At 63.9% G+C, this 48929-nt stretch carries 45 protein-coding genes; 24 read left to right on the top strand and 21 right to left on the bottom strand.

Annotated elements, in window-relative coordinates; genetic code table 11:
• On the top strand, nucleotides 1-459 hold a 459-nt coding region (locus tag AB4118_RS31905), incomplete at its 5' end, for a methyltransferase domain-containing protein (protein WP_441493514.1).
• Nucleotides 460-811: 352 nt separating this feature from the next.
• On the opposite strand, the gene AB4118_RS31900 is transcribed toward AB4118_RS31905, so the two are convergent.
• From AB4118_RS31900 to AB4118_RS31890, 3 genes are all read right to left on the bottom strand, one after another.
• Complete coding sequence (locus tag AB4118_RS31900) at nucleotides 812-1546, bottom strand: hypothetical protein (RefSeq protein ID WP_441493513.1); 735 nt, start codon at nucleotides 1544-1546, stop codon at nucleotides 812-814.
• A gap of 524 nt (nucleotides 1547-2070) precedes the next feature.
• Nucleotides 2071-4467 carry a putative bifunctional diguanylate cyclase/phosphodiesterase gene (locus AB4118_RS31895; protein WP_441493512.1) on the bottom strand — a complete coding sequence of 799 codons (2397 nt, stop codon included), beginning with the start codon at nucleotides 4465-4467 and terminating at the stop codon, nucleotides 2071-2073.
• 60 nt (nucleotides 4468-4527) lie between these two features.
• Nucleotides 4528-4989 (bottom strand): putative pterin-binding protein, encoded by a 462-nt coding sequence (locus AB4118_RS31890; protein WP_441493515.1) that lies wholly within the window; start codon nucleotides 4987-4989, stop codon nucleotides 4528-4530.
• A 246-nt stretch (nucleotides 4990-5235) separates the two neighbouring features.
• On the opposite strand from AB4118_RS31890, the gene folE reads away from it, so the two are divergent.
• The 7 genes from folE (at nucleotide 5236) to AB4118_RS31855 (ending at nucleotide 12620) form a co-directional block, all read left to right on the top strand.
• Complete coding sequence (gene folE / locus AB4118_RS31885) at nucleotides 5236-5901, top strand: GTP cyclohydrolase I (RefSeq protein ID WP_441493511.1); 666 nt, start codon at nucleotides 5236-5238, stop codon at nucleotides 5899-5901.
• A gap of 11 nt (nucleotides 5902-5912) precedes the next feature.
• The gene (locus AB4118_RS31880; protein WP_441493510.1) at nucleotides 5913-6422 is read left to right on the top strand and encodes a 6-pyruvoyl trahydropterin synthase family protein; all 510 of its coding nucleotides are present in this window, start codon (nucleotides 5913-5915) and stop codon (nucleotides 6420-6422) included.
• Between the two features lie 464 nt (nucleotides 6423-6886).
• Nucleotides 6887-9289 carry an arylsulfatase gene (locus tag AB4118_RS31875; RefSeq protein WP_441493509.1) on the top strand — a complete coding sequence of 801 codons (2403 nt, stop codon included), beginning with the start codon at nucleotides 6887-6889 and terminating at the stop codon, nucleotides 9287-9289.
• A 57-nt stretch (nucleotides 9290-9346) separates the two neighbouring features.
• Nucleotides 9347-9718: a hypothetical protein gene (locus tag AB4118_RS31870; protein ID WP_441493508.1), complete on the top strand. Its 372-nt coding sequence runs from the start codon at nucleotides 9347-9349 to the stop codon at nucleotides 9716-9718.
• 218 nt (nucleotides 9719-9936) lie between these two features.
• Nucleotides 9937-10905: a Bug family tripartite tricarboxylate transporter substrate binding protein gene (locus AB4118_RS31865; protein WP_441493507.1), complete on the top strand. Its 969-nt coding sequence runs from the start codon at nucleotides 9937-9939 to the stop codon at nucleotides 10903-10905.
• A 13-nt stretch (nucleotides 10906-10918) separates the two neighbouring features.
• Nucleotides 10919-11758, top strand: a complete 840-nt coding sequence (locus AB4118_RS31860; protein WP_441493506.1) for an alpha/beta fold hydrolase — start codon at nucleotides 10919-10921, stop codon at nucleotides 11756-11758.
• A 28-nt stretch (nucleotides 11759-11786) separates the two neighbouring features.
• Nucleotides 11787-12620, top strand: a complete 834-nt coding sequence (locus AB4118_RS31855) for an amidohydrolase family protein (protein WP_441493505.1) — start codon at nucleotides 11787-11789, stop codon at nucleotides 12618-12620.
• 4 nt (nucleotides 12621-12624) lie between these two features.
• On the opposite strand, the gene AB4118_RS31850 is transcribed toward AB4118_RS31855, so the two are convergent.
• The 8 genes from AB4118_RS31850 to AB4118_RS31815 all read right to left on the bottom strand — a co-directional run bounded on the left by AB4118_RS31850 (nucleotide 12625) and on the right by AB4118_RS31815 (nucleotide 22190).
• Nucleotides 12625-13359 carry a GntR family transcriptional regulator gene (locus AB4118_RS31850; RefSeq protein WP_441493504.1) on the bottom strand — a complete coding sequence of 245 codons (735 nt, stop codon included), beginning with the start codon at nucleotides 13357-13359 and terminating at the stop codon, nucleotides 12625-12627.
• A gap of 317 nt (nucleotides 13360-13676) precedes the next feature.
• Entirely contained in the window at nucleotides 13677-15794 is a 2118-nt protein-coding gene (locus AB4118_RS31845) for an acetate--CoA ligase family protein (protein ID WP_441493503.1), read from the bottom strand.
• A gap of 74 nt (nucleotides 15795-15868) precedes the next feature.
• Nucleotides 15869-17503: an ABC transporter substrate-binding protein gene (locus AB4118_RS31840; protein ID WP_441493502.1), complete on the bottom strand. Its 1635-nt coding sequence runs from the start codon at nucleotides 17501-17503 to the stop codon at nucleotides 15869-15871.
• A 41-nt stretch (nucleotides 17504-17544) separates the two neighbouring features.
• Nucleotides 17545-18588: an oligopeptide/dipeptide ABC transporter ATP-binding protein gene (locus AB4118_RS31835; protein ID WP_441493501.1), complete on the bottom strand. Its 1044-nt coding sequence runs from the start codon at nucleotides 18586-18588 to the stop codon at nucleotides 17545-17547.
• Nucleotides 18585-19397: an ABC transporter ATP-binding protein gene (locus tag AB4118_RS31830; protein WP_441493500.1), complete on the bottom strand. Its 813-nt coding sequence runs from the start codon at nucleotides 19395-19397 to the stop codon at nucleotides 18585-18587. Before AB4118_RS31830 ends, AB4118_RS31835 begins: the two co-directional genes overlap by 4 nt.
• Nucleotides 19394-20296 (bottom strand): ABC transporter permease, encoded by a 903-nt coding sequence (locus AB4118_RS31825; RefSeq protein WP_441493499.1) that lies wholly within the window; start codon nucleotides 20294-20296, stop codon nucleotides 19394-19396. Before AB4118_RS31825 ends, AB4118_RS31830 begins: the two co-directional genes overlap by 4 nt.
• Nucleotides 20297-20306: 10 nt before the next feature.
• The gene (locus AB4118_RS31820; RefSeq protein WP_441493498.1) at nucleotides 20307-21275 is read right to left on the bottom strand and encodes an ABC transporter permease; all 969 of its coding nucleotides are present in this window, start codon (nucleotides 21273-21275) and stop codon (nucleotides 20307-20309) included.
• A gap of 12 nt (nucleotides 21276-21287) precedes the next feature.
• Nucleotides 21288-22190: an amidohydrolase family protein gene (locus AB4118_RS31815; protein ID WP_441493497.1), complete on the bottom strand. Its 903-nt coding sequence runs from the start codon at nucleotides 22188-22190 to the stop codon at nucleotides 21288-21290.
• Nucleotides 22191-22460: 270 nt separating this feature from the next.
• Between AB4118_RS31815 and AB4118_RS31810 the strand changes: the two genes are divergently transcribed.
• Entirely contained in the window at nucleotides 22461-23240 is a 780-nt protein-coding gene (locus AB4118_RS31810; RefSeq protein WP_441493496.1) for an IclR family transcriptional regulator, read from the top strand.
• A 10-nt stretch (nucleotides 23241-23250) separates the two neighbouring features.
• Here AB4118_RS31810 and AB4118_RS31805 read toward each other — a convergent pair whose 3' ends face one another.
• A complete protein-coding gene (locus AB4118_RS31805) occupies nucleotides 23251-23970 on the bottom strand; it encodes a TetR/AcrR family transcriptional regulator (RefSeq protein WP_441493495.1) in 720 nt (239 codons plus the stop codon).
• Between the two features lie 135 nt (nucleotides 23971-24105).
• Here AB4118_RS31805 and AB4118_RS31800 point away from each other — a divergent pair, with 135 nt between their 5' ends.
• From AB4118_RS31800 to AB4118_RS31775, 6 genes are read left to right on the top strand one after another with little or no spacing between them, the layout of a single operon-like run.
• A complete protein-coding gene (locus AB4118_RS31800) occupies nucleotides 24106-25161 on the top strand; it encodes an ABC transporter ATP-binding protein (RefSeq protein WP_441493494.1) in 1056 nt (351 codons plus the stop codon).
• A gap of 40 nt (nucleotides 25162-25201) precedes the next feature.
• Nucleotides 25202-26245, top strand: a complete 1044-nt coding sequence (locus AB4118_RS31795; RefSeq protein WP_441493493.1) for an ABC transporter substrate-binding protein — start codon at nucleotides 25202-25204, stop codon at nucleotides 26243-26245.
• A 24-nt stretch (nucleotides 26246-26269) separates the two neighbouring features.
• Nucleotides 26270-27118, top strand: coding sequence for an ABC transporter permease (locus AB4118_RS31790; protein WP_441493492.1), 849 nt, complete (start codon nucleotides 26270-26272; stop codon nucleotides 27116-27118).
• Nucleotides 27115-27915 (top strand): ABC transporter permease, encoded by an 801-nt coding sequence (locus AB4118_RS31785; RefSeq protein ID WP_441493491.1) that lies wholly within the window; start codon nucleotides 27115-27117, stop codon nucleotides 27913-27915. Before AB4118_RS31790 ends, AB4118_RS31785 begins: the two co-directional genes overlap by 4 nt.
• Nucleotide 27916: 1 nt before the next feature.
• The gene (locus AB4118_RS31780; protein WP_441493490.1) at nucleotides 27917-29575 is read left to right on the top strand and encodes an AMP-binding protein; all 1659 of its coding nucleotides are present in this window, start codon (nucleotides 27917-27919) and stop codon (nucleotides 29573-29575) included.
• Between the two features lie 22 nt (nucleotides 29576-29597).
• Nucleotides 29598-30398, top strand: a complete 801-nt coding sequence (locus AB4118_RS31775) for an enoyl-CoA hydratase/isomerase family protein (RefSeq protein ID WP_441493489.1) — start codon at nucleotides 29598-29600, stop codon at nucleotides 30396-30398.
• A 177-nt stretch (nucleotides 30399-30575) separates the two neighbouring features.
• On the opposite strand, the gene AB4118_RS31770 is transcribed toward AB4118_RS31775, so the two are convergent.
• The 7 genes from AB4118_RS31770 to AB4118_RS31740 form a co-directional block, all read right to left on the bottom strand.
• On the bottom strand, nucleotides 30576-31364 hold the full coding sequence (locus tag AB4118_RS31770) for an SDR family NAD(P)-dependent oxidoreductase (protein WP_441493488.1): 789 nt from the start codon (nucleotides 31362-31364) through the stop codon (nucleotides 30576-30578).
• Nucleotides 31365-31377: 13 nt separating this feature from the next.
• Entirely contained in the window at nucleotides 31378-32451 is a 1074-nt protein-coding gene (locus AB4118_RS31765; RefSeq protein WP_441493487.1) for a phosphotransferase family protein, read from the bottom strand.
• 8 nt (nucleotides 32452-32459) lie between these two features.
• On the bottom strand, nucleotides 32460-33215 hold the full coding sequence (locus tag AB4118_RS31760; protein WP_441493486.1) for an SDR family NAD(P)-dependent oxidoreductase: 756 nt from the start codon (nucleotides 33213-33215) through the stop codon (nucleotides 32460-32462).
• A 10-nt stretch (nucleotides 33216-33225) separates the two neighbouring features.
• A complete protein-coding gene (locus tag AB4118_RS31755; RefSeq protein ID WP_441493485.1) occupies nucleotides 33226-34431 on the bottom strand; it encodes an acyl-CoA dehydrogenase family protein in 1206 nt (401 codons plus the stop codon).
• Nucleotides 34424-34864, bottom strand: coding sequence for a PaaI family thioesterase (locus AB4118_RS31750; protein ID WP_441493484.1), 441 nt, complete (start codon nucleotides 34862-34864; stop codon nucleotides 34424-34426). Before AB4118_RS31750 ends, AB4118_RS31755 begins: the two co-directional genes overlap by 8 nt.
• On the bottom strand, nucleotides 34861-35850 hold the full coding sequence (locus tag AB4118_RS31745) for an NADPH:quinone oxidoreductase family protein (protein ID WP_441493483.1): 990 nt from the start codon (nucleotides 35848-35850) through the stop codon (nucleotides 34861-34863). Before AB4118_RS31745 ends, AB4118_RS31750 begins: the two co-directional genes overlap by 4 nt.
• Before the next feature lie 81 nt (nucleotides 35851-35931).
• Nucleotides 35932-37107: an acyl-CoA dehydrogenase family protein gene (locus AB4118_RS31740; protein WP_441493482.1), complete on the bottom strand. Its 1176-nt coding sequence runs from the start codon at nucleotides 37105-37107 to the stop codon at nucleotides 35932-35934.
• Nucleotides 37108-37252: 145 nt separating this feature from the next.
• Between AB4118_RS31740 and AB4118_RS31735 the strand changes: the two genes are divergently transcribed.
• From AB4118_RS31735 to AB4118_RS31725, 3 genes are all read left to right on the top strand, one after another.
• Nucleotides 37253-38059 (top strand): IclR family transcriptional regulator, encoded by an 807-nt coding sequence (locus AB4118_RS31735; protein WP_441493481.1) that lies wholly within the window; start codon nucleotides 37253-37255, stop codon nucleotides 38057-38059.
• 205 nt (nucleotides 38060-38264) lie between these two features.
• Complete coding sequence (locus AB4118_RS31730) at nucleotides 38265-38690, top strand: hypothetical protein (RefSeq protein ID WP_441493480.1); 426 nt, start codon at nucleotides 38265-38267, stop codon at nucleotides 38688-38690.
• Nucleotides 38691-39092: 402 nt separating this feature from the next.
• A complete protein-coding gene (locus AB4118_RS31725) occupies nucleotides 39093-40742 on the top strand; it encodes a SulP family inorganic anion transporter (RefSeq protein WP_441493479.1) in 1650 nt (549 codons plus the stop codon).
• 100 nt (nucleotides 40743-40842) lie between these two features.
• Here AB4118_RS31725 and AB4118_RS31720 read toward each other — a convergent pair whose 3' ends face one another.
• Nucleotides 40843-41868, bottom strand: a complete 1026-nt coding sequence (locus AB4118_RS31720; protein ID WP_441493478.1) for a saccharopine dehydrogenase NADP-binding domain-containing protein — start codon at nucleotides 41866-41868, stop codon at nucleotides 40843-40845.
• A gap of 159 nt (nucleotides 41869-42027) precedes the next feature.
• Here AB4118_RS31720 and AB4118_RS31715 point away from each other — a divergent pair, with 159 nt between their 5' ends.
• Nucleotides 42028-42597: a TetR/AcrR family transcriptional regulator gene (locus tag AB4118_RS31715; protein WP_441493477.1), complete on the top strand. Its 570-nt coding sequence runs from the start codon at nucleotides 42028-42030 to the stop codon at nucleotides 42595-42597.
• A gap of 59 nt (nucleotides 42598-42656) precedes the next feature.
• Here the strand turns inward: AB4118_RS31715 and AB4118_RS31710 are convergent, their stop codons facing one another.
• Nucleotides 42657-43526 (bottom strand): LysR substrate-binding domain-containing protein, encoded by an 870-nt coding sequence (locus AB4118_RS31710; RefSeq protein WP_441493476.1) that lies wholly within the window; start codon nucleotides 43524-43526, stop codon nucleotides 42657-42659.
• Between the two features lie 120 nt (nucleotides 43527-43646).
• Here AB4118_RS31710 and psrA point away from each other — a divergent pair, with 120 nt between their 5' ends.
• The 5 genes from psrA (at nucleotide 43647) to phnA (ending at nucleotide 48743) form a co-directional block, all read left to right on the top strand.
• A complete protein-coding gene (gene psrA, locus AB4118_RS31705) occupies nucleotides 43647-44738 on the top strand; it encodes an iron-containing alcohol dehydrogenase PsrA (protein WP_441493475.1) in 1092 nt (363 codons plus the stop codon).
• Nucleotides 44739-44821: 83 nt separating this feature from the next.
• Nucleotides 44822-45700: a phosphonate ABC transporter substrate-binding protein gene (phnD, locus tag AB4118_RS31700; RefSeq protein ID WP_441493474.1), complete on the top strand. Its 879-nt coding sequence runs from the start codon at nucleotides 44822-44824 to the stop codon at nucleotides 45698-45700.
• Between the two features lie 33 nt (nucleotides 45701-45733).
• Complete coding sequence (gene phnC / locus AB4118_RS31695; protein ID WP_441493473.1) at nucleotides 45734-46543, top strand: phosphonate ABC transporter ATP-binding protein; 810 nt, start codon at nucleotides 45734-45736, stop codon at nucleotides 46541-46543.
• Nucleotides 46544-46563: 20 nt separating this feature from the next.
• Nucleotides 46564-47367, top strand: coding sequence for a phosphonate ABC transporter, permease protein PhnE (gene phnE / locus AB4118_RS31690; protein ID WP_441493472.1), 804 nt, complete (start codon nucleotides 46564-46566; stop codon nucleotides 47365-47367).
• A 128-nt stretch (nucleotides 47368-47495) separates the two neighbouring features.
• Complete coding sequence (gene phnA / locus AB4118_RS31685; RefSeq protein ID WP_441493471.1) at nucleotides 47496-48743, top strand: phosphonoacetate hydrolase; 1248 nt, start codon at nucleotides 47496-47498, stop codon at nucleotides 48741-48743.
• Nucleotides 48744-48929: the final 186 nt, after the last annotated feature.

The following is a 48929-nucleotide window of genomic DNA, read 5'->3' as shown; positions in this document are numbered from 1 at the left end:
GAAGCCAATGCGGAGAATGTACCGTTTCCCGACCAGCATTTCGATTTCATCCTGGTCTTCACGGTGTTCTCCTCGATTTTGAGCCCCCTCATGGCCAGAAACGTGGCGCGCGAGATCAATCGCGTCCTGACTCCGAACGGAGTGATCATTTGGTATGACATGCGCTATCCCAATCCCTGGAACCGCAATGTCAGGGCCATGACACGGCGCCACATCCAGGACCTGTTTCCCGAGTTCGAGAGCGAACTGGCCTCGAAAACGCTGATTCCCCCCATTGCCTACCGTCTCGGCGCTCTCACCGATCCGCTCTATCCGGCGCTGACATTCTTCCCCGCCTTTCGATCGCACTATTTCGGCATGCTGCAACGGGCGTCTGCCGCCGTGGCCGAACCTGGGGACACCGTGTCCTCGCCATTGCGCCCGACCGAACTCAAATCGCGACGGAGCGCTTCCGTCTGACGCCGATGAGGTGTGCGTGGGCTCGCGGGGAAACCGCGGGCCTCTTTGCGTTCGCGTGTCGAAGCCGAAGCTGCGTGGCGCCGGCGCTGCGCCGCCAGCCCGATGGTCGGGGCCCGGACACCGACAGCCCTCCGAGTGACATCCGGGATGTCGAGGGCGACAGCCTCGACGACAGAGCCGGTGATCGCAGTGGCCTCCATCGCGGCCGGCAGGTCAGGTCACCTCCGCCAATGCCGATCTCCCTGGCGCTACAGCAGCGGCCCGGGAACGGGATTGCGGTTTTCGGGAAAGCCGGTGCGCTCACAGAGGGGTGGATCACCGGGCCGGATACGGGATATCCCGGTCGGATGATCTAATGTGAGAGCGCCGCATAACCACGTGCTGCGGGCTCCTCAGCGACAACGCGCGATGGGCGCATCCTGGCCTGCACCTCGGCGGTGATCCGATCGATCGACAGATCGCAGCTAGGGGCATCGATGCTGCTGATCCGGATCATGGGGAGCGCGCGTGCGCTGACCATGTCAGAGATCAGGTCGACATGGTCGACGTGGTCCAGGCTGCCTTGCAGGTCGATTTCTAGGTAGCGCTGAAGCGGGCCGATCTTCTGCCAGCGATCCCGAAGGCGCTCCTCCAGAAGGGTACGTGGCGCTTCGAAGCGGATGAGCAGGTCCGGCTTCGGCACGATGTCGAGCGCACGTCCGACAGGGTCGCGGTCGGTTATGCCGCTAAGCAGGATAAGCGAGGCCACCGCCTGGACCATGCCCTGATCGAAGATCGTGATCGCATCGGAGGCTTGCGCCGCCGTCCATTCGTGATGGAGCAGGGCCAGGTGCCAATAGAGGCGAATGAACCAAAGCCGGTCCTTCGGTGGCAGGATCCGGAAGAGCTCCGCGACGCCAGCGGCCGGACCGGCGGACCTGAGCAGTTTGACGCTGGCCAGGCATTTGAGAATGCCGCGCCTCAGCGGATGGGCCCGCACACCAATCCGAGGGTTTACGACATAGCCGAGGCCGCGCAGATGGGCGGTCAGGGCGGAAACCATCGTCGTCTTTCCGGCCCCGGACGGCCCAAACATCTCCAGGATCATCGCGAGCCTCTCCGTCTTGCCTGGGCGCCCGGGAACCGAGCGCTGACTTTAGGGCATTTGGCTGCGCCATGGTCCCCGCGCCTGGCCATTCCCGCCCGTGCGTGCATTCCATGGATCGACGGCATTTCGCCTGCCCCTCCCCACCCAGGCCCGACGCAGATCGGCTTCGGCCCCGGACGGAATACGGCCATCCCATTGCTGCCTGGCCTCGCCGAAGCGGAGCTTGAGGCAGCCTTGGGAAACTAGGAAGGAGCCTTGCGAACGTCATCCTCCGTTCGAAGGATGTGGCTCAAGCCCCTGCCTGCCGGGCAGGATCGAGGCGGCGCGGTCGCGGGAAAGGATGCGCGAGGGTGCGCTGGTCTCCGGCGGACAGGCCGGTCGGCGGCGGCGCCTCGGCAGGGCCGTCTGCCTGGCCGGGAGGACGGCTGCGAGGCCGCCAGGATCATCGGCCGGAACGGATCCTGTGCCGGGATGGGTGGCAGCGGCGCGATGTCGCCCGCTTCCCTGGCAGGCGGCCTGCGGCGTCAGGCCGCGAGACGCATCTTCTCCAGGCGCGAGAAGACCTGCGCGACATCCGCCGCGGGGGTCGGCGGCCCGAAATAATAGCCCTGCACCTCGGTGCAGCCCACCGCCATGACCGCCTCCAGCTGTTCCCGGGTTTCGACGCCCTCGGCGGTGGTCGTCATGTTCAGGCTCTGCCCGAGATGGGCGATCGAGGTGACGATGGCGCGGCAATCCTCCTGCACATGCATGTCTTTGACGAAGGACCGGTCGATCTTGATCTTGTCGAAGGGAAAGCTGCGCAGATAGCTGAGCGAGGAGAAGCCGGTGCCGAAATCGTCCATGCAGGTGCGGATGCCGAAGCGGCGCAACTGGTGCAGCACGGCGAGCGTGGCATCGCTGTCCTGAAGCAGCACGGATTCGGTTATCTCGAGTTCGAGCCGATGAGCCGGCAGCTGGCTGCCAGCCAGCGCACTGAACACGATCTGCGCGAAGTCGTCGTTGCGGAGCTGGACGGCCGACAGATTGACCGATACCCGGGTGCCGTTCGGCCATTGCGCCGCATCGGCACAGGCGCGCCGCAGCACCCACTCACCTATCGTCACGATAAGCCCGGTCTCCTCGGCGACCGGGATGAATTCTGCCGGCGAGATCGCCCCTCGGACCGGGTGGGTCCAGCGCAGCAGCGCCTCGAAACTGACGATCTCCATCCGCTTCAGATTGACGATGGGCTGGTAGTAGACCTCCAGTTCGTTTTCCTGGAGCGCCCGACGGAGCGCATCTTCCAGCGCGCGCCGCGCGTCGATCTGCTCTTCCATGGGGGCTTCATAGAAACAGTAGGTTCCCCGTCCGGTATTCTTCGCCGCGTACATCGCCATGTCGGCATGGCGCAGCAGCGAATCGCAATCGCTGCCATCCTTGATGGCCATCGCGATGCCGACGCAGGTCCCGATCCTGATGTCGCGACCGGCGATGCGGAAAGGCTGCCCCATGCGTTCGACGATGCGGGTGGCGATCCGGCGAAGCTCGTCGAGATCGGGGTATCCGCGACACAGGACAGCGAATTCATCGCCGCCGAAGCGAGAGACGATATCGCTGCCGCGGACCGCCTTCTTCAATCGGACGCTGACGGATTTCAGCAATGCGTCGCCCAGTTCGTGACCGAGCGTGTCATTGACGGTCTTGAAACGATCGAGGTCGAGATAGAGCACGGCGAAACTGCCGGCCTCACCGTGATGAAGTTCGAGCGCGCGCTCCAGATGTTCGCGAAACTGGGCGCGGTTCGGCAAATCCGTCAGCGCATCATGATGCGCCATATAGGCAATGCGCTCCTCCGAGCGCCGGCGCTCGGTCACGTCCTCATAGGTCGCAACCCAGCCGCCATCCGGCATCGGCTGCTGCGAGACGGAGCAGACCGTGCCGGCGGCTAGCTCGAACGAGAACGTCGCCGATCGCGGTCCCGACGCAATGGCCTTCTGATGGGCGAGCAGGGCAGCGAAGCGCTCGTCAGCCACGGTCGTAAGACTCGCCCCCGGCTTGGTGCTCGACGCCGGCAGCTCGAACATCTGGCGAAAGCGCTCGTTGCAGACGATCAGGCGGTGTTCGCCGTCGACCAGCAGCAATCCCTGCGACATGTTGTTCAAGGCCGCATCGAAGCGCTGGTTCTGGGTCCGCAATTCGATGTCGCGCAGCACCAGCATCTCGTTTTGATTCTTCAGGCTGTCGTTCTTGCTGGAAATGTCCTCATTGGCCCGTTCGAGTTCGCCCTTCGCGTCCTTCAGCCCGTCGGTCAGCACATGCATCTCGCGATGGGCATGATTGAGCAGCCGGTTGCGAAAATGAAGCAGCAGGACCAGGCCAAGCGACATCAGCACGAGCGTCATGATGATGCCCGAGAAGAACCAGTGCAGGCTCAGAAGCTCACGTTGATCGCCATCGACCTGATCGCCGGAAATGCGGTTGGCCGCGGCCGCGAGGCTCGACATCTTCTGGTCGAGCGGCGCCAGTCGCGCACGGATCCGCGCGGCATTCTCGGGGTTGAGATGGTCGACCCAGGGTTCGATCTCGGCCAGGGCCTGGCGGAATTCATCGACGGTCGCGCGCCTGTCGGCACCTTGATTGACGAACTCCTCGAACTCGCCGGAGCTGAGTAGGCTGAGGCGGTTGAGCAGGATCTGATAGCGCAGCGCCACCTCGTCGGCGTCGACCTTGCTGGACGGAATGCTGAAGCTGGCGACGCGCTCCTGGAAGCGCTGGAGCTCGACGACGGACTGGCTCGCAAGCCAGGTTACATTGTAACGCGCCGTCTGTCGGATCAGATTCTGCTGCTCGACGATAAGACTTGATACATACAATGCAGACAAAACGAGGCCGACAAGAACGGCCCCGAGAAAGGTTTCTATCTTCCGCATCTTCAGCATGAGTTAATCCCGGCAGATTCTCCCACAGATGCTAGACAGTTGCCATTATCTACCCTCTCCCTAGCGGACAATCAACTTTGAAACCTGCCAGGCCGAGCGGCTGTAGAACTTCTGGCTGCGCAACTCAGGGTTGCTGTCATAGGGATAGACGATGAACAGCGGCCCCTTGTCCCGGATCGGCATGTATTCACCATTGCGCTTCAGCGCCAGGATGACGTTGTACTTCGCGAAGTCCTCGAGTGGTATTTCTGTCGTATAGTCGTTGAGTGCGATCGCTTGAACGGTGTCGCCCTTGGCGCCGACCGACTTCATCAGTTTATCGAGAGAGATGCCTTCGAATTTCTGCGGTCCGGAGTACCACGGGGTATTGGTTTCGATTGTCATGAGCCCCATCGCCTCGAGCGCGGCGCGATCGAACTGTGCGGAATCCCCGCTATTGGTCACGGAGATCTTTCCGGATATCGTCAGGATGACCTTGTCCGTCGGAGCGGCCAAGGTCTGGGCGCTGACTGTCCCGGCCATGAGCAGACCAATGGACGAGATCGCGCCCAGGGTGATTCCACGTCGCAATGTGTCTATAGACATGAGGGGCTCCCGATCGGTCCAAGCTCGAAATCCTACGAGCCGGCCATTAAAAACCTCTAAAGCGGAAATCGGTTAAATTATTGATATACTTACACAAGAACCCCGCGAATTCCTCTGCGATTTTGACGTACTAACCCGACCCACGTGCGACCCCTACCGCCCACGAAGGCATCTGGATGCAACATGTCACGAGCGAATAGCCTACCGAATTCAGCCCGCCTCGGAAACCACGCGGTCGAGGGCTACCTGGACAAGACCGAGCGGGCGGACATGCGGGCCGCGGCTGCGAAGAAGATCGAAGAGCTGTTCGATATTCTGCAGATCGACCACCAGAACGATCATAACACGCGCGATACACCGGCGCGGGTCGCCAAGATGTTCGTCGAGGAACTCCTGCACGGCCGCTACAACCCGCCGCCGAAGATCACCGAGTTCGACAATGCCACGAGCTATGACCAGCTGATCGTCACCGGCCCGATCGATGTCCGCTCGACCTGCGCCCATCATCTGATGCCGATCTATGGCGTGGCCTTCATCGGCGTGCTGCCGTCGCCGGAAGGCAAGATCATCGGCCTGTCGAAATATGATCGCATCATCCAGCATTTCGCAGCCCGCCTCCAGATTCAGGAAGAGCTGGTCAAGCAGATCGAGCAGCATATCGTCGAGACCACCAATCCCCGCGGCCTGGCGGTGAGGATCAGCGCCGTCCACATGTGCAAGACCCATCGCGGCGTTCGGGCCAGCCATGCCAGCCGCATGGTGAATAGCTCGTTCTACGGCGAGTTTGCCACAAACGCGTCATACAAGGCCGAATTCATACAGGAATGCACATCTCTGGAACGGTATTAGGGCCCAGATCAATGGACAGCGTTGCAATGATGCAGGACCACAAGCCTGCGCGGACCGTTCACCGGGACGTCTATCGGTCGACCAAGACCTATGACTTCGTCGAAGGCCTGTCCTGCTGCTTCCGCCAATGGCGCGCAACGCATTCGCATTGCAGCCTGGTTCACGGCTATGCGCTGTCCTTCAAATTCATCTTCGCCACCCACGAGCTCGACGAGCGCAACTGGTGCTTCGACTTCGGCGGGATGAAGGAGATCAAGACCTGGTTGAAGCACATGTTCGACCACACGATGATTGTCGCGGCCGACGACCCGCATCTCGACGCGTTCCAGGGGCTGGCCGACAAGGGCCTTGTCGACCTGCGGATCATGCCCGCAGTCGGCTGCGAGGCGACGGCGCGCTACACGTTCGACCATGTTGCGGCCTGGCTTGCCAATCAGATCGGCGAGCGTGTCTGGCTGGAATCGGTCGAGGTCCGCGAGCACGACGGAAACTCGGCGATCTTCGAGCGTCGGCAGGGCTAACGGCTGACGCTTCAAAGCCGGCGCCCCATTCGCAGGCCAGACCGCGGGCCGACCTACCGCCTTTCAGGCCAATCCGGAGGATCGGCTCCGGCGAGTTTACGGGGGAAGCGGGGCAGATCCGTCACCCTGGAGGCGACAGACGGTTCAGCCCCGACGTCGCGCCCTGATCGGCGATGCGGGCTGCCGCCGATCGCAACGGCACATCCAGCGCAGGCCATGTGAGGATCGCCCCCTCCGCGCGACGCACGTCAGATCAGGTCGTGGATGCCGGATTGGGACCGAACTCGGTATGCTGTCGGCTTGACGATCGCGGCGTGGCAATTCCTTCCCGTCTTCAGCGGTCAAAGCGTCCGATTCTGCCTAGACCTCCTGTTTTACCGAGATCATGATGGGCGGTCCCCCGGGTGGGAGCGCAGTTTTTTCGCAGCGATGTACCGGTCCCTTCAAGGCAGCGGGAGTTTGCTATGGCGAAACTCGGTCGCAGCGCCCTCGCCGCCGCGAGCCTTCTCACCCTGGTCTACCTGCCGGCACTGGCTCAGCAAGTTACTGGCACCCTAGGTTCGCCAAGCGCGACGACGACGCTGAGCGGAAAGCAGTTGCCGCCCCCCGATCCGAGATTCGGCGGAGTGATCAACCAGAAGGCTTCGGAATCGAAGGCTTGGTGGGCGCCAAGCATCGTGCCGCCAAAGGGCGCGCCCAACGTGCTGCTCATCATGACCGACGATGTCGGCTTCGGTGCGCCGGGCACCTTTGGAGGCGTTGTTCCAACTCCGGCGCTCGACCGCATCGCAAATAGCGGGATCCGCTACACCAATTTCCACTCCACGGCGCTGTGCTCACCGACGCGCGCGGCGCTGATCACCGGGCGCAACCATCACGTCGCCGGCTTCGGCGTGGTGGGCGAAATCGCGACGGGGTTCCCAGGGTACAATTCGATCATCCGGAAGGAGAACGGCACGATCGGGACAATCCTTAGAGAGAATGGCTACGCGACCTCGTGGTTCGGCAAGAACCACAACACACCTTTCTACCAGGCGAGCCAGGCCGGACCATTCGATCAATGGCCGACCGGATTGGGCTTTGACTATTTCTACGGCTTCGTCGGCGGAGACGCGAGCCAATGGCAGCCAAATCTCTTCCGAAACACGACGCCGATCTATCCGTTCCAGGGCGCATCGGACTGGAACCTGACCACAGCCATGGCCGACGAGGCCATCCAGCATATGAAGCAGCTCAAGGAGGTCGCTCCGGACAAGCCGTTCCTCGTCTACTATGTCCCCGGTGGCACGCATGCGCCGCATCATCCCACGCCGGAGTGGATCACCAAGATCAGCGACATGCACCTCTTCGACGGCGGCTGGAACACGCTGCGCGAGACTATCTTCGCCAACCAGAAGAGGCTCGGCATCATGCCGGCCGAGGCCAAGCTGACCCCCTGGCCCAAAGAATTGCCGGAGTGGGATTCGCTCGGTTGGGAGGAGAAAAAGCTCTTCACCAGGCAAATGGATGTCTACGGAGCTTATCTCGCCTATACCGACCACGAGATCGGACGGGTCATCCAGGCCGTCGAGGACCTCGGTCAGCTCGACAACACCCTGATCATCTATATCAGCGGCGACAATGGCGCGAGCGCCGAGGGCATGCTCAACGGCACGCCGAACGAGTTCACCACCTTCAACGGCGTTGCGGTGCCCGTGAAGGACCAGTTGCTCTGGTACGAGTTCTGGGGCTCGGAGCGAACCTTTCCGCATTTTGCCGCCGGCTGGGCCTGGGCGATGAGCACGCCGTTCAAATGGGTCAAGCAGGTCGCCTCGCACTTTGGCGGAACGGCCCAGGGCATGGCCATGTCCTGGCCCGGCCGTGTCAAGGATGTGGGCGGTATCCGGCGGCAGTTCCACCACATCATCGATATCGTGCCGACGATTCTGGAAGCGACCGGTGTCGCTGCCCCCGCTACTCTCAACGGCATCAAGCAGCGTCCGTTCGACGGCGTCAGCATGATGTACACTTGGGACAAGGCGAGTGTGACCGGGCCATCCCGGCGCAAGACCCAGTATTTCGAGATGCTCGGCAACCGCGCGATCTACAATGACGGCTGGGTGGCGGCCACGACGCCGGCGACCCTGCCCTGGGCACTGAGCACGGCCACGCCTCCGGATGTGATCACGGGCTACAACTGGGAGCTTTACAACATCAGGCAGGACCCCACGGAGTCCAATGACCTGGCTGCGAAATTGCCGGACAAGGTCAAGCAGATGCAGGCGTTGTTCTATTCGGAAGCCAAGAAGTACGACGCACTGCCGCTCGACAATTCGTCGCTCGCGCGCTGGAACACACCGCGTCCGAGCCTGACCGCGGGCCGAACGCTCTTCACCTATTCAGGAGAGCTGTCCGGTGTGCCGCCGAGCGCTGCCCCAAGGATCCTCGACAAGTCATACACCATCACCGCAGAGGTCGAGATTCCCGAGGGCGGACGCTTCGGTGGTTATGGCCTCTTCCTGAGCAAGGGCGAATTGGGGATCGGCCGCGGCAAGCCTGTGTTCCTTTACAATCTCCTCGATCTGCAGCGGACGATCTGGGAAGGGCCGGAACTGACGCCGGGAAAACACAGCATCGTCTTCGACTTCAAATCCGACGGCCCCGGCCTGGGTAAGGGCGGCACCGGCGTCCTTTCCGTCGACGGACAGGAAGTGGCCAGAAAATCGATGGACCATACCATCCCGATCACGTTTCCCGAGGACGAGAGCTTCGATGTTGGCCTGGATACCCGCACCGGGGTCGCGCTGCTGGAGCATCGCTATGACCCACCGTTCAAGTTCACCGGCAAGATCAAGAAGCTGACGGTCAAGCTCGAGCCGGTGCAGTGAACGCAGCCAGATCCCTGCGCGCTCCCGTGCATCTCGTGCGAATATTCGATCAACAAGATGAACCGGGTCCAGGCGATGAAGAACGTGCTGACGATCGCCGCCGTGGCAGAGATCGCAACCGGTCTGGCGCTGCTGGTCGTGCCTTCATTCGCCGCGCAAGCGCTGCTCGGCGAGGAACTGGACGGGGCTGCCCTGCAGATCGCGAGCATTGCGGGTATCGCCCTGGTTGCACTGGGGATCGCCTGCTGGCCCGGCCCGCCTCTGCTGGGCATGTTGATCTATAGCGGCGCGGTCGCACTCTATCTCGCCTATCTCGATCTTACCGGAGCTTCCGACGGCGTCTTGCTATGGCCAGCGGTCATCTTCCACGCCGTCCTGACCGCACTATTGCTCCGGTCGGTCGCGCTGGCGGTTCGCGCGGCGAGATAGGGAGACGGCCGGATATCGGCCGGTCTGGGCCAATCTCGTACGGTTCGGCGCAGATGCATGAACCCTCTCGTCACGAAGCCCTAGATGTCGTCATCGTCGCGCAGCACAAGGACATGATCGCCGACGAGTACAAGCATGATTCATCAGGTCATTGGTATGACCCGTTGACAGCATAATGACTGCGTGTCACCAAGGCTGCGGCTCAAGGGAGACTGCCAATGAAGATGGCCAAGCTGGTCGCTACCGGTGCATTGGGCCTACTGGCCTGCATAGGCTGGACGGGAGCCAGCGCGTCAGACCCCTACCCGCAGCGCTTCGTCACGCTCGTCGTACCCTTTCCCGCCGGAGGCAGCTTCGACGTGATCGGCCGTCTCGCGGCCCGGGCTCTCAGCGAGAAATGGGGGCATCAGGTTGTTGTCGAGAACAAGCCTGGCGCAGCCGGCGACATCGGAGCGGCCAGCGTGGCAAAGGCCGCGCCCGACGGATATACGCTGTTGCTCGTCAGCGACGGGCTGCTCAGCAATGACAGCCTGATGACGCGCCGGCTCTTCGACCCGCTGAAGGATTTCAAGCCGGTCACCCTGATCGCCCGCTCACCGCAGGTGCTGGTCGGCGGCCCTGCCCTGAACACCAGGACGCTGGTCGAGATGGTGAAGCAAGGCGGCGGCACGGATTATCGTTTCGGCACCGCGGGCACAGGAACGCCCGGCCATCTCGTCGCCGAATTGCTGGCAAAGGTCAGCGGATTGACGCTGACCCATGTGCCCTATCGCGGCGGCGCTCCCGCCCTGACCGACGTCCTCGGCGGCCAGATCGAGCTGGTCTCGACGGGCTTGCCGGCCCTGATCGCCGCCATCCAGTCCGGCTCGGTCGTGCCGCTCGCCGTCTCCTCCGAGAAGCGCTTTCCATCCCTTCCCGACGTTCCCACGATGGCGGAAATCGCCCCCGGCGCTTCGGTAGAGACCTGGTATGGCATTGTCGGCCCGGCCGGACTGCCCGATGCGTTGCGCGACCGTATCCACGCAGACACCGTGGCCGTCATGCAAAGCCCCGCGATCACGGCACGGCTGATCGACAATGGCTTCGAGTTCGTCGGCGCCGGCCCTGCCGAGTTCAGCGCTGCCATGGCGCGTGATCTGCCGCGCTGGCGCGAGATCGTGACCCTGTCCGGTCTCAAGCCTCAATAGCGGAAGCATCCTGATGTTCAGTATCGAAGGTGCCCAGATCGCTGCACGGGCGGCGGACGGTTGCGCGATCAACGCCACTCTGATGCAGGCAGGATTTCCTGGCGCGCCGCGCATCCTCCTGATCCACGCCCTCGCCATGAGCTGGCGGCAATGGCGCGGCGTCGCGGCGGCGATCGGCCAGGAAGCGACAGTCGTGGCGCTCGATTGCCGTGGCCATGGCGCGTCCGAGCGGCGGCGCGGCCCCTATAGCTGCGAGATGATGGCGGCCGATTGCATCGCCGTCCTCGACGAACTCGGCTGGGAGGAGGCTACGGTCGTTGGCTGCTCGATGGGCGGCTGCGTGGCCCAGGCGGTCGCCGCCGGTTTTCCGCAGCGCGTATCGGGCCTCGTGCTGGCCGACACGACGGCGACCTACGGCCACCAGGCCTTGCCGGCCTGGCGCGAGCGCGGCGAACGCGCGCTGCGCGACGGCATGGGCACGCATATCGGCTTCCAGCTGGCACGCTGGTTCAGCGACGGCTTCCGGGCGAGCAGCCCCGAGATCGTCGAGGACTGCCTGGCCGTGTTCCTGGCCAACGACCTGCGTTGCTATGCCGATAGCTGCGCCATGCTGGGCGAGACCGATCTGCGCCCAGCCCTGAAGGCCATCCGATGCCCCACGACCATCTTGGTCGGCGAATTCGACCACGCGACGCCGCTCGCCATGGCCGAGCAGCTCGCAGAGGCAATCGCGGATGCGCGATTGGTGATCATCCCCGAGGCCAAGCATTTCGCCCCGGTCGAAAAGCCTGACGTCGTGGCGAGGGAAATCCTGGCAATCGCCGGGCACCCGGCCGCGGCGCAGGTGAACTGAACAAGAAAATCATGCTGGAGGAAACGCCATGACGATGAATCGCCGTCATTTCTTATGGGGAAGCGCTGCAGCGATGACGCTGGGGGTCGGCGCGGTCCGGGCCAGTGCGCGCCGCATCTTCGATTCCCACTGTCACATCATCGATCACGCTTTCCCGATCGTACCCAATCAAGGCTATACGCCACCGCACTACCCTCTCAGCGAGTACCAGGCAGCCACCCAGCCGCTCGGCGTCCGCGCCGGAGCGATCGTATCCGGCTCGTTCCACGGCTTCGACCAGACCTATCTCGAGAGCACCCTGGCGAAGCTGGGCAAGGGCTGGGTCGGCGTCACGCAGGTGCCGAACACGATTGCCGACGGAGAAATCGCGCGGCTGAGCACGCTGGGTGTCCGGGCGCTGCGCTTCAACATGTTCCGCGGCCGCATCGACAGCGTCGACGACCTGATGTCGCTGGCGACCAGGGCCCACGCAGCCGGCCAGTGGCACGCCGAAATCTATGCCGATGCGGCAGCGCTCGGTCCCTATGTCGACAAGCTCACCAAGCTGCCGCAGATCGTCATCGACCATCTCGGCATGACCGAAGCGGGCCTGCCTGTCGTGCTCGATCTCGTCGACGCGGGCGCGAAGGTGAAGGCCACCGGTTTTGGCCGAGCCAAGCTCGATATTGCCAAGGCGCTCGAACGGATTGCCGCCAGAAATCCGAGCGCGCTAGTGTTTGGCACCGACCTGCCCTCGACTCGCGCCGAGCGCCCGTTCCAGCCTGCCGATATCGACCTCGTCGAAAAGGTGCTGGGAGCAGACGTCGCCGGCCGCGCCTTCTGGGATAACGGTCTTGCCCTTTACCGGATCTCCGCGCCCTGAGTCCTCAGGTCAGGCGCACCTTGTAGCGAAAGCGGTCTCCCCGGCCATAGGCGCGGCGCCAGTCGATCGGCGCGCCATTGGCGTCCATGGAGGTTCGCTCGACGACGATGATCGGGTCGCCCACTGGAACGTTCAGCAGGGCGGCCCTGGTCGCATCGGCGTGGCCCAGCGAGAGTTCATCCTCGACGGCCGCGACCACCTGCCCGAACTCACGCTCATAGACCGGGTAGAGCAGCGGCCCGATCTCCGCCTCCGGCAGGTCCGCAAAACGGGCAAAGCGAGGCAAGGGCAGGAACAGGTCTTCGGAGATGGCCGGCTCGCCGGCCCAAAGCCGCAACCGCAGCACCTTAAGGACCTGTGCGCCGGGCGGCAGTCGCAGGGCCGCCGCCACCTCCGCATCGGGCTCCATGATCTCGCGCTTGAGCAAACGGCTCTCCGGCACGGTCTTGCCGGCATTTGACGCCGCATCCTTGAAATTGAACCAGCGAAACAGGCTGCCATCGAATGAGGGGCGCCGCACAAAGGTGCCACTGCCCTGGCGGCGCTCCAGCAAGCCCTCCCGCATGAGCTGCTCGACGGCCTTGCGCACCGTGTTGGTCGAGACGCCGTATTCCCTGGTCAGAACCTGTTCGGACGGGATGGTCTGGCCCGCTTCCCATTCGAGCGAAGCGATGCGGGACGCGAGGGCATCGCGCAGGCGCGCATGCAATGGCAAACGCTCGTCAGTATTCTGTAGCATGTCCTTATTCCAAGCTCGGGCCTGTCCGGGCGGGCGTCCCACCATCTGATGATGCCTACAGCCTAACAACCTCAAGCTGGGAGGAAAAACATCTACGGCCAAGATTCTCGCAGGAAGCGCACCGGAATACGGAACGCTGATCGGTGTCCGCCGGCGCACCCTGCATGGCGCGCGCATACGGCGATCCCTCTGCCGGGTTTCGGCATCCGCACCAAGCCTTGGCGGCGAGCGCACCGATGCCTCGGCCCGACCGGCGCAGGCGGGAGGCCTGACGCCGCCTCGCCGCAACCGATCAGGCGCTGCCGTCACAATTGCTGTCAGCCACGAACGAAGAGTGCATCGACAACGCGAACCTCACCCGAACCTTTTCGGATGAGAACCGGATTCAGATCGCATGCCGCCAGCAAGCCCTCGAAATCGCTGGCGAGCTGCGAGAGCTTCACCGCGAGATCGACCAGATGGCTCGTGTCCGTTTGGGGCATCAAATTGCGATACCCTCCCAATATGCGGTCGAGCTTGGTCCGGCGGAGCATCGCACCTGCCTGCTCGTGATCGAGCGGCGCAAGCGCGACCGCCCGATCGGCCAGGAGCTCGACCAGCGTGCCGCCACTGCCCAGGACGATCATCTGGCCAAATGGCGGCGCAGCCGTGAATCCAGCCATGGCCTCGACACCGTCGACAAGCTGCTCCTGCAATTCATAGCCGTCGATCGTCGCAGCCGGCAGCGCCCTGCCGACATTCTCGGCAATGGTCGCGATCGCGCGGCGCAAGCCGTCCTCATCGCGGACGTCCAGCACGACGCCGCCAACATCCGACCGGTGCTGCACGTCCCGGGATGCGACCTTGACCACCATGGGAAATCCGAGCTCGCCGATACGGGCGACCGCTTCGCCTTCGTCCTTCACCACGATCGATTTGACCAGAGGGATGCCGTAGGCGCGCAGCAGCCGGAATGACAGTTCGGCATCGAGAGTGCCCGAGCATTGCTCGATCTCGCGCCTCAGGCTGGCGACCTCCTTGTAGAACGGCGTCCGCGCGGCGCTGCGCTGGCGCGCCCAGGAGCCGGCGGGCCCCGGCTTGCCGAGCGCGAGATTGCCGACGGCGCGAAGTCCGGCGTGAAGCCCGCGCAGCAGCGGCACCCCGTGATCGGCCAGCATCGAACGAACGCCCGGATCGACATTCTCCGAAGTCGGCGAGATCACGACCAGCGGTGTTTCGCTCCCCTTGCCGGCCTCTGCATAGACGCCGAGCACATTCATGTAATTCTGCAGCGTCGCAGGGTTCAGGCTCTCCTGCGTGTCCTGAAGGGCGACGACGGCACCGACATTCTCGTCACTGAGAACCGCCTGCATGGCTTCGGGCGTATTGCGATCCTCGACATTGACCGTCGCTCCGAAATCGACCGGATTGTTTCCGGCCGTTCCCGGCAAGGCAGCACGAAGGCGTTGCCCGGTCGCCGCGCTGTAGGCCGCAACAGTTACACCCTGCACTTCCGCAACATCGCAGGCCAGGGCGGTCTGACCGCCGGAAATGCCGACGATGCCGATGCTTGCTCCCCGGACCATGCGCCGCGCCACCGCCGAGCATTCGAGCGCCGCGATGAGCTCGTCATAATCCGCGACCGTCGCGATATTGGTCTCCCGAAAGAAGCTGTCATAGGCGTCGCGATCACTCACCAGAGCCCCCGTATGGGCCTGGGTGGCCGCAACGCCGACATCCGAGCGACCAACCTTGAGCACCACCAGGGACTTGCCCGCGGCATGAACGCATTCGGCGGCCTCGGCGAGCGCACGGGGAGACTTGATCGACTCCGCGACCACCCCGATGACCCGTGTCTCATCGTCGTCCGCAAACCAGCGCACATAATCTGCGGCCGCGACCTGGAACTCGCTGCCGACGGTCACGACCTTCGAAAGCCCGATGACCGTCGAGTTCATTACCGAGATCGCCGCCGATCCGGATTGGGCCACCAGCGCGACGTTCCCGGGCTTGAGACGCAGCGACGGCCTGGATGGGTAGAGCGGGATCGAGTCGGTGAAATTGACCAGCCCCATGCAGTTGGGGCCGTGCAAGACGATGCGGCTCTGGGCGCCGAATGCACGAATTGCCCTCTCCTCGTCATGCGAGAAACCGTTGGTGAAGACGATCGCCGAGCGTACGGAACTCGACTCGAGTTCCTGCAACATGCCCGGCACATGCGCTGCGGGAATGGCAATGATCGCAAGGTCAGTCTCCGCGCGGATCTCGGCAACCGAGTTGACGGCGCGCAGACCTTCGATCTGATCGGCCTGGGGATGGATCGGGAGGATCTCCCCCGTGTAGCCCCATGATTTCAGATTGCTGATGACCACGTTGCCCTGCGTGACGCGCTTCGCCGAGGCGCCGATAATGGCCACCGAGCGTGGCCTGACCATGGGGGTGACGTCGATATGCAAGGCGATATGTCCTTCGATAGCGGTGTGCCGTCGCAGCCGCCATCGGCGGCTGCGGGCGCTGTGTCCGATGGGAGTTACTGCTTGTCTTTCGGGAGCCAGGCTTCCGCCCAGTTCGGATGGGTGTTGAACGAGAAGTTGAACTGAGCGTCCAAGTTCTTGAAATTGTTCGTCACGGCCTCGAAGACGCGCGAATTCGTCAGCGCAAGCTGGTTCAGATCGCGCGCGATGATCTCGGCATAGGTCTTGTAGTGCGCCTTCTGCTGATCCGCCGGCGCCGAAGCCGCATTGGCCGCGACCTTGTCGAACTCGGGATTACAGTAGCTCGTCGGGTTGGCGTAGGGGACGCTGGTCTCATTGCAGACGAAGCTGCGGTCGACGCCGAGAACCGGGTTCGAGCGTCCGGTCAGCGAGATGATCGACGCATCGAAATCATGCTGGGTATAGACTTTGTTGGTCCAGATCTGCTGATCCAGCGCGCTGAGCTTCACGTCGATGCCGAGCGCCGTCCACTGCGCCTGCACGACCTGCGCCACCGCGTCATAGGGCGCGGCCGAGATCACCGCGAGCTCGAGCGCGAAACGCTTGCCGTCTTTCAGCGGAAATCCGGCCTCGTCGAGCAGCTGGGCCGCTCGTTTCGGGTCATAGGCGTACATCGTATCGTAGTTGACCGACGTATCGTGCAGGTTCTTGAACTGCGTCGGGATGGCGTTCTTGGCGGTCTCGGCCAGCCCCTGGTAGACATCCCTTACGATCCGCTGGCGATCGATGGCGTGGAACAGGGCCTGCCGGACCTTGACGTTGTTCATCGGCGAGCGCCGCAGATTGAAGTCGATGACGGCAGTCTCTGGCGCGTTGGTGACGATCGGCACAACCCGGAACGAGCCCCGCTTCGCCGCCTGCTGGGTCGCCGGGACCTGCACCACCTCGGGCCGGAACCAGTTGACCTCGCCGTTGACGATGGCGTTGAGGCGCTGCTGCGGGTTCGGGATGAGCGCGAAGATCACCGAGTCGAGATAGGGCTTGGGCGCCTCCCAATAGTGCGGGTTGCGCACGAAGGTGATCGACTGGCCGCTGACCCATTTGTCGAACTTGAACGGGCCAAGGCCCACCGGAGCGATATTGGCTGGGTGAGTGGCGATGTCCTTGCCCTCGTAGACGTGCTTCGGCATCAGCGGAAACACTTCCTTGTCGAACAGATCGAGCGTCGCGGTCAGCGGCTGCTTGAGCGTCAGGACGAAGGTCTTGTCGTCGGGAGCCGAGGCCTTCTCGACCAGCGGCATGAGCTTGGTGAGATAGGTGTTGAACTTGCCGAAATTCTCCAGCGTGAAGACCACGTCGGCGGCAGAGAACGGCTTGCCGTCCGACCACTTCACGCCCTCGCGGAGGTTGAAGGTGTAGGTCTTGCCGTCCTCGGAAATGGTCCAGCTCTTTGCCAGGCGCGGAACGCGATTGGCTTCGCGGTCATAGGTCATCAGCCCGTCCGCCCAGACATCAGCGGCGAACAGCGCTGGGACCGACGATGTCATCTGGGTGTTCAGATTCGGAATTGTCGTAGAATTCAGCGCGGCGATGACCGTGCCACCCGGGACGGGCTTGCCATCGTCCGCCTGGGCTCCGGCGGAGAGCAGAAGGCTCGACGCTCCCGCAAGCAGTGAGATCGCGCCCAGCCTCTGCATCGTCCACGCATCGCTTCGTTTAGCCTTGTCCATGATGTGCTCTCTCCCTTGGCTTTTTTTGAGTAGTCCCTGAATCAGATCTCGACGGGCCTCGGCATCCTCTCTACGGGGGCCACACCTGCCGGACGCGATGACGCGCCGATTTCGTCCGCGCGGTGACAGGCCACGAAGGTTCCGGTCTGGCCGACCGGTTTCAGCGCGGGGTCGGCCGTCGCGCAGATTTCGATCGCAAAGGGGCAGCGATGGCGGAACCGGCAGCCGCCCTGCATGGGCTCAGGCATATCCGCTCGCACTTGTGTCGCGCTCAGGCTGCGGATCCGGCCACGACGTGGATCGAGCGAAAGCCGCGCGTCGAGCAGCAGCCTGGTATAGGGATGGAAGGGGCGCTCGTAGATAGAGTGGCCGATCTCGACGATCCGGCCGCGATACATCACGGCGGTCCGGTCGGCTATCGACTCCATCGCTCCGAGATCGTGGCTGATCACCACGAAGCCGACATTGGTCGCCTTATGCAGGTCGCGCATCAACTGCAGGACCTGAGCCTGGACCGACACGTCGAGGCTGGACAAAGGTTCGTCGGCGATGATGATCGCCGGCCGAAGCATCATCGCCCGCGCAATCGCAATGCGCTGCTGCTGCCCGCCGGATAGCTGGTGCGGATAGCGGTCGAGATAATGCTCCGGGGGGTTGAGGCCGACCGCGGCAAGATGGCCGGCGAGAAAGGCCCGGGTTTCCCGCGGCGTGGCAAGCTCATGGCGCTGAACGATGTAGCCGAGCATGCGTTCGACCGTCATGCGTGGGTTCAGCGACGAGGCCGGGTCCTGAAACACGGCCTGGACCTGGCGTCGGAAGGCCTGTTTCCCGGAGGAGGCGAGCGAGGCCAGCGAGGTGCCGCGAAACTGCACGTCGCCCGCCGTCGGCCGGTTCAGCATCAGGAGTAGCTTCGCGAGCGTGCTCTTGCCTGAGCCGGACTCGCCCACGATCGCCAGGGTTTCGCCCTCGTTAACATCGAGATCGACGCCATCGACCGCCCGAACCGTGTTCCAGCCGGGTCCGTTGGCGTTGCGGCTGGTGTAGAGCTGTTCGACGCGAGTCATTCGCATGATCGGAGCGGTCATGACTGAAGCTCCCGCGTCAGCCGGCGCGTGCTGAGATCGATCAGGCGCCGGGAATAGTCGTGCTGGGGCTGCTCGAAGAGCGCGATGGTCTCGGCGCTCTCGATCACCTCGCCGGCGCGCATCACGTAGACCCGATCGCAAAGCTCGGCGACGACACCGAGGTCGTGCGTGATGATGGCCATCGCCATGTTGCGCTCCTTGTGCAGCCTGTAGAGCGTCTGCAGGACCTGCAGCTGCACGGTCGCGTCGAGGGCCGTCGTCGGTTCGTCGGCAAAGAGAAGCTGAGGATCGCTGGCCAGCGCGATCGCGATCATCACGCGCTGGCGCATGCCGCCCGAAAGTTCATGCGGGTAGCGACGAGCGAGATTGGCCGGGTCGGGTAGACCTACTTCGTCCAGAAGGGTGAGAACGCGGGTCTTGTCGGAGCCGCGCCCTGCATCCCGGGAGAGCGCCTCGTGGATCTGCCGGCCGATCCGCTGCGTCGGGTTGAGATAGCCGAGCGGATCTTGGAAGATCATCGAGAAGCCGCGCCCGCGGCGCAGGGCCCGCAGGTCGCCGTCGTCCATCGCAAGGATATCGCGGCCCTCGAAGGCAAGCCTGCCGCTCAGTTCCTCGATGTTCACGTTCGGCATCAGGCGCGTCACGGCTCGCGCCATCGTGCTCTTGCCCGAACCGGATTCGCCGACGATGCCGACGCATTCGCCCCGGCGGACCTGGAAATCGACCCCGTCGATCGCCTTCACGACCTTGTGGCCGAGACGCAGATGGACCTTCAGGTCGCGCACGTCGAGAAGAAGCGATGCGCTCATTGCAGCCCTCCCATCCCGTTCGTGCTGCGCGGATCGATGACCTCGTTCAGCCCGTCGGCAAAGAGATTGAGGCCGACCACGGTGATGCAGATGGCTGCGCCGGGAAACAGGCTCATCCACCAGGCGCTGTCCATGTAGTCCTGCGCGACGAAGAGCAACCGGCCCCAGCTCACCCTGCTCGGGTCGGAGAGACCGAGGAACCCGAGCCCGGCCTCGATCAGGATCGCGATACTGGCGTCGAGCGCGACCTGGACGATGATTGGCTGTATCGCGTTGGGCAGGATCTCGCGGAACATGATATGGGCCGTCGAGAGGTCGGCGACGCGGGCGGCAGCGATGAATTCGCGGTCGCGAAGCTTGATGTACTGGCCGTAGACGAGGCGGGCCTCCATCGGCCAGATCGCCAGCGCCACCGCCGCGATCAGCAGCCAGAAATTCGAGCCGAACAGCGCCACTGCGCAGAGCACGAGAATTATGACGGGGAGTGTCTGGAACAGTTCCACCAGCCGCATCAGCGCCGCCTCGACCGGGCCCTGGAAATAGCCGGCGAGGATCCCCAGAGTGCCGCCGACGAGCAGTGCGGCCAGCGCCGCCCCGAGCCCGACGAGCAGGGACGAGCGGCTGCCGTGGACGACCAGCGAGAACACGTCCCGGCCGATATTATCCGTGCCGAACAGGAATTGGGACGATGGCGGCGCGAGGCTGAGCGGGGTCTGCTCCAGCGGATTGTAGGGCGCAATCAGCGGAGCGGCGGTCGCCACGATCACCAGGACGATGAGGATGCCTGCTCCGAGCGCGCCGTGACGCGTCCCGAATAGATTGGCGATATGGGCCTGCCAGCTCCCGACCGGGATGCCGTTGCCGGATGCCGGCGCCATGGCGGTTTTGCTGTCTGACATGGCTTCGACCTCACCGCATGGTTCTGATGCGCGGGTCCAGCGCCGCGTAGAGGAGATCGACGATCAGGTTCATGGCGACGACGGCGACGGCCGAGAAGATCACGACACCGACAACCGTCATATTGTCCCTGAGCCGGATCGAGTCGACGAGCAGCAGGCCAAGGCCCGGCCAGGTGAAGACCGTTTCGAGCAGGACGGCGCCGCCGAGGGCGGAGCCGAAGGCATAGCCCGCGATCGTGACCAGCGGCAGGCTCGAATTGCGCATTACGTGGTTGCGGATGATCTGTCCGCGGCTCAAGCCCTTGGAGCGTGCGGTGATGATGTAGCCTTGCGAAAGCGTGTCGATGACGCTGGCGCGCATGATCCGCGCGATCCGCATGCCCTCGTGGACGCCGAAGGCGAGGACCGGCAGCGCGAGATAGCGCATCTTCTCGAAGAGCCAGGCGAGGCCATGTGTCCGGCTGATCAGCGGGCCGATGCCCTGGGTCGGAAACCAGCCGAGCCGGAGCGCGAACAGCATCACCAGGAGCTGACCGAGCCAGAATGTCGGGATCGCGTAGGCGATCAGGGCGGTGGTCGTCCAGAACTTGTCGACACCCGGCCGGCGCGTCGTTCCGGCCGCGATACCGATCGCCATGCCGAGTGGAATCGCGAGCGCGAAGCTGACCGAAGCCAGCAGGATCGTCCGCGGCGCCCGCTCGAGGATGAGGTCGAGAACGCCGCGCTGGTTCTGATAGGAGAATCCGAAATCGCCCTGCGCGACATTCAGCAGATAATTGCCGACCTGAACGAGGAAAGGGTCGTTCAGGCGATACTTCTCTTCGATCGCCTGCCGATACGCCGGCGGAACCGGGTAGTCGCCGACGAGGGCCTGCACAGGATCCCCCGGGATCATGTGCAGCATGGAGAACATCAGGATGATGATCGCCAGGAGCAGAGGGATTGCGTAGAGCGCCCGCCGGCCGACGAAGCGAAGCATCGGACCGCGCCCTCAGTTCAGCCGGAAAAATTCAGCGGCGTTGCCGTACAGCCATTTCTCAATGACCTTTTCCTTGAGCGGCAGCTGCTTGTACTGCTCGATGATGCTCTCGAAGGAGGTTCCGAACAGGTAGCGCGAGAGCCCGACCATGACCTTGTCCTGGAGCAGCGTGTTGCCGAACTGCAGGAACTGCTCCCAGCCTGAGCCGGGCTGGCTGAAATAGCGGGGATGATGGGCCGCCGTATCGACATAGAGCCGCGGGTGTCGGCGGAGCAGCCCGACCATCTCGTTCACCCAGGGCCATCCGGCGAGGCCGGCCACGATCCTGAGCTCGGGAAAATCGATGGCGACATCATCGAGATAGCGCGGATGCCCGAGATCGTACGGCCGGTCATTGGCGTAGTTCATCGCCGTGTAGATGCGGACCGGGACGTCGAGCTCGGCTGCCTTCGCGTAGAGCGGATAGTAGCGGCGATCATTCGCGGGCACGCCGTTATACAGCGCCGACAGGCGCAGGCCGTTTGCGCCCTCCTCCTTGACCAGCCGCTCGAATTCGCGAACCGCCCGCATCCCGTCGAAGGGGTCGAAGGTCGTGAAGAGGAAAAAGCGGCCGGGATGGGCCTGGTGAATCCGGCCCGTCGCACTGTTCTCGGCGCCGACCAGCAATCCCCGCGCGATACCGGCACGGTCCATATCCTCGACCAGCCGCACGAGACCGCCGTCGTCAGCCTCCCCCTTCTTCGGAGCCGCCTCTTTGCTCCTGAAGACATTCCCGTAATTGGCGAATCCGTAGCCCTCGGGCCGCGGCAGCGACTGGGCGAAGGGCGTGCCCGGCCGTCCTCGCGAGATGCGCTCCAGATCCGGATTCGCCTCGCTATGAGGCAAGCTCAGTTCCATGTCGATCACGCGGCTCATTCACATTTTCTCCGTGACGAGTGCAGGCGCAGATATCCACCCGCCTTCGATAATTGAGCGCTCGCTTCGGAGTGGAGTCAAGAGAGTGATTAATTCCTTCCAAAAATGTTCACTATCTTGACATTTGAGCCAAAGAGGCCAATTCTCACCCCGACAACGCAGGGGCAGGTCGAGGCTCTCAACCCCGCTCATCAAGCGCATCCGGTAAATATCAAACAATAATCGATCGAAATAATACGAACGAAGCCAACTACATAGATGGAGAAACTCTTGAAGATCCCCGCAGACGATCCCGACATCGCAACAACTCTCGTCAAGGGACTGGCTGTTCTGGAGACTTTTCGTCCGAATCGCACATTGATGAGCAATGGCGAGATCGCGAAGGAATCGGGGATCAACCGTTCCACGGTCGCACGTTTGACCTATACGCTGGAAAGAATGGGCTACCTCAGGCAGGAGAAATCCAAGTTCCGGCTGAGCTGGCGCGCGCTCATGCTGGTCAACCCGCTGCTGGTCAACCTGAAGCTGCTGCACATCGCGCGGCCCTCGATGCAGAAGCTGGCTCAGGACCTCGGAGGGACCGTCTCGATCGGCACGATCGACCGAACCAACTTCGTCTATCTCGAGACCTCGCGGGTGAACGAGAACATCTGGACCTCGCCCGACCTCGGCACGATCGGGCCGCTGCTGCCGGCCACGATCGGTCATGCGCTCGGCTCCCTCCTGTCAGAGGACGAACTCAAGCTGAAGCTCGAAGAAATGAAGCGTCGCTCGCCCGAACTCTGGACGAAATACTCCGAATCCTTCCTGCAGGGCGTCATCGATTGCCGCAGCCGGGGGTTTTCTGTGGCCAAGGGCGTCTGGATTCCGGGCACCCATTCCGCTGGCGTGCCGCTGATCCGGGACGCCAACGGCGATTGCTTCGGCATGAACTGCCGGGTGCCTGTGTTCCGGCTCAGCCCCAACCAGATCGAAGACGAGGTCGCACCCCGGTTGATTTCGCTGGCTGCGAATATTCGCAATCAACTGAGCTATATCATGCCGAGTTGACGGCGATCACTCAGTCGACCTGGCGTAGCCTTGGCAAACTCGCCCCCGGCGCAATGCGCTCGAGCGATTGCGAACCGTAGATCGTCGAGAACCACATATCGGATAGGGTGCTCGCCACGAGTTGGGGCTTGGCTTGAAACCCAGCGAGCGAAGGCTGGGTCTGCCCGTAGATCTTCAACAACAGCTCATCGACCATTCCGATCAGGCAGAAGATGGTCAGTTTGAGTTTTTCAACATCCCACAGCTCGAGCTGTCCTTCGCGGCGCAGCCTGGCGAGGACGCGCTCCACCATGGCGTTGTCGGCGCTACGGCCAACCTCGGCGATCAGCTCGTCCTCGTCCTTGAGCCGGAAATGGCAACGCATGAGTCCGACATTGCGACGGAAGCATTCGACATAGTGCAGGTTGGCCTGGTGGATTGCTTCGTATTGCGACGCATCACGGGCAATTGGGTGGCGCGATGCGCGCACGAACATGAAATAATCGGCGATAGTCTTAGCAACGACATCGCGCTTGGCTGCGAAATACCGGTAAAACGTCCCGTGCGCGACACCAGCGGTCGCCGCAATGAGATCAACCGAAATTGCGTGATAGTTTTTTTCTCTGAGAAGGCGCGCGGTTGCCAGCTCGAGCTGCAGCTCAGTGCGAATGATCTTCTTCTCGCTTTGCGCGGCAGCCAAGCGTTTCTCCAGGTAATCCACGTAATCGAAATTTACGTTTTCCAACAACAAGGGCCCGCCCTTCTCACTATCGCTTCTGACAGCACACTCAATCGCGCCGCAATCTCAATACCAGCATAGCGCGCTTGACAAAAAATGACACTATCGTCACTTTTCAAATATGCCTCTCATTCGGAGCCGGATCAAATGAGTTCGACCGGAGCGACGATCGATTTCAGAAGCGTTCGAAAGACGTATGGAAAGTTCGTCGCGCTGGAGAGCTTCTCGATGCATGTCGAGCGCGGGGAATTCATGACCCTGCTCGGGGCGAGCGGCTCTGGAAAGACGACCGCCCTCAACGCGCTGGCAGGCTTCACGGATATCGACAGCGGTGAAATTCTCATCGACGGAGTGCCGATCACGAAGCTGCCGACGGAGAAGCGCGACATCGGCATGGTGTTCCAGAGCTATTCGCTCTTTCCCCATCGCAATGTCATCCGCAACATTTCCTTTCCCCTCGAGATGCGCGGCGTGCCGCGGGCCGAAGCCCGGCGGCGCTCGGAGAAGGCGCTCCAGATGGTGCGGCTGGACACACTAGCGAACCGCATGCCGCACGAACTGTCCGGGGGCCAGAAGCAACGCGTGGCCTTTGCACGCGCGGTCGTGTTCGAGCCCCGGGTGCTGTTGATGGACGAGCCGCTGGGCGCCCTTGATCTGAAGCTGCGAGAGACACTCCAGCTCGAGATCAAGGAATACCAGCGCCAGATCGGGTGTACCGTCATCTATGTCACCCATGATCAAGGCGAGGCGCTGACGCTCTCCGACCGGCTGGCGGTCATGGACAAGGGCCAGGTCCTGCAGATCGGCCCTCCGGAAGAGCTCTACGACAAGCCGCAATCACGCTTCGTCGCGGAATTCGTGGGTGCAAACAACATCCTCAAGGTCGAGGGCGCCGCGCCAGCGTCCGTCATGCTCGAAGGGCTTGGCCGCGTGTCCGGGAATGTCGCGCATCTCTCGGCGGCCAGCTTCGCGTCAATCCGGCCGGAGCTCATCCAGATCCGCCAAGATGCCGCCGGCGCGCATCGGGCCACCCTCGCGGAGGCCGTCTTCTTCGGCAATTCCGTCCGCTACGTGCTGCGCGCTGCGGACGGCAAGGACATCTCGGCCATCGAGCCACGAAGGCCAGGACAGGACGTGCTGCCGCTGGGCACGCCGATCAGCTTCGATCTCAACGTCGCTGACCTCGTCTCGCTCACGGGTTGAGCTTCCCAGACCACCAAAAAAACTCAGGGGACTATCGATCATGACGATGACCAGAAGAGCTTTCGGAATCGCCACAGGTGCACTTGCCGGCGTTTTCGCGTTCAAACCCTCTTTCGCTCAGGACGTGACCATCGTCGTCAACGGCTCCGGCGGGGCGCTCGCCACGATGATCACGAAGATCTTCGAAGAGCCTTTCACCAGGGAGACGGGAATCAAGGTCAGGCCGACAGCACCCGTGAGCCTTCCCAAGCTCAAGGCCATGGTCGAGTCCGGCAATGTCGAGTGGGATCTGACCGAGCTGAACGGCGACGACGTCGTGACCGCAACCAAAGCCGGATGGCTTGCAAAGATCGACTATTCGATCATCGATCCCGACAACAAGCTGCCGGCCATCGCAAAGCAGCCGACTGCGATGGTCCGGGCCTCTTATTCAACCGTGATCGCTTTCAGGACCGACAAATTCGGCAACGGCAAGACGCCGCAATCCTGGGCCGATTTCTGGGACGTCAAAGCTTTCCCGGGCCCGCGCTCGCTGGAAAATTCGCCCAAGGGCAACCTCGAATTCGCCCTGCTTGCCGATGGCGTTCCGCTCGACAAGCTCTATCCGCTCGACGTCGACCGCGCCTTCAAGAAGCTCGACCAGCTCAAGCCCCATATCCCGGTCTGGTGGACCAACGGAGCCCAGCACGTCCAGTTGCTGATCGACGGCGAGGTCAGCATGACTTCATGCTGGAACGGCCGCATCACCCCCCTGAGGAACGAGGGCAAGCCCGTCGACATCACCTTCAAGGGCGGAGCCCTGATGCTCTCCTTCCTCGCCATTCCAAAGGGCGCGAAGCACCCCACCGAGGCGATGCGCTTCATGAAGGCTCGCATGGACCCTGCGGCATCGGCGGCATTCGTGAAGCAGGTCCCCTACCCCGGCTTCGTGCCGGGAATGATGGAATTGCTGGACCCGGCCTTCGCAGCGACCCTGCCGACCTCGCCCGAAAACGCGGCGGTGCAGTTCGAGTTCAACAGTGCCTGGTGGGCAGAGAATCTCGACGCGGTCTCAACACGCTGGAACGAATGGCTGCTGATCTGAGCCACTCGGGAACCTGGCTGCATCATGAAACTCCGGTGGACGAAAACCACGCTTTTGCTCGCGCCAGCGACGTTGCTGGCAGCGCTTCTCTTCGTCTTTCCGGTATTCGGCGTCCTGAAGCTGACCGTACACGATGGAACGGCTTTCACGGCCGAGGCGCTGCGACAGGTCTATAATTCGCAGCTTTCCATCATCGTCCTGCAGAGGACGTTCGTCACCGCCGCGACTGTGACGGTGATCTGCCTCGTCATCGGCTACCCCATGGCTTACTTCATGGCGGGGCTCTCGCCGCGCAAGCGGGTGCTGGCGACCTATCTGATCCTCCTACCGTTCTGGATCAGCATCCTGGTCAGGACCTACACCTGGATCATCCTGCTCGGGCGCGAAGGCATTCTCAACAAAGCGCTTGCCGCCCTTGGCCTGACGGCGGAGCCCATTCAGCTGCTCTATACGCCGATCGCCGTTCACATCGGAATGGTTCAGATCCTGCTGCCGATCGTGATCCTGACCTGCCTGACCTCGATACTCGATGTCGAGCGGGATCTCGTGAAAGCGGCCCGATCCCTGGGTGCATCGCCAAGGCAGGCCTTCTGGAAGGTGGTCTTTCCCCTCAGCGTGAGTGGAGCGGCGACGGGTGGCATCATCTGCTTCATCCTCTGCCTCGGCTTCTATGTCACGCCGACGCTGCTGGGCGGCCGCACAAGTCTCCTCATCGCCAATCTCATCGATCTCCAAGTTCACAAGACGCTGAAATGGGACCTGGCGGCGGTGATGGCTTCGACGCTGCTGGCGGCGACCTTCTCCTGTCTTCTGGCTTACTGGGCCCTCACGCGGAAACGCTCCGAATTCGCGACCGGAGGGCTCGCACGATGACCCGGGCCGTCCTGACCGCGTATTTTGTCCTCGTCGCCAGCTTTCTGCTGCTGCCGCTGTTCTTCCTCGTTCCGATTTCGCTGACCGACAGCCAGTTCCTCGAATTCCCGCCGAAGTCGCTGTCCCTGCGCTGGTACAGGGAATTCTTCGTCGATCAGAGTTGGGTCGACGCCACGCTCGCGAGCCTCAGGATCGGGGTCGGTGCGACAATCCTCAGCCTGCTCTTCGGGACCCTGGCGTCGGTCGCGCTCGTTCGTACGGATTTTCGCGGAAAAGGCCTGCTGAGTGCCATCTTCATCGCGCCCCTCATCATCCCATCGGTGGTTATCGCCCTTGCGCTCTACATCGTGTTCCTGCGCTGGCAGCTGGTGAACAATATCTACGCGCTGACATTGGTTCATGCGCTGATCGCCCTGCCCTATGTCGTGATGATCGTGTCGGGCAGCCTTCGCAGATACGACATGACGATCGAGCGGGCAGCGCGTGTCCTTGGCGCGAGCCCCATCCGGGCGTTCCTGCACACGACCCTGCCTTACCTAGCGCCAGCGATGTTTGCTTCGGCGATCCTGGCCTTCTTCGCGTCCTTCGATGAGCTGATCATCACGCTCTTCATCTCCGGCGGATTGCAGACGCTTCCCGTGCGCATCTGGAACGATCTCAGCCTCAAGCTCGATCCGACAGTGCCTGCCGTCGCGGTCATGCTCACTCTTCTCAGCATCGTCGCGATGACCTTGGGTGAGATCGTTCGCCGCCGGAATGAACGCCGATACCAGTCGAATTCAGTGTCCGAGGCCTGACATGCAGCAAAACAACAGCAGCCCCAGCGATTGGTCCGAGCTCAAGCCTCTCGTCGATCATATGAGGAGCACTATCGAGGCGGCGCCGCTGGCGCAGAACATCGGCTCGTTCGTCGACGAGCGGGCCTCGGTGAACGGCGACAAGACCCTCTGGACGTTCTTCGAGGAGAGCGAGGGCGGCGTCGCAACCTATGCCGAAGCCAGGTCGGCGATCGAACAGGCTGCGGCGGGCCTCTATGCGGCGGGCGTGCGCAAAGGCGCTCATGTCGCCGTCATGCTTCCCAACATCCCGGCGTTTCCCCTCACCTGGCTTGCCCTGGCAAAACTCGGGGCCGTCATGGTGCCGGTCAATATCGGCTATACCGGCCGAGAGCTCGACTATGTGCTCACGGACTCGCAGGCGACGTATCTCGTCATCCATGCGGACTGCCTGCCCTCCTACGAGGCGCTGAGTGCGGAGGCACCGTTACGGAGTTCCAACGTTCTTGTCGTCGGGGCCGCTTCCGATGCGTCGGATCGATATGCCCGGATCGAGCGGAATCCGCCCGCCCTCCCCGCGGACCTGCCACAACCCGCGCTCGATGACCTCGTCAACATCCAGTACACGTCCGGCACGACCGGATTCCCGAAAGGCTGCATGCTGACGCACCGATACTGGCTCACCATTTCCCTGGTGGCCGCGATGCGAGGCGGCGACGCCGAGAATTCCAGGAATATCCTGGCGGCTCAGCCCTTCTTCTACATGGATCCGCAGTGGCTGACCTTGATGGCGATGCGTGTCGGCGGCCAGATCTTCGTCGCCCGCCGTGCAAGCGCGACGCGCTTCATGGATTGGGTCAGGACATACAAGATCCATTACTGCCTCTTTCCCGAGATCGTCTATCAGCAGGCACCCAAGCCATCCGACGCCGACAATGAGCTGAAGCGCGTTTCGATCTTCGGCTTCAACAAGGAAAAGCACGCCGACTTCGAGCGGCGCTACAACACGATCGCCCGGGAATCCTTCGGGATGACCGAGGTCGGATCGGCGCTTTTCCTGCCGCGAGAGGCCTATCACATGGTCGGCTCCGGCTCCTGCGGGATGGTCGCGCCCTTCCGCGAGGTACAGATCACCGACCCCGAGGGCAATGTCCTGCCCGCTGGTGAGGTTGGCGAGCTTTGCATCCGCGGGCCGGGCATCATGCTGGGCTATTATCGCAAGCCGGAAGCGAACGAAGCCTCTTTCAGGGGGGATTGGTTCCGCACCGGGGACCTGTTCTGGCGCGACGCCGAAGGCTTCCACTACATCGTCGGGCGCTTGAAGGACATGATCCGCAGAAGCGGCGAGAATATCGCCGCTCGCGAAGTCGAAGCTGCGCTGACCGAAATGCCGCAGGTTCTCGAAGCCGCCGTCGTCGGCGTGAAGGATGCAGCGCGCGGCGAAGAAGTGAAGGCCTATATCGTCTTGCAGCCCGGCGTTTCGGAAGCCGAGGCCTCGCCCGAAATGATCTTCGAGCACTGCAAGAGCCGGCTCGCCCCGTTCAAGACACCTCGTTACGTCGAGTATCGCGACGCGCTTCCGAAGACGCCGTCCGAGAAGATCGCCAAGCAAAAGCTCATTGCCGAAAAAACCGACCTTCGCGTCGGCAGCTTCGACCGCGTCACCAATCAGTGGTTCTGATTATATCTAAGGGATAGATCTCATGCCTTTCGAATACGAGCGCGTCGGCAAGATCGGATACTTCACCATCCGCAACGGATCGGTGAACCCGATGACGCCGGCGATGCACAAGCAATTCTATCATATGATGCTCGAATTCCTCGCCGACGACGAGGTGCGGGTCGGCATTCTGCAGGGCGCCGGAGACCGGGCCTTCTCGGCCGGCGACGACATCAAGAACGACTACGCCAAGTTCGCGACGCCCAAGGACGAACTCGCCTATTACCTTGCCCCGAAGCACCGCGTCGCGGAGGGCGAGCCGGACACGTTCACCTGGTCGCGCGAAGTGCTCTCGCTGAACCGATTCAAGCCGATAGTCGGCGCCGTGCGCGGCTATTGCTACGGCCAGGGCATGATCTATCTCAGCCACCTCACGGATATCCGCGTGGCGTCGGAGGATGCCAAGTTCGGCTTCCCCGAGATCGCCTACGGCATGGGTGGGGCGGGCGGCTCGACCCGGTTGTCTCGGTATGTGCCGCATACGATCGCGATGGAAATGCTGCTGACGGGCGACCCGCTCTCGGCGCAGGACGCGCTGCGGGCGAACCTCGTCAATGCGGTGGTCCCTTCCGATCAAGTCCTGGCGAAGGCCGAGGAATATGCCGCGCGCATCGCACGCCACCCTCAACTCGCGTTGCGGATCGAGATGGAGGCCTCGATGCGCTGCATGGACATGTCCCGCCAGGACGCGCTCGACTACGTGAAGAACCTCTACCGCATGCAGCGCTTGGCCTATAACGGCGAAGAGAAGGTCGATGCCTTTCTCTACAAGGGCAAGAGCTGAGCAAGGCGCGCCACAGCTAGCCGCTCGGAGCGGGGCCGCCCCGCCGGGCGGCTCTGCTCCCTGCCCTGCAGCGGCGGCTAGATCTCGGATCGGTTGTCATATCCGGTCAGAGATCCAGCACTTCCGTGTCTGGATCGAGTTTCCTTAAAACCACAATCGACTTTTCGAGCCGACGCCTTAGACCTTCATGCCGGGGAGATTGAGGGAGGCGGTGTTGCCGCCATCGACGGCGAGAGCCTGGCCCGTGACATAGCTCGCGTCCTCGCTGGCCAGGAAGGCGATCACGCGGGCAACCTCCTCGGGATGGCCATAGCGGCGCAATTCGCAGCGTGCGCCCAGCCGGTCCTCCTTCCCCAGTTCGCGCGCCTTCTCGAAGATCGGCCTGGTCATTCCCGTCTCGATCAGGCCGGGACATACAGCGTTCACCCTGACGCCATAGGCGCCGAAATCGCAGGCGGCCGTCTGGGTCATGTTGATGACGGCAGCCTTCGAAGCGCTATAGGCATTCCCGCCCGCACCAGCCCTGATCCCAGCCACGGAGGCGGTGTTGACGATCGCGCCGCGACGGGCCGCGACCATGGCCGCGCCGGCATGCTTCATGAACAGCATCGCGCCAAAGACATTGACCTGCATCACCCGGTCCCATTCCGCGAGATCCTGCTCGAGCGCGCTCCCCTTGGAACTCGCCATGCCGGCATTGTTGCAGAGAACGTCGATACGCCCATGCCGCTCCAGTGCGCGGGACACACATGCGGAGACCGCGTCCTGGTCAGCGATATCCAGCACCGCGACGGAATGGTCCCGGGCCCGCGGCAGGTCGGCCACGACGTTTGCGAGCTCCGCCTCGTTCCGATCGACTAGGACGAGGAGCGCGCCCTCAGCGGCGAAGCGCTGTGCGGTGGCCCGGCCGATACCGCTGGCCGCTCCAGTCACAATGCAGAGCTGGTCCTTGAAACGCATGGTCATCCCTCGCCTCGTCTCAGTATCGGTTGTTCGTGCCGGACAGGGCCACCTGCCGACCCAGTTCGGCCAGCATCCCGGCGCGCTGTGCAACCTCGGCCGCGTTCGCATCGCTGGCATTGCCCAGCACGGAGCGGGCCATCACGCCGTGCAGGATCGCCGACAGACGGAAGAAGGAGAGCGCCAGGAAGACGTGCCAGTCCGGCAGCGAGGCACGGCCGCTCGCCCGACAGTAATGCGCGATCACCTGGTCCTCGCGGGGGATGCCGAGCTCTTTGAAATCGAGCCCCGATAGCCCCCGTCCGCCCGCGACGGTCGGGCTGATATGATAGGGCATGCAGTAATAGGCGAGATCGCTGAGCGGGTGGCCGAGCGTGGACAGTTCCCAGTCGAGCACCGCCGACACCTGCGGGCCATCGCGGCGGTAGCAGAGATTGCCGATCCGGTAGTCGCCATGCACGATCGTGGTTTCATCGGCCACGCCGCAATGCTCGCGCAGCCAATCGGCGAGCCAGGTCAGGTCGGCGATCTCGCCGGCCTCCGAGGAGGCACGATACTGCTTCGTCCAGCGCTCGACCTGACGCGCGACATAGCCGCCGGAGGGACCGAAATCTCCTAGCCCGACATCCTCGGGAACCACCGCATGCAGCGCCGCCAGGGTATCGACGGCGGCGAAATTGAGCGAAGCGCGGTCGTCGCGCGGCAGGTCGGGAAGCGCCAGGCTGTCAAACTGACGCCCGTCGACGAAATCCATGACGTAGAAGGCTGTCCCGATCACCTCGGCGTCTTCGCCAAGCGCCAATGCCTGCGGAACAGCAACCGCTGTCCCCGCCAGCGCCCTGATGATCCGGAACTCGCGCTCGACCTGATGCGCTTTCGGCAGCAGCTTTCCCGGAGGCTTCTTGCGCAGCACGCAGCGTCGATCGGGCGCAGAGATCAGGAAGGTGGGATTGGATTGGCCGCCCTGGAACTGGCGCACCGAAATCGGGCCGCCGAAACCGGGCACATGGGCGTCGAGCCAGCCGGCCAGCGCTCCCTCGTCGAAACGGTGGTTCTCGATCACGTCGACAAGGGTGGCCACGGGAGCGGTCATCATGCACCTCAGCTGATGGTTTCGCCGCCATCGGCGACGATGACCTGGCCGGTGATGTAGGCGGATGCCGGGCTGGCCAGGAAATGCACGATACCGGCGATATCCTCGACCTCGCCGAAGCGGCGCAAGGGAGTGCGCTGCTCCATCTGCGCGCGCCGCTCGGGCGATTCCACCAGCTCCCGCGCGAAGTCGGTGCGCACGATGCCGGGCGCGATCGCGTTGACCCGGATCCCCTTGGGGCCCCATTCGACGGCCAGATTGCGCGCCAGGGCCGCTTCCGCGGCCTTGGACATGCCATAGGCGCCAATGACTCCGGTGCCGCGCAGGCCCGCGATCGAGGACATCATGATGACGGCGCCGCCGCCGCGATCGGCCATCTGCGGAAGGACGAGGTTGCTGAGCCAGATCGCGCTCTGCACGTTGACCGCCATGATCTTGGTGAAGGCCTCGTCCGGCAGGGTGGACAAGGGTCCGTAGACCGGATTGATCGCCGCGTTGCAGACCAGGATGTCGATCCCGCCCCAGACCTCCAGGACGTGGTCGACGAGCCCCTTCAGCTGCTCATGCGAGCCAACATGGCAGGCTTTGGCGATGGCCTCGCCGCCGCTCGCCCGGATTTCCCCGGCCACGGCATCGCAGGCGTCCTGCTTTCGGCTGGACACCACGACCCGGGCACCGCTGCGCGCCAGTTGCTGCGCGGTTGCCTTGCCGATCCCGCGCGACGAGCCCGTGATCAGAGCGACCTTTCCTTGGACGTCGAACATTGCCTGCACCTCAGTTGCGGTAGGCCTTCAGTTCCATGCGGGCGATGCTGTCGCGATGGACCTCGTCGGGGCCATCGGCGAAGCGCAGACTGCGGGACTTGACCCAGGCGGCGGCGAGGAAATGGTCCTGGGAGACGCCAGCCGCCCCGTGGATCTGGATCGCGCGATCGATGACGTCGCAGGCCATGTTCGGCGCTACCACCTTGATCATCGCGATCTCGCGGCGGGCGGCCTTGTTGCCGACCGTGTCCATCATATGCGCGGCCTTCAGGACGAGCAGCCGCGCCGCCTCGATCTCGCAGCGCGAGCGGGCGATCTGGTCACGGACGACGCCCTGGTCCGCCAGCAGCTTGCCAAAAGCCGTCCGCGACAGGGCACGGCGGCAGGCTGCCTCCAGCGCCCGTTCCGCCAGGCCGATCGAACGCATGCAGTGATGGATGCGGCCGGGCCCGAGCCGCCCCTGCGCGATCTCGAAGCCGCGCCCTTCGCCAAGCAGCATGTTGGTGGCCGGCACACGGACATTCTCGAAAGTAATCTCGGCATGGCCATGCGGCGCATGATCATAGCCGTAGACCGTCAGCGCCCGTTCCACGGTGACCCCGGGCGTATCGAGCGGCACCAGGATCATCGACTGCTGCTGATGCTTGGGCGCATCCGGATTGCTCCGGCCCATTACGATTGCGATCTTGCAATGCTCGCTGAGCGCGCCCGAACTCCACCATTTACGTCCGTTGATGACGTAGTCGTCGCCGTCGCGCCTGATCTCGGTTTGAATATTGGTGGCGTCCGACGAGGCCACATCCGGCTCGGTCATCGAGAAGCAGGAGCGGATCGCCCCGTCGAGCAGCGGCTCGAGCCAGTCCCGCTTCTGGCCTTCCGTGCCATAGAGAACCAGCGTCTCCATATTTCCGGTGTCGGGGGCCGAGCAATTGAAGATCTCGGGCGCGATGGCGGAACGGCCCATCACCTCACAGAAATGGGCATAGTCCAGGTTGTTGAGCCCTGCCCCGTAGCGCGTGTCGGGCAGAAACAGATTCCACAGCCCTTCGGCACGCGCCCGCTGCTGCAGTTCGCCGAGGATCGGTGGCGTGCCCCATCGCGATGGCAACGCGGCGTGCCGGCGCTCAAAGACCGCCTCGTTCGGATAGACATGCTCCTCCATGAAGCGCTCCAACGCCGCCAGGCGCGGCTTGTGGATGTCCCTGAGCTCAAACATCTGCTTTGTCCGCATGCTGGGTGGAAGGATTGGGCTGGCTTCCCGGCCGCCAGCGGAACGTGCCTATGCCATGGGCGATGCGCTCGCCGTCGCTGTCGAAGACATGGGCCTCGGCGGTGAAGCTCGACTTGCCGGCCGAGATCGTCCGCCCCTCGACTGACAGCCATCCGGCCCGGACCGGCCGAGTGAATTGCGTGGTCAGTGAAATGGTGATGGCGAAACGTGGCGCCTGCCCCTCTTCGGCGTGCAGGCCGGAGGCGCAGGCGGCGAAGTCGATCATCGTGCAGAGCACGCCGCCATGGACGTAGCCCATGCGGTTGAGATGTTCCGGGCCGATCCGGAGTCCGCCCTTGACGTGACCGACCGCCGACTCCTGGAGATCGAGCCCGAGCACGCCAAAGATGCCGATATCGGCATAGCTCGTGGCTCTCACGACAGGGCCCGGCCGGTCGTGAGGACGATCTTGCCGATGGCGCTGCGCGCAGCGAGCAACTGAAGCGCCTCGACCGTATCGGCGAGATCAAGCGTCCGGCTGATCAGCGGCTTCAGTTTGCCCTCTTCGAACCAGGTGAAGAGCTGGGCAAAATTATCCTTGTTGTCCTGGCGGTCGCGCGCGGCAAAAGTCCCGAAGAAGACGCCCACGAGCGCGCAGCCCTTGAGCAGCAGAAGGTTTGCAGGAATGCGCGGAATGGTGCCCGCGGCGAAACCGACGACCAGAACGCGGCCCTCCCACGCGGTCACGCGCACGGCCTGCTCCAGAAAATCCCCGCCGACCGGATCGTAGACCACGTCGACGCCCTTGTCGGCCGTGAGCTCCTTGACGCGGTCCCGGAGCGATTCAGTTGCGTAGTTGATCAGGTGATCCGCGCCGGCCGCGCGCGCCACCTCCAGCTTTTCGGCGCTGCTTGCGGCTGCGATCACGGTGGCGCCCATCGCCTTGCCGATTTCGACGGCGGCCAGGCCGACGCCGCCACTTGCACCGAGGACGAGAAGCGTCTCTCCGGGCTGCAGCCGCGCCCGCTGCCTGAGAGCGTGCATGCTGGTGCCGTAGGTCATCGAAAAGCCGGCGGCCGTGACCGGGTCCATGCTGGCGGGACGCCTCATCAGCCGTGCGGCACTGACCACGCATTCCTCGGCGAACGCACCCACGCCCACCATGCCGACGACGGGCATGCCGACCTCGAGATGTGTGACGCCATCGCCGACCGAGCGCACGATGCCCGCGACTTCGGTGCCGGGCGTAAAGGGCAGCGGCGGTTTGACTTGGTACTTGCCCTCGACCATCAGCGTGTCGGGAAAATTGACCCCCGCCGCCTCGATGGCGACGCGCACCTCGCCCGGCCCTGGCTCGCCTAATTCCTTCGCTTCGACGACGAGATCTTCCAGCGGCCCAAACGCCTTGCAGATGACTGCGCGCATTTTTCTCTCCCTATGGTTCGGATACGAGGCTCCCGCCTGAGCCGCGGGTCCGGGGACCCGGTAAGCGGCCTCCCGGTTGAATCAGGCGGCCGCACCGGCCCGGCGGGCATCGCGGATCATGTTCCTCGCGATGACCAGTTGCTGGATCTGGGTCGTACCCTCGTAGATCCGGAACAGGCGCACATCCCGGTAGAAGCGCTCGATCCCGGCATCGGCGACATATCCGGCTCCGCCATGGATCTGGACGGCCTTGTCCGCGACACGCCCCACCATCTCGGAAGCGAACATCTTGGCGCAGGCCGCCTCGGTGGCGATGCCATGGCCGGCATCGCGCCGACGCGCTGTCTCTTCCACCATGCAGCGCGCGGCAAAGCTCTCCGCCTTCATGTCGGCCAACATGGCCTGGACCAGCTGGAATTCCGCGATCGGCTTGCCGAACTGGTGCCGCTCCATGGCGTAGGCGAGACTGTCGGCAATCAAGCGCTCAGCGACGCCGACGCAGACGCCGGCAATGGTCAGGCGCCCGCGATCGAGCACCTTCATGGCGGTAACGAAGCCCTTGCCCTCGTAATCCGGCCCGCCAAGGATCGCCGTCTTCGGCACGCGGACATTGTCGAAGATCACGTCGCAGGTATGGGCGCCCTGCTGCCCCATCTTCTTGTCGGTCCGGCCCAGCGTGATGCCCGGGCGATCGGCATCGACCAGAAACGCTGAAATGCCCGCGGCCGTTTTGCTGTCAGGGTCGGTGCGCGCAAAGACCGTGAAGAGGCCGGCGACCGGGGCGTTTGTGATGAAGCGCTTGGTGCCGTTGATGACAAAGTCATCGCCGTCGCGCCGGGCCGAGCTGCGCAGCGACCCCGCGTCCGAGCCTGCTTCAGGTTCGGTCAGGCAGAAGGAGCCGACGCGCTCCCCGCTCGCCATCTCAGGCAGATAGCGGCTTTTCTGCTCCTCGGTGCCGTCGATGATGATGCCTTGCGAGCCGATGCCGTTATTGGTGCCGATCATCGAGCGGAAGGCCGGAGATGTTCCGCCAAGCAGGAACGAGACCTGGACCTCTTCCGAAAGCGTGAGTTCGAGGCCGCCATAGGCCTCCGGAATCGCCATGCCGAACAGCCCCAGCTCCCGCATCTGCGCAATGATCTCGGCCGGCACCTGATCGTTCTGCGACACGAGCGCCTCGTTCGGCCTCAGCTTTTCGCGGACGAAGCGCTCGACCGCGTCGAGCAACTGGCGGAACACATCAGGGTCGAGCGCCATCTAATTCCATTCCTCGGAATTTAATTCCATTATTGAGTTTTCTCGCATATGGTCTATCAGACCGTCAAGCCGGCACGGGCGGTTGGATCGGTTCAAGGCCCGCTTCTTTGGGTCGCAATCAGCTGAGCGATGGTGACGAAGCAGTATGCGCAAACGCGAAACGCCGGTGGGCGCCGCCCTGCCGGGCGAGAATGAGGACCAGGACCCCCGCTTCGTCACAGCGCTGGCGCGCGGCCTGAATGTGCTGCGCTCCTTCAAGCGCGGCGATCGCGCTCTGGGCAATCAGGAACTTGCCGACCGCACCGGGCTGGCGAAATCGACGATTTCGCGGCTGACCTACACGTTGAGCAAGCTCGGCTATCTCGAATACTCACCGATGAACGGGCAGTACTCGCTGTCTGCCGCAGCCCTGGCGCTCGGCTTCTCGGCGCTCGGCAACCTGGCCATTCGGGATGTCGCACGGCCACTGATGCAGGAATTGGCCGATCGCGTCGGCGCCTCAGTCGCACTCGGCGCGCCCGACCAGCGCACGATGATCTATATCGAGGAATGCCGTGGTTCGAGCCCGCTGCATCTCGGCATCGAGATCGGCTCGCATATCCGGATGGCGACCTCGGCGATGGGCCGCGCCTACCTCGCAAGCCTGGATCCGGCGACGCGATCGCGCATCGTCGACGTGCTGTGCGACCATGAACCCGACAGCGAGAGCACCCGGGCCGGCATCGAAACCGCCGTCAGCGAATACGCCGTGCATGGCTATGTTCGCTCGGTCGGGGAATGGAAGCAGGAGATCAATTCGGTCGGAGTGCCCATCCTGCTGCACGGCTCACGCCCGTTTGCGTTGAACTGCGGGGGATCGGCTCTCTCGCTGCCAAGGGAGAAGCTGGATGAGGTGGGCGTGCAGTTGCAGGACGTCGCCCGCCGTATCCGCCAGGCGTTGGGCAGCGACTGAACCTGAGGTGATAAAGGGCATGGGTCGCGGCGAAATCCCGACGGCCGCTGACCGACTCCGGAATACCCTCCTCATGAGCGGTCCATGGCGTTCGCCGCCCAACGTAAACCAAGATCTCGTCATGAGGACGGAAATCGACGTTCACAGCATCGACGGGGATGAGAGACCCGCTATAGTTCGCGAAGGTCGAGCATTGGGGGAACAGATGACTATCGCCTCTTACGCAAGTGCTGCCATCGCCGGTCTTGTCGCCGCAACAGCTCTGGTCTCGCATGGTTGGGCAGCCGAGGGTCGCTACGCGGCCTATCAGGGAGCCTGGCTTGCCGACGGCACGGCCTGTGAGGAGATTTTCTCACCAGGCCGAAACGGCATGACCTTCAAGAGCCCACCCGATCTTTTCGTCTCGGCCTTCATCATCAGCGGTGACCGCATCAGAACATCGGCCGCCACATGCAGGATCCAGTCGGTCAAACGTGTCGGCGATCGCGACTTCCTGTCGCTCGGCTGCGTCAACCCGGTCTCGACCTCACAGGTGTCCGCGATCATGGCCAAGGAACCGGATGGCCGCATCAAGCGCTTCTACAGCGCGAACGACACCAGCGGCACCAATTACAGGCTTTGCCCGAAATAGGACGGCACCGCTCGCGGAACCTCACGGCACTATCCTGAGCCGAACGCTGGTTTCGGCATGCGAGGGGCACCTGATCGGCGCCACGATGGGCAGTGCCGGCCACTTGCAGGTCGGTGGAGGGAGCCGGGCCGCCGGTTTGCGCTGGACGGTTCCCGGCATCGGCGGCTTCATGAGCGGGACCGTGCACTCTTTGATGTTGATCGTAAGCGGCGCTGACCTTGGAAGACGGTTTGGCCCAGGCCGTCCTGCTTCGGCATTGGCCTTGCCGGAGCCGGGCCATTCACGCAGGCACGATCGTGAGGGCGCGCCATGCAACCAAATGGTCCCCAGGCCGACCGCGGCGGCGGGTCGTCCATCGGCAGATTCACCGAGAACCTGTTCGGATGGGCTCGCCGATATCAGATGGGCAACCTCAAACAGGATATCCCGGCGGGCCTTGCCCTGGCGGCCTTCACGATCCCCGAATCCCTTGCCTATGCTTCGCTCGCCGGTTTGCCTCCCGTCGCCGGGCTCTATTGCTATCTCGTGGCCGGCCCCGGCTATGCCCTGTTCGGCGCGAGCGGCCAGCTCGCCGTTGGGCCGACATCCGCGCTCTCGGTCCTGTTTCCGACCGGCTTGTCCGCCCTCGCCGCAGGAGATCTGTCGCGTTACGCCGCCTTGGCGGCCGCGACCGCGATCGTGTTCGGCCTGATCTGCGTCGCCGGACGCCTGCTTCGCGCCTCGCAGACTGCCTATTTCATCTCGGACACGATCCTGCTCGGGTTCAAGACGGGCGCTGCGCTCTACATCGCGTCGACGCAACTGCCCAAGCTCTTTGGCCTGCCTGGCGGGACCGGTAATTTCCTTCCACGTCTCCTGCAGCTTTGGCGGGAATTGCCCACCGCGCACGGCCCCTCGCTCGCCATGGGCACCGCCGCGGTTGTCCTGTTTCTGGTGCTGGAGAAACTGATGCCGCGGCGGCCCACCACCTTGTTCGTGGTGGGCGCCGCCATCATCGCGACTCACCTGTTCGGCCTTGATAAACTCGGGATCGCGATTGTCGGAGACATCCCACAAGGTCTCCCGCATTTCGGTATCCCCGCGATCAAGCCGGAGGACCTGACGGAGCTCGTACCGCTGGCCGTTGCCTGCTTTCTCCTCGGCTTCGTCGAGACGAGTTCGGTTGCAAGGAGCTTTGCCCAGGAGAACGGCACCGAAATCGATACGGATCGGGAGCTTCTGGCCCTTGGTGCGGCCAATCTGGCCGTGGGTGTTTCGCAGGGCTATGCCGTCTCGGGCGGGATGTCGCAGAGCGCGGTCAACGCCATGGGCGGCGCGGTCTCGCCGGCGGCGCTGCTCGTCAATTCGGCAGCGATCCTGCTCGTACTGCTCTTCTTCACGGGCGTGTTCAAATACCTGCCCGAGCCGGTGCTTGCCGCCATCGTGCTGATGGCCGCGAAGCATCTCGTCCGCTTCCGGCAGATCGGCAACCTGCGGCAGGTTGCGTTCGCGGAATGGATCATCGCGCTGGTCGCGTTCTTTGGCTTGCTGATTGCGGGCGTCCTCAACGGGGTGCTCATTGCTGCGGCGGCATCGCTCATGCTGACCATTGCACAGCTCACTCGGCCGGAGATCGCCACCCTTGGCTTCGATGCCGAGAGCAGCAGCTTCGTGAACCTTGCCAATCGCCCCAGCGCAACCACCGCGCCCGGCGCCCTGATCCTGAGGACAGCCCACCCTTGGGTCTATTTCAACGTCGAGAATATTCGGCGCGGGATTCTGGACAGGGTTGCCGAGACTCAGGGGCTCAAGCTCGTTGTCCTGGATTTTTCACCGATCACCAGCATCGATGGCACCGCGGCTGCGGCGTTGGCCAGCATCCGCCAAAGGCTCGCGGCCGGCGGAATCGCGCTCGAGATCGCGAATCTGCGCGACGAAGTCGACCAGCGGCTGAAACTCCTTGCCCCGGAAGACGGAGAGGTCGCGTACAAGGTGCATCTCGGAATTCGCGAAGCGTTGGCGGCACATGGCCTCCTGGCCCGCGTTCCGGGCGCCACGCCTGCCGGCACATGAGCTCCACTCTCGCCGAGATCGAACTCCATCGCGCAGCGCACCGACAGAGACCGGGGCGGCAGCACAGCATGAACGCCGCCGCCTGCCACCCCGTCAGTGATCAGAGCGCGAGATCGGGGGCGAGCGCCGCCAGGAAGTCCCGGGCATCGAAAACTGCGCCCGGAGCGAAGACGCCGCCGCGTGCCTTCGCGCCTTTCAGGAGCCGCTCGACGGCCTCGACCACGAGCGGTGCGGTGATGGCATAGATATCGTGCCCGCGCGCGGCCGCCCGCCGTACGGCATCCCCCCGTCGGATCTCGACCTCGACGAGGAATTTTTGCGCCGAGCGCCCGGACGCGTCGGCTGCGACCGGCGCCGGGGTGGAACCGTCGCGCAGATCGCGCAGCGGCGCCGTGTTCAGGTAGCTGTGAAGGTCCGACAGCTGGAGATGGCTGTCGATCAGGATCGCCTCGGTGAAAGGCAGCTCGACCATCTCCTGCGCGCCAAAAGGTTCGGCGAAGGGCCATACGGCGTTCGGAGCCGGATCGGGCAGGTGCTGCAGCCTCCCCTCCGCAATCGTCACGCGCCTTGCCGTGTTGCGCTGCCCCGTCACCCGCGTGCCCTCGGTCGGATGCCAGCTGTCCAGGGCGATCGCGACGCGGGCCTCGTCCGCACCGGTCCAGTCGCCCATTGCGGCTGTGACGAGGAGGTCGCTCAGGCCGCCATAGAAGCCCATGGCCGGGATGACGGCGACACCGGCCTCTTCCGCAGCGGAGGAATAGCGTTCGAAGGTCGCCCGGGCGCTGGGCTGCTCAGCCGTCACGTCGAGATAGGGGATGCGCGCTCGCAAGGCCGCCGGCACCAGGAATTCGGCCGTGTCGAGGAACGGCCCGGCGCAGTTGATCAGCGCCGCCGCTCCGGAGAGGACGCGGGCGAGCGCTGCAGAATCCGCAAGCGCTGCAACTTCTTGCCTGACGCCGGCCGGGAAACCCGCCTCCGCCAACTTTTCGCCATCGCGCCCGATCGCGATGGCCGGGAAGCCGCGCCGCAGCAGCTCCCTGACCACGAAGCGGCCCGTATGTCCGGCGGCCCCGTAGACTGCGATGGCAGGCTTGCTGATCCCTGCCCCTTCAAACTGATCGCTCATGACGCTCTCCCGCTACAGACCTGTCTGTTTCCCTTGGGTACAGACAGGTCTGTAGCGTGTCAACTGGAGATCTGCTATCGTCGCCTCGTCAAGGGAGAGCAGTGCATGCGGACGGAGCCGACGAACCAACGGCTGGCTGAGGAACCTGGCCAGGTCGACATGCGCGAGCGGCTGCTCGCGACCGCATCCGACCTGTTCTACCGGCGTGGCGTCCGCGCTGTCGGCGTCGATGTGATCATCGAGGCGGCCGGCGTCGCGAAGACGAGCCTGTACCGTCACTTTCGCACGAAGGATGACCTCATCGCCGCGTATCTGCAGCGGGAAGACGAGGATTTCTGGGCATGCTGGGATGGCGTGGCAGCGCGCCACTCGGACGACGGCGAAGCCGAGCTCGACGCCCATATAGCCTGGATCGGCGAGCGTGTCGGCCGGCCCCATTATCGCGGCTGCCCCCAGATCAATGTCGCCGCGGAGTTCCCGGACGAGGATCACCCTGCCCGGCTCGTGGCCCGCACGCATAAGCAGCAATTGCATCGGCGCCTGCAGGACATCGCCGAGCGGCTGCGGGTCAAGCATCCCGAGGTGCTCGCGACCCAGCTCTCGGTGCTCATCAATGGGGCCTTCGTCAGCTCGCAGATCCTGTCCACCTGCGACGCGACAGCGATCCTGCGGCAGATGACGCACGCCCTGATCACCGCGGCCTGGCACGCTCCGGCCCGCGCCGCGTAGCCGCAGCGCTCTCGCTCGGGTCGGCCCCGAGCGCCCCCCAACACCAGCGGTTCGAGCGATCACATATCCTTGGTCTGGCGGACGGTGTTGAGGAAGGCCCGCACGATCCGGCTGGCCTCGCGCTTCCGCAAGATGACGACATGCGCGTAGGTGTAGATCTCCGCATCCGCGATCGGGATCAGGCGGAGCGCCGGGTCAGGCACGAATTCGGCGACCGAGACATAGCTGATGCCGAGCCCGCGGATCACCGCCTCGCGGATCGCCTCGCGGCTGCCGATCTCCATGACGGTGCGCGGCCGCGTCCTGGTCGCGGCCAGCGCTTCCTCAAAGGCCCGCCGCGTCGTAGAGCCGCGCTCGCGCACGATCATCGCCTCGCCATCGAGCGCCGCAATCTCGATGCTCGCCTGTCCGGCGAGCCGGTGGTCCTCGCGCACGAACACCGCAACCGGATGCCGGCGATAGGGAATGGTGAGCAGCCGATCATCCTCGTCGAGATAGGCGAGCACGGCAACGTCGCAGCGATACTCGAAGAGATCGTCCAAAACTTCGGTCGAATTGCCGATCTTCACGGCGAGTTCGATCCCGGGATAGGCGCGGTTGAAGGCCGCGAGCATCTCGGTGACGTGATAGGGGCCAACCGCGCTGATCGACAACCGGCCGGTCCTGAGTTCGCGCGACTGCTCGAGAAAGGCGATCGCCTCGTCCTCCTCGGAGAACAGGCGGGTGGTAATCGCCAGCAATTGTCGCCCCGCGTCGCTCAGTTCCCGGCGTCGCCCCTTCCGGACGAAGAGCTCGACCCCGTACTCGTCCTCGAGCGCGCCTACCTGTGCGGTCAGCGTCGGCTGGCTGATGTTGAACTCCGCGGCAGCGGCATTGAAGCCGCCTGCCGTCGCAACGGCATGGAACGAGCGAAGGCGCGTATAACGCATAGCAAATTTCTATCTATCACGTCTGAAAAATCAATTTGTTTATTGGGTCGCCCTTTGTGAGCATCCACTCCAACAGCGCCGGGAAAGCGCGGCGGACGAGACGGAACGAGGGTGGAACGCATGCATTGGGCCTATTGGAATCCCGTCAGGATTCGGTTTGGCGCCGGCCTCTTCAACGAGGTCGCCGGCCTGATCGGCAAGCGGCGCTGGGCGCTCGTCACCTATGACCAGCCAATCTTCCGCGACCTGGCTGAGCGCCTGGCACAGGCTGCCGGGGCGCCGGTGGTGACGATCGCCAATATCGAGACCAATCCCGATTGTGCTGACCTCGTCGAATCCTGCCGCCTGTTCGGCGCCTCTGCAGAGCGGGCCGAGGTCATCGTCGCGCTCGGCGGCGGCTCGATGATCGATGCGGCCAAGGTGCTCGCGGCAAGCGGCGGCAATTTCGAGACGGTGCGCCGCCATCTCGTCGACAAGGTCCCGCTCGACGCCTCGGACATCATCCCGATCATCGCCGTTCCCACGACGGCGGGAACCGGCAGCGAAGTCACCTCCTGGGCCACCGTCTGGGATGCCGCAAATGGCAGCAAATACTCGCTCGCCCATCCCCGGCTCTATCCCGAGGCTGCAGTGCTCGACCCGGCCCTGACGCTGGGCGCGCCGCGCGGCCTGACGCTTGCGACCGGGCTCGACGCGCTCTCGCATGCGCTGGAGAGCATCTGGAACGTCAACGGCAACCCGGTCTCGGCCAATTACGCCGTGGAGGCCGCGCGCGAGATCATCGACACGCTGCCGCGGCTGATGGAGCGGCTCGACGATATCGGCCTCAGGGAGCGCCAGATGCGCGCCAGCCTGCTGGCGGGCCTCGCCTTCTCGAACACCAAGACGGCGCTGGCCCATAACATCTCCTACGACATCACGCTGAAAAGCGGCACGATCCACGGCATCGCCTGCTCCTTCTCGCTGCCGATCGTGATGCGCTGGGCCATGGGCACGCAGCCACAATGCGATGCCGCGCTGCGGCGGGTGTTCGGCAGCGATCTCGATGCCGGCGCCGAACGGCTTGGCCTGTTCCTGCAAGGGCTCGGCGTCAAGACCGACCCGGCCGCCTATGGCGTGTCACCGGTCGAATGGGACCGTCTGGTCGCAAAGGCGCTGGAGGGTGAGCGGGGTCGCAATTTCATCGGGAGACAGGCCGCCAAAGCTGCCTAACATCACTCACATCAGGGCTACGGCGCCCGTAATCGGTTCACCGGCAAGGTCAAAAGACCACCGGATCATCTCGGGAGGATGACATGAACATTTCGCGTCGGAAGGTGTTGACGGGTTCGCTTGCCGCAGCGGGGGCCGTTCTGGCCATGCCGCATCTGGTTCGGGCCCAGACGAAGCTGATCAGGGTCGGGCTGATCCCGTCGGAGGATTCCCGTGCCATGCTGGAATCGAGCCAGCAATTGCTGGACGCCCTGGAGAAGAACCTTGGCATCAAGGTCCAGGGCTTCGTCGCCTCGGACTATAATGGCGTCATCGAAGCCATGCGCTCGGGCCATGTCGAGGTCGCCTATCTCGGCCCGTTCTCCTATGTGCTCGGCACCACGGTTGCGCCGATCGAGGCCTTCGCGACCGCCGAAACCGCCAAGTCCGGCCGCACCTATTATCACGCCCAGATCATCACGCGGAAGGACAGCGGCATCAAGGAGGTGAAGGATCTGAAGGGCCGCACCTTCGCCTTCGTCGATCCCTCCTCCACCTCCGGCCACCTCTTCCCGAAGGCCGGGCTGATGAAGCTCGGCTTCGATCCAGAGAAGGATTTCGGCCGCGTGCTCTTCACCGGCTCGCACGATGCCAATGCGCTCGCCGTCGCCAACAAGCGCGTCGATGCCGCGACGATCGCCGACCGCATCTTCGACGCCGCGGTCCAGAAGAAGCTGATCGACCCCGCCGACATCCAGGTCGTCTGGCGCTCCGACCCGATCCCGGAATCGCCGACCTGCTGGCGCAAGAACCTGCCCGACGACCTGAAGAAGCAGATCAGGACCGCCTTCCTGAACATCAGGGACATCACCTGGGCCGATCAGGGCAAGCTCAACCGCTTCGTCGAGACCAATGACCAGGCCTACGACATCATCCGGGACACAGCGAAGGTGCTGAATCTCGATCTGGCCAAGATGAAGTAGCCGCGCCTGGCGCGGTTCCGCGGAGGATCCGAGATGATCAAGATCGAAGGACTGAAGAAGTCCTATGTCGGTCGGCCGGTGCTGCAGGGCATCGACCTGACCGTGAGAGCGGGCGAGTTCCTGGTCGTGCTCGGCCCCAGCGGCGCCGGCAAGTCGACCCTGCTGCGCTGCATCAACGGGCTCGCCCAGCCCGATGCGGGGCGGACGCTGATCGACGGCACCGTCTTCGATGCCAAGCGCAGCGTGCGCGGCGAGCGGCCCGTCGCCATGATCTTCCAGCACCACAATCTGGTGAAGCGCCTCTCGGTGCTGAAGAACGTGCTCGTCGGCCGCATGGCCGGGCTGTCCTCCTTCCTGTCGATGCTGCAGCTCTTTCCCAGGCGCGATGTCGATATCGCGATGGAATGCCTGACGCGGGTCGAGCTGGCGCACAAGGCCAATGCGCGCGGCGACCAGCTCTCCGGCGGCGAGCAGCAGCGGGTCGGCATCGCCCGGGCGCTGGCCCAGCAGCCGTCCGTGATCCTGTGCGACGAACCGGTGGCGAGCCTCGATCCGAAAACGTCGCGCGTCGTGCTCGGATACCTCAAGGCGATCTGCAAGGAAGAAGGCATCGCCGTGATCTGCAACCTGCACCAGGTCGACTATGCCGTCGAGTTCGGCGAGCGCATCGTCGGGCTCAGCGGCGGCCGGGTGATCTTCGACGACACGCCGGACCAGCTGACCTCCGAGATCGTCCACCAGATCTATCCCGGCCTGGAAGACCCCGGCATCAGCCGCGTCCTGAAGCCGCGCGCGCTGGCTCAGCCGGTGCTGACGCCGCTCATCGCCACCGCAACAGCCTGAACGCGACGGGGAGCCCGATCATGTCATTCGGTACATTGCAACTCGTCCTTCGTCCGCCGCAGGGCCGTTTCGGCTGGTGGGGCGTCAGCGCCCTGTCGCTCGCGATCGTCGTCTTCCTGTGGTGGGCCGCGCTCGGTTCGCAGATCAATGCCAGCAACCTGTGGAACGGCATCCCTTATATGTGGGATTTCCTGGTCCGCATGATGCCGCCCAACCCGGATTTTCTGGATCGACTCTGGAAGCCGGCGCTGGAGAGCCTGCAGGTCGCGGTCTGGGGCACGCTGCTCGGCGTCGTCATCGCGCTGCCGATCTGCTTCTTTGCGGCCCGTAATCTCAGCCCGAGCCCGGTCGTCTATCACGCCACGCGCCAGGTGCTGAACTGCATGCGCGGCATCAACGAGATCATCCTGGCGCTGATCTTCGTCGCCGCCATCGGCCTTGGCCCCTTCGCGGGCGTTCTGGCCCTTGCGATCCACGGGGCCGGCATGCTCGGCAAGTTCTTCGCCGAGGCGATGGAAGATATCGACGAGGGACCGCTGGAGGCTTTCCGCTCGGCCGGCGTCGGGCCCTTCCAGACCTTCTTCTTCGGCGTCCTGCCGCAGGTGCTGCCGACCTGGCTCGGCACGGTGTTCTACCGGCTGGAAACCAATGTCCGGCAGTCGACCGTGCTCGGCATGGTGGGCGCCGGCGGCATCGGCTTCGAGCTCGTCTCCTCGATGAAGCTCTTCAAGTACCAGGATACCGCGACCTGCATCCTGATGATCCTGGCGATGGTGCTTGCGGCCGATCTCATCTCATCGCGTGTCCGGGCCATGATCCGCTAACGCCCTTCGACCGTGGCGCCCCTCGCCACGGTCGACTGACCTTCCCGGCGCGGGCCGCCCGCGCTCCCCCCTGCCTCGACCAGCCCATGTCGCTGAAGCGCCAAGTCCGCTTCTCGAAAGGAAGACCCATGCTCACGCGAGCCCCCAACATCGTGGCCGCCAATGGCCGCAGCTATCGCCTGCCGGAGGTTCCGACCGTCGTGGTCTGCATCGACGGCTCCGAGCCCGGCTATATCGAGGCGGCCATCGCCAGGGGACTGGCGCCCAATCTCGACCGCCTGCTGCGCGCCGGCTCCTACCGGCTGGCGCGCTCGGTGATCCCGAGCTTCACCAATCCGAACAACATCTCGATCATCACCGGACAGCCGCCGGCAGTCCACGGCATCGCGGGCAACTATTTCTACGATCGGGCGGCCGGCGAAGAGGTGATGATGAACGATGTGCGCTTCATGCGCACCGGCACCATCATGCAGGCCTTTGAGGAGGCCGGCGCCAAGGTTGCCGTCGTCACCGCCAAGGACAAGCTTCGCACCCTGCTCGGCAAGGGCCTGGATCCGAAGAGCGGCCGCTCGATCGCCTTCTCCTCGGAAAAGGCCGACAAGGCGACGCTGGCCGAGAACGGCATCGAGAACTTGCTCTCCTTCGTCGGCAAGCCCCTGCCGGAGGTCTACTCGGCCGATCTCTCGGAGTTCGTCTTCGCAGCGGGCGTGAAGCTGATCAGGACGTTCCGGCCGGACGTCATGTATCTCTCGACGACCGACTATATCCAGCACAAGGCCGCACCGGACAGCGAGGTAGCCAACGCCTTCTATGCGATGATGGATCGCTATATCGGCGAACTCGATGCGCTCGGCTGCGTGCTGGCGCTCACCGCCGATCACGGCATGAACGATAAGCACCTCGCCTCGGGCGAGCCCGATGTGCTCTATCTCCAGGATTGGGTCGACGCGCGATGCGGCGCCGGCCAGGCGCGCGTGATCCTGCCGATCACCGACCCCTATGTCGCCCATCACGGCGCGCTCGGCTCCTTCGCTACCATCTATCTGTCGGAGGGAACGGACGGCCGGGCGCTCATCGCCGAGCTCGCAGCCACCAACGGCGTCGAGGTCGTGCTGGACAGCGGCGCTGCCTGCGCCCGCTTCTCGCTCCCGGCCGACCGGATCGGCGACATCGTGGTGATCTCGACCCGCCACAAGGTGCTCGGGACCAGCGCCGCGCGGCACGACCTGGCGGGTTTGACCGAGCCGTTGCGCTCGCATGGCGGCCTGACCGAGCAGCTTGTGCCGATGCTGGTCAACCGCGCCGTCGACTGGCCGCAGGGGCCATTGCGCAATTTCGACGTCTTTGACGTCGCCCTGAATTGCGTCGCGGCGTGAGGACCTGGTGATGAACGCTCCCTTCAGCCCGACACCCCGCCGCGAGACGATGCGGATCGCCGGCAAGCTCGTCTCGACCGACGACATGGTCGAGGTCCGCAATCCCTACGACAATTCCGTCGTCGGCCTGGTGCCGGCGGCGCGGCCCGAGCATGTCCGCGAGGCCTTCGCCAAGGCGCGCGCCTT

Origin of the sequence: Allobosea sp. 2RAB26 (assembly GCF_052115465.1) — a bacterium.
Classification (GTDB): domain Bacteria; phylum Pseudomonadota; class Alphaproteobacteria; order Rhizobiales; family Beijerinckiaceae; genus Allobosea.
This window is presented reverse-complemented; position numbering and strand designations above follow the sequence as displayed.

Excerpts from the sequence above, each read along its gene's own strand:
- AB4118_RS31900 (WP_441493513.1), bottom strand. The coding sequence starts at position 1,546 with ATGATCCTGGAGATGTTTGGGCCGTCCGGGGCCGGAAAGACGACGATG.
- AB4118_RS31895 (WP_441493512.1), bottom strand. The coding sequence starts at position 4,467 with ATGCTGAAGATGCGGAAGATAGAAACCTTTCTCGGGGCCGTTCTTGTC.
- AB4118_RS31890 (WP_441493515.1), bottom strand. The coding sequence starts at position 4,989 with ATGGCCGGGACAGTCAGCGCCCAGACCTTGGCCGCTCCGACGGACAAG.
- folE (WP_441493511.1), top strand. The coding sequence starts at position 5,236 with ATGTCACGAGCGAATAGCCTACCGAATTCAGCCCGCCTCGGAAACCAC.
- AB4118_RS31880 (WP_441493510.1), top strand. The coding sequence starts at position 5,913 with ATGGACAGCGTTGCAATGATGCAGGACCACAAGCCTGCGCGGACCGTT.
- AB4118_RS31875 (WP_441493509.1), top strand. The coding sequence starts at position 6,887 with ATGGCGAAACTCGGTCGCAGCGCCCTCGCCGCCGCGAGCCTTCTCACC.
- AB4118_RS31870 (WP_441493508.1), top strand. The coding sequence starts at position 9,347 with ATGAACCGGGTCCAGGCGATGAAGAACGTGCTGACGATCGCCGCCGTG.
- AB4118_RS31865 (WP_441493507.1), top strand. The coding sequence starts at position 9,937 with ATGAAGATGGCCAAGCTGGTCGCTACCGGTGCATTGGGCCTACTGGCC.
- AB4118_RS31860 (WP_441493506.1), top strand. The coding sequence starts at position 10,919 with ATGTTCAGTATCGAAGGTGCCCAGATCGCTGCACGGGCGGCGGACGGT.
- AB4118_RS31855 (WP_441493505.1), top strand. The coding sequence starts at position 11,787 with ATGACGATGAATCGCCGTCATTTCTTATGGGGAAGCGCTGCAGCGATG.
- AB4118_RS31850 (WP_441493504.1), bottom strand. The coding sequence starts at position 13,359 with ATGCTACAGAATACTGACGAGCGTTTGCCATTGCATGCGCGCCTGCGC.
- AB4118_RS31840 (WP_441493502.1), bottom strand. The coding sequence starts at position 17,503 with ATGGACAAGGCTAAACGAAGCGATGCGTGGACGATGCAGAGGCTGGGC.
- AB4118_RS31835 (WP_441493501.1), bottom strand. The coding sequence starts at position 18,588 with ATGACCGCTCCGATCATGCGAATGACTCGCGTCGAACAGCTCTACACC.
- AB4118_RS31830 (WP_441493500.1), bottom strand. The coding sequence starts at position 19,397 with ATGAGCGCATCGCTTCTTCTCGACGTGCGCGACCTGAAGGTCCATCTG.
- AB4118_RS31825 (WP_441493499.1), bottom strand. The coding sequence starts at position 20,296 with ATGTCAGACAGCAAAACCGCCATGGCGCCGGCATCCGGCAACGGCATC.
- AB4118_RS31820 (WP_441493498.1), bottom strand. The coding sequence starts at position 21,275 with ATGCTTCGCTTCGTCGGCCGGCGGGCGCTCTACGCAATCCCTCTGCTC.
- AB4118_RS31815 (WP_441493497.1), bottom strand. The coding sequence starts at position 22,190 with ATGAGCCGCGTGATCGACATGGAACTGAGCTTGCCTCATAGCGAGGCG.
- AB4118_RS31800 (WP_441493494.1), top strand. The coding sequence starts at position 24,106 with ATGAGTTCGACCGGAGCGACGATCGATTTCAGAAGCGTTCGAAAGACG.
- AB4118_RS31795 (WP_441493493.1), top strand. The coding sequence starts at position 25,202 with ATGACGATGACCAGAAGAGCTTTCGGAATCGCCACAGGTGCACTTGCC.
- AB4118_RS31790 (WP_441493492.1), top strand. The coding sequence starts at position 26,270 with ATGAAACTCCGGTGGACGAAAACCACGCTTTTGCTCGCGCCAGCGACG.
- AB4118_RS31785 (WP_441493491.1), top strand. The coding sequence starts at position 27,115 with ATGACCCGGGCCGTCCTGACCGCGTATTTTGTCCTCGTCGCCAGCTTT.
- AB4118_RS31780 (WP_441493490.1), top strand. The coding sequence starts at position 27,917 with ATGCAGCAAAACAACAGCAGCCCCAGCGATTGGTCCGAGCTCAAGCCT.
- AB4118_RS31775 (WP_441493489.1), top strand. The coding sequence starts at position 29,598 with ATGCCTTTCGAATACGAGCGCGTCGGCAAGATCGGATACTTCACCATC.
- AB4118_RS31770 (WP_441493488.1), bottom strand. The coding sequence starts at position 31,364 with ATGACCATGCGTTTCAAGGACCAGCTCTGCATTGTGACTGGAGCGGCC.
- AB4118_RS31765 (WP_441493487.1), bottom strand. The coding sequence starts at position 32,451 with ATGACCGCTCCCGTGGCCACCCTTGTCGACGTGATCGAGAACCACCGT.
- AB4118_RS31760 (WP_441493486.1), bottom strand. The coding sequence starts at position 33,215 with ATGTTCGACGTCCAAGGAAAGGTCGCTCTGATCACGGGCTCGTCGCGC.
- AB4118_RS31755 (WP_441493485.1), bottom strand. The coding sequence starts at position 34,431 with ATGTTTGAGCTCAGGGACATCCACAAGCCGCGCCTGGCGGCGTTGGAG.
- AB4118_RS31745 (WP_441493483.1), bottom strand. The coding sequence starts at position 35,850 with ATGCGCGCAGTCATCTGCAAGGCGTTTGGGCCGCTGGAAGATCTCGTC.
- AB4118_RS31740 (WP_441493482.1), bottom strand. The coding sequence starts at position 37,107 with ATGGCGCTCGACCCTGATGTGTTCCGCCAGTTGCTCGACGCGGTCGAG.
- AB4118_RS31735 (WP_441493481.1), top strand. The coding sequence starts at position 37,253 with ATGCGCAAACGCGAAACGCCGGTGGGCGCCGCCCTGCCGGGCGAGAAT.
- AB4118_RS31730 (WP_441493480.1), top strand. The coding sequence starts at position 38,265 with ATGACTATCGCCTCTTACGCAAGTGCTGCCATCGCCGGTCTTGTCGCC.
- AB4118_RS31725 (WP_441493479.1), top strand. The coding sequence starts at position 39,093 with ATGGGCAACCTCAAACAGGATATCCCGGCGGGCCTTGCCCTGGCGGCC.
- AB4118_RS31720 (WP_441493478.1), bottom strand. The coding sequence starts at position 41,868 with ATGAGCGATCAGTTTGAAGGGGCAGGGATCAGCAAGCCTGCCATCGCA.
- AB4118_RS31715 (WP_441493477.1), top strand. The coding sequence starts at position 42,028 with ATGCGCGAGCGGCTGCTCGCGACCGCATCCGACCTGTTCTACCGGCGT.
- AB4118_RS31710 (WP_441493476.1), bottom strand. The coding sequence starts at position 43,526 with ATGCGTTATACGCGCCTTCGCTCGTTCCATGCCGTTGCGACGGCAGGC.
- psrA (WP_441493475.1), top strand. The coding sequence starts at position 43,647 with ATGCATTGGGCCTATTGGAATCCCGTCAGGATTCGGTTTGGCGCCGGC.
- phnD (WP_441493474.1), top strand. The coding sequence starts at position 44,822 with ATGAACATTTCGCGTCGGAAGGTGTTGACGGGTTCGCTTGCCGCAGCG.
- phnC (WP_441493473.1), top strand. The coding sequence starts at position 45,734 with ATGATCAAGATCGAAGGACTGAAGAAGTCCTATGTCGGTCGGCCGGTG.
- phnE (WP_441493472.1), top strand. The coding sequence starts at position 46,564 with ATGTCATTCGGTACATTGCAACTCGTCCTTCGTCCGCCGCAGGGCCGT.
- phnA (WP_441493471.1), top strand. The coding sequence starts at position 47,496 with ATGCTCACGCGAGCCCCCAACATCGTGGCCGCCAATGGCCGCAGCTAT.